At 71.5% G+C, this 56,772-nt stretch carries 52 protein-coding genes, 1 rRNA gene and 1 pseudogene (1 of these 54 only partly in view); 26 read left to right on the top strand and 28 right to left on the bottom strand.

What is annotated here, in order from left to right; genetic code table 11:
• A protein-coding gene (hemL, locus tag ACGFRG_RS31590) for a glutamate-1-semialdehyde 2,1-aminomutase (protein ID WP_361433955.1) crosses the window boundary here: on the bottom strand, positions 1–647 show its beginning. 676 nt of this gene lie to the left of the window's left edge; only the first 647 of its 1,323 coding nucleotides appear in the window; it begins with the start codon at positions 645–647; its stop codon lies beyond the left edge, outside the window.
• 142 nt (positions 648–789) lie between these two features.
• Here hemL and ACGFRG_RS31585 point away from each other — a divergent pair, with 142 nt between their 5' ends.
• Positions 790–1,380: a hypothetical protein gene (locus ACGFRG_RS31585; protein ID WP_361433974.1), complete on the top strand. Its 591-nt coding sequence runs from the start codon at positions 790–792 to the stop codon at positions 1,378–1,380.
• Positions 1,381–1,576: 196 nt separating this feature from the next.
• On the opposite strand, the gene ACGFRG_RS31580 is transcribed toward ACGFRG_RS31585, so the two are convergent.
• Both ACGFRG_RS31580 and ACGFRG_RS31575 read right to left on the bottom strand, forming a co-directional pair.
• Positions 1,577–2,122, bottom strand: coding sequence for a flavoprotein (locus ACGFRG_RS31580; protein ID WP_393269452.1), 546 nt, complete (start codon positions 2,120–2,122; stop codon positions 1,577–1,579).
• A complete protein-coding gene (locus ACGFRG_RS31575) occupies positions 2,119–3,390 on the bottom strand; it encodes a helix-turn-helix domain-containing protein (protein ID WP_393269449.1) in 1,272 nt (423 codons plus the stop codon). Before ACGFRG_RS31575 ends, ACGFRG_RS31580 begins: the two co-directional genes overlap by 4 nt.
• Before the next feature lie 175 nt (positions 3,391–3,565).
• Here ACGFRG_RS31575 and ACGFRG_RS31570 point away from each other — a divergent pair, with 175 nt between their 5' ends.
• Together ACGFRG_RS31570 and ACGFRG_RS31565 are read left to right on the top strand one after the other, a co-directional pair.
• Complete coding sequence (locus ACGFRG_RS31570) at positions 3,566–3,997, top strand: ATP-binding protein (protein WP_393269446.1); 432 nt, start codon at positions 3,566–3,568, stop codon at positions 3,995–3,997.
• Between the two features lie 39 nt (positions 3,998–4,036).
• Positions 4,037–4,969 (top strand): annotated as a pseudogene (locus ACGFRG_RS31565) (UDP-N-acetylglucosamine 1-carboxyvinyltransferase); the annotation flags it as partial.
• Positions 4,970–5,099: 130 nt separating this feature from the next.
• On the opposite strand, the gene ACGFRG_RS31560 reads toward ACGFRG_RS31565, so the two are convergent.
• Positions 5,100–5,864, bottom strand: a complete 765-nt coding sequence (locus ACGFRG_RS31560; RefSeq protein ID WP_393269443.1) for a nuclease-related domain-containing protein — start codon at positions 5,862–5,864, stop codon at positions 5,100–5,102.
• A gap of 561 nt (positions 5,865–6,425) precedes the next feature.
• Between ACGFRG_RS31560 and ACGFRG_RS31555 the strand changes: the two genes are divergently transcribed.
• The 9 genes from ACGFRG_RS31555 (at position 6,426) to ACGFRG_RS31515 (ending at position 17,064) form a co-directional block, all read left to right on the top strand.
• The gene (locus ACGFRG_RS31555) at positions 6,426–6,821 is read left to right on the top strand and encodes a molybdopterin-binding protein (protein ID WP_188276502.1); all 396 of its coding nucleotides are present in this window, start codon (positions 6,426–6,428) and stop codon (positions 6,819–6,821) included.
• A gap of 98 nt (positions 6,822–6,919) precedes the next feature.
• The gene (gene modA, locus ACGFRG_RS31550) at positions 6,920–7,726 is read left to right on the top strand and encodes a molybdate ABC transporter substrate-binding protein (protein WP_361433965.1); all 807 of its coding nucleotides are present in this window, start codon (positions 6,920–6,922) and stop codon (positions 7,724–7,726) included.
• Between the two features lie 109 nt (positions 7,727–7,835).
• Complete coding sequence (locus ACGFRG_RS31545; RefSeq protein ID WP_393269439.1) at positions 7,836–9,908, top strand: ABC transporter permease; 2,073 nt, start codon at positions 7,836–7,838, stop codon at positions 9,906–9,908.
• Between the two features lie 155 nt (positions 9,909–10,063).
• Positions 10,064–10,429 (top strand): metalloregulator ArsR/SmtB family transcription factor, encoded by a 366-nt coding sequence (locus ACGFRG_RS31540; RefSeq protein ID WP_361433976.1) that lies wholly within the window; start codon positions 10,064–10,066, stop codon positions 10,427–10,429.
• Positions 10,413–13,070 (top strand): HAD-IC family P-type ATPase, encoded by a 2,658-nt coding sequence (locus ACGFRG_RS31535; RefSeq protein WP_361433969.1) that lies wholly within the window; start codon positions 10,413–10,415, stop codon positions 13,068–13,070. Before ACGFRG_RS31540 ends, ACGFRG_RS31535 begins: the two co-directional genes overlap by 17 nt.
• Before the next feature lie 590 nt (positions 13,071–13,660).
• Complete coding sequence (locus tag ACGFRG_RS31530; protein ID WP_393269437.1) at positions 13,661–14,206, top strand: GNAT family N-acetyltransferase; 546 nt, start codon at positions 13,661–13,663, stop codon at positions 14,204–14,206.
• Between the two features lie 96 nt (positions 14,207–14,302).
• Complete coding sequence (locus tag ACGFRG_RS31525; protein WP_361433883.1) at positions 14,303–15,076, top strand: metallophosphoesterase; 774 nt, start codon at positions 14,303–14,305, stop codon at positions 15,074–15,076.
• 273 nt (positions 15,077–15,349) lie between these two features.
• On the top strand, positions 15,350–16,195 hold the full coding sequence (locus ACGFRG_RS31520) for an NAD(P)H-binding protein (RefSeq protein WP_393269433.1): 846 nt from the start codon (positions 15,350–15,352) through the stop codon (positions 16,193–16,195).
• Positions 16,196–16,311: 116 nt separating this feature from the next.
• Complete coding sequence (locus ACGFRG_RS31515; protein ID WP_361433879.1) at positions 16,312–17,064, top strand: Mut7-C RNAse domain-containing protein; 753 nt, start codon at positions 16,312–16,314, stop codon at positions 17,062–17,064.
• Between the two features lie 87 nt (positions 17,065–17,151).
• On the opposite strand, the gene ACGFRG_RS31510 is transcribed toward ACGFRG_RS31515, so the two are convergent.
• The gene (locus tag ACGFRG_RS31510; RefSeq protein WP_393269548.1) at positions 17,152–17,598 is read right to left on the bottom strand and encodes a MarR family winged helix-turn-helix transcriptional regulator; all 447 of its coding nucleotides are present in this window, start codon (positions 17,596–17,598) and stop codon (positions 17,152–17,154) included.
• 109 nt (positions 17,599–17,707) lie between these two features.
• A complete protein-coding gene (locus tag ACGFRG_RS31505; RefSeq protein WP_393269430.1) occupies positions 17,708–18,226 on the bottom strand; it encodes a hypothetical protein in 519 nt (172 codons plus the stop codon).
• Positions 18,227–18,459: 233 nt separating this feature from the next.
• On the opposite strand from ACGFRG_RS31505, the gene ACGFRG_RS31500 reads away from it, so the two are divergent.
• A complete protein-coding gene (locus tag ACGFRG_RS31500; RefSeq protein ID WP_393269427.1) occupies positions 18,460–18,795 on the top strand; it encodes a YnfA family protein in 336 nt (111 codons plus the stop codon).
• 103 nt (positions 18,796–18,898) lie between these two features.
• A complete protein-coding gene (locus tag ACGFRG_RS31495; protein WP_393269424.1) occupies positions 18,899–19,663 on the top strand; it encodes an SDR family NAD(P)-dependent oxidoreductase in 765 nt (254 codons plus the stop codon).
• A gap of 144 nt (positions 19,664–19,807) precedes the next feature.
• Here ACGFRG_RS31495 and ACGFRG_RS31490 read toward each other — a convergent pair whose 3' ends face one another.
• Positions 19,808–21,001 (bottom strand): RtcB family protein, encoded by a 1,194-nt coding sequence (locus ACGFRG_RS31490; RefSeq protein WP_393269421.1) that lies wholly within the window; start codon positions 20,999–21,001, stop codon positions 19,808–19,810.
• Between the two features lie 199 nt (positions 21,002–21,200).
• On the opposite strand from ACGFRG_RS31490, the gene ACGFRG_RS31485 reads away from it, so the two are divergent.
• From ACGFRG_RS31485 to ACGFRG_RS31475, 3 genes are all read left to right on the top strand, one after another.
• A complete protein-coding gene (locus ACGFRG_RS31485; protein WP_393269419.1) occupies positions 21,201–22,073 on the top strand; it encodes a DUF3558 domain-containing protein in 873 nt (290 codons plus the stop codon).
• A gap of 62 nt (positions 22,074–22,135) precedes the next feature.
• Entirely contained in the window at positions 22,136–22,894 is a 759-nt protein-coding gene (locus ACGFRG_RS31480) for a DUF3558 family protein (protein ID WP_393269416.1), read from the top strand.
• 117 nt (positions 22,895–23,011) lie between these two features.
• Entirely contained in the window at positions 23,012–24,247 is a 1,236-nt protein-coding gene (locus tag ACGFRG_RS31475; protein WP_393269414.1) for a DUF2637 domain-containing protein, read from the top strand.
• Between the two features lie 322 nt (positions 24,248–24,569).
• On the opposite strand, the gene lysS is transcribed toward ACGFRG_RS31475, so the two are convergent.
• Complete coding sequence (lysS, locus tag ACGFRG_RS31470) at positions 24,570–26,312, bottom strand: lysine--tRNA ligase (protein WP_393269412.1); 1,743 nt, start codon at positions 26,310–26,312, stop codon at positions 24,570–24,572.
• Positions 26,313–26,491: 179 nt separating this feature from the next.
• Between lysS and argS the strand changes: the two genes are divergently transcribed.
• Positions 26,492–28,252: an arginine--tRNA ligase gene (gene argS, locus ACGFRG_RS31465; protein ID WP_361433861.1), complete on the top strand. Its 1,761-nt coding sequence runs from the start codon at positions 26,492–26,494 to the stop codon at positions 28,250–28,252.
• A gap of 58 nt (positions 28,253–28,310) precedes the next feature.
• On the opposite strand, the gene ACGFRG_RS31460 is transcribed toward argS, so the two are convergent.
• A complete protein-coding gene (locus ACGFRG_RS31460; protein ID WP_393269409.1) occupies positions 28,311–29,750 on the bottom strand; it encodes a helix-turn-helix domain-containing protein in 1,440 nt (479 codons plus the stop codon).
• Between the two features lie 327 nt (positions 29,751–30,077).
• Between ACGFRG_RS31460 and ACGFRG_RS31455 the strand changes: the two genes are divergently transcribed.
• Complete coding sequence (locus ACGFRG_RS31455; protein WP_393269406.1) at positions 30,078–30,788, top strand: DUF4232 domain-containing protein; 711 nt, start codon at positions 30,078–30,080, stop codon at positions 30,786–30,788.
• Positions 30,789–31,201: 413 nt separating this feature from the next.
• On the opposite strand, the gene ACGFRG_RS31450 is transcribed toward ACGFRG_RS31455, so the two are convergent.
• The 3 genes from ACGFRG_RS31450 to ACGFRG_RS31440 form a co-directional block, all read right to left on the bottom strand.
• The gene (locus tag ACGFRG_RS31450; protein WP_361434107.1) at positions 31,202–32,410 is read right to left on the bottom strand and encodes a PLP-dependent aminotransferase family protein; all 1,209 of its coding nucleotides are present in this window, start codon (positions 32,408–32,410) and stop codon (positions 31,202–31,204) included.
• A gap of 128 nt (positions 32,411–32,538) precedes the next feature.
• Positions 32,539–33,408: a hypothetical protein gene (locus ACGFRG_RS31445; RefSeq protein WP_393269403.1), complete on the bottom strand. Its 870-nt coding sequence runs from the start codon at positions 33,406–33,408 to the stop codon at positions 32,539–32,541.
• The gene (locus tag ACGFRG_RS31440; protein ID WP_361434111.1) at positions 33,398–33,841 is read right to left on the bottom strand and encodes an ATP-binding protein; all 444 of its coding nucleotides are present in this window, start codon (positions 33,839–33,841) and stop codon (positions 33,398–33,400) included. The genes ACGFRG_RS31445 and ACGFRG_RS31440 overlap by 11 nt, the downstream gene beginning before the upstream one ends.
• A 157-nt stretch (positions 33,842–33,998) precedes the next feature.
• On the opposite strand from ACGFRG_RS31440, the gene ACGFRG_RS31435 reads away from it, so the two are divergent.
• From ACGFRG_RS31435 to ACGFRG_RS31420, 4 genes are all read left to right on the top strand, one after another.
• Entirely contained in the window at positions 33,999–34,784 is a 786-nt protein-coding gene (locus ACGFRG_RS31435) for a helix-turn-helix transcriptional regulator (RefSeq protein WP_361434113.1), read from the top strand.
• The gene (locus ACGFRG_RS31430; RefSeq protein ID WP_361434115.1) at positions 34,781–35,077 is read left to right on the top strand and encodes a DUF397 domain-containing protein; all 297 of its coding nucleotides are present in this window, start codon (positions 34,781–34,783) and stop codon (positions 35,075–35,077) included. Before ACGFRG_RS31435 ends, ACGFRG_RS31430 begins: the two co-directional genes overlap by 4 nt.
• Before the next feature lie 61 nt (positions 35,078–35,138).
• Complete coding sequence (locus ACGFRG_RS31425) at positions 35,139–36,041, top strand: hypothetical protein (RefSeq protein WP_361434117.1); 903 nt, start codon at positions 35,139–35,141, stop codon at positions 36,039–36,041.
• 108 nt (positions 36,042–36,149) lie between these two features.
• A complete protein-coding gene (locus ACGFRG_RS31420; protein ID WP_393269400.1) occupies positions 36,150–37,349 on the top strand; it encodes an alpha/beta hydrolase family protein in 1,200 nt (399 codons plus the stop codon).
• A 23-nt stretch (positions 37,350–37,372) separates the two neighbouring features.
• Here the strand turns inward: ACGFRG_RS31420 and ACGFRG_RS31415 are convergent, their stop codons facing one another.
• The 7 genes from ACGFRG_RS31415 to ACGFRG_RS31385 all read right to left on the bottom strand — a co-directional run bounded on the left by ACGFRG_RS31415 (position 37,373) and on the right by ACGFRG_RS31385 (position 45,153).
• Positions 37,373–38,347 (bottom strand): molybdopterin-dependent oxidoreductase, encoded by a 975-nt coding sequence (locus ACGFRG_RS31415; protein WP_361434121.1) that lies wholly within the window; start codon positions 38,345–38,347, stop codon positions 37,373–37,375.
• An 18-nt stretch (positions 38,348–38,365) separates the two neighbouring features.
• Positions 38,366–39,352 (bottom strand): porphobilinogen synthase, encoded by a 987-nt coding sequence (hemB, locus tag ACGFRG_RS31410; RefSeq protein WP_393269397.1) that lies wholly within the window; start codon positions 39,350–39,352, stop codon positions 38,366–38,368.
• Between the two features lie 227 nt (positions 39,353–39,579).
• Positions 39,580–41,241, bottom strand: a complete 1,662-nt coding sequence (locus tag ACGFRG_RS31405; RefSeq protein WP_361434021.1) for a uroporphyrinogen-III synthase — start codon at positions 41,239–41,241, stop codon at positions 39,580–39,582.
• Entirely contained in the window at positions 41,238–42,212 is a 975-nt protein-coding gene (gene hemC, locus ACGFRG_RS31400) for a hydroxymethylbilane synthase (protein WP_361434019.1), read from the bottom strand. Before hemC ends, ACGFRG_RS31405 begins: the two co-directional genes overlap by 4 nt.
• Complete coding sequence (locus ACGFRG_RS31395; protein ID WP_393269392.1) at positions 42,209–43,789, bottom strand: glutamyl-tRNA reductase; 1,581 nt, start codon at positions 43,787–43,789, stop codon at positions 42,209–42,211. The genes hemC and ACGFRG_RS31395 overlap by 4 nt, the downstream gene beginning before the upstream one ends.
• Positions 43,786–44,568, bottom strand: coding sequence for a redox-sensing transcriptional repressor Rex (locus ACGFRG_RS31390; protein WP_361434015.1), 783 nt, complete (start codon positions 44,566–44,568; stop codon positions 43,786–43,788). The genes ACGFRG_RS31395 and ACGFRG_RS31390 overlap by 4 nt, the downstream gene beginning before the upstream one ends.
• A 291-nt stretch (positions 44,569–44,859) precedes the next feature.
• Entirely contained in the window at positions 44,860–45,153 is a 294-nt protein-coding gene (locus ACGFRG_RS31385; protein WP_361434013.1) for a glutaredoxin family protein, read from the bottom strand.
• A 150-nt stretch (positions 45,154–45,303) separates the two neighbouring features.
• On the opposite strand from ACGFRG_RS31385, the gene ACGFRG_RS31380 reads away from it, so the two are divergent.
• From ACGFRG_RS31380 to ACGFRG_RS31370, 3 genes are all read left to right on the top strand, one after another.
• Entirely contained in the window at positions 45,304–46,281 is a 978-nt protein-coding gene (locus ACGFRG_RS31380) for an HAD-IB family hydrolase (RefSeq protein WP_361434011.1), read from the top strand.
• Positions 46,282–46,917: 636 nt separating this feature from the next.
• The gene (locus ACGFRG_RS31375; protein WP_188276533.1) at positions 46,918–47,706 is read left to right on the top strand and encodes an ECF subfamily RNA polymerase sigma factor, BldN family; all 789 of its coding nucleotides are present in this window, start codon (positions 46,918–46,920) and stop codon (positions 47,704–47,706) included.
• 310 nt (positions 47,707–48,016) lie between these two features.
• Complete coding sequence (locus ACGFRG_RS31370; RefSeq protein WP_361434008.1) at positions 48,017–49,198, top strand: DUF5667 domain-containing protein; 1,182 nt, start codon at positions 48,017–48,019, stop codon at positions 49,196–49,198.
• A gap of 108 nt (positions 49,199–49,306) precedes the next feature.
• Here ACGFRG_RS31370 and ACGFRG_RS31365 read toward each other — a convergent pair whose 3' ends face one another.
• From ACGFRG_RS31365 to rrf, 9 genes are all read right to left on the bottom strand, one after another.
• Positions 49,307–50,413, bottom strand: a complete 1,107-nt coding sequence (locus tag ACGFRG_RS31365; protein ID WP_393269388.1) for a lysophospholipid acyltransferase family protein — start codon at positions 50,411–50,413, stop codon at positions 49,307–49,309.
• A 14-nt stretch (positions 50,414–50,427) separates the two neighbouring features.
• Positions 50,428–51,525: an NAD-dependent epimerase/dehydratase family protein gene (locus ACGFRG_RS31360; RefSeq protein ID WP_393269386.1), complete on the bottom strand. Its 1,098-nt coding sequence runs from the start codon at positions 51,523–51,525 to the stop codon at positions 50,428–50,430.
• A 287-nt stretch (positions 51,526–51,812) separates the two neighbouring features.
• Complete coding sequence (locus ACGFRG_RS31355; RefSeq protein WP_003948845.1) at positions 51,813–51,911, bottom strand: 30S ribosomal protein bS22; 99 nt, start codon at positions 51,909–51,911, stop codon at positions 51,813–51,815.
• A gap of 129 nt (positions 51,912–52,040) precedes the next feature.
• The gene (locus ACGFRG_RS31350) at positions 52,041–52,250 is read right to left on the bottom strand and encodes a helix-turn-helix domain-containing protein (protein WP_361434002.1); all 210 of its coding nucleotides are present in this window, start codon (positions 52,248–52,250) and stop codon (positions 52,041–52,043) included.
• A 128-nt stretch (positions 52,251–52,378) separates the two neighbouring features.
• Positions 52,379–53,194 (bottom strand): phosphatase, encoded by an 816-nt coding sequence (locus ACGFRG_RS31345; protein ID WP_361434000.1) that lies wholly within the window; start codon positions 53,192–53,194, stop codon positions 52,379–52,381.
• A gap of 357 nt (positions 53,195–53,551) precedes the next feature.
• On the bottom strand, positions 53,552–54,715 hold the full coding sequence (locus ACGFRG_RS31340) for an acetoin utilization protein AcuC (protein WP_361434220.1): 1,164 nt from the start codon (positions 54,713–54,715) through the stop codon (positions 53,552–53,554).
• Entirely contained in the window at positions 54,684–55,877 is a 1,194-nt protein-coding gene (locus tag ACGFRG_RS31335; protein WP_361434224.1) for an MFS transporter, read from the bottom strand. The genes ACGFRG_RS31340 and ACGFRG_RS31335 overlap by 32 nt, the downstream gene beginning before the upstream one ends.
• 88 nt (positions 55,878–55,965) lie before the next feature.
• On the bottom strand, positions 55,966–56,610 hold the full coding sequence (locus tag ACGFRG_RS31330) for an HAD family hydrolase (RefSeq protein WP_361434222.1): 645 nt from the start codon (positions 56,608–56,610) through the stop codon (positions 55,966–55,968).
• A gap of 74 nt (positions 56,611–56,684) precedes the next feature.
• A 5S ribosomal RNA gene (gene rrf / locus ACGFRG_RS31325) occupies positions 56,685–56,772 on the bottom strand; the annotation flags it as partial.

The raw sequence follows: 56,772 nt of genomic DNA, 5'->3' as shown, positions 1-56,772 counted from the left end.
GCCTCCGTGATGACACAGGCGATCTCGCCGGGGTGCGCGTGGAACGCCGCGTGCACCGCGTCCAGATCGTTGTACGGCAGCACGATCGTGTCGCCGGCCTGGGCGCCGGTGACGCCCGGCGTGTCCGGCAGCGCGAACGTGGCCACCCCGGAACCGGCGGCGGCGAGCAGCGCGTCGACGTGGCCGTGGTAGCAGCCGGCGAACTTGATCACCTTGGCGCGGCCGGTGAAGCCGCGGGCGAGCCGGATCGCGGACATGGTCGCCTCGGTGCCGGAGGACACCAGGCGGACCTGCTCCACGGGCTCGATCCGGGCGACGATCTCCTCGGCGAGCGCGACCTCGCCCTCGCCCGGCGTACCGAACGAGGTGCCGCGGGCGACGGCTGCCTGGACGGCGGCGATCACCTCGGGGTGCGAGTGCCCGAGGATCATCGGACCCCACGAGCACACCAGGTCGACGTACTCACGTCCGTCGGCGTCGGTCAGGTAGGGACCCGTACCGGACACCATGAACCGGGGCGTACCGCCCACGGCGCGGAAGGCACGGACGGGAGAGTTGACGCCGCCGGGCGTCACGAGGGACGCGCGGTCGAAAAGCGTCTGCGAAACTGGGGCGTCGTATTCGTACGGATAGCTCACACAGGCCATGGTGGCAGAGGCCCCGACGTTCTTGCGGACAGGTGTTTCACCGCACCCCGGTGGGGGAGGTCACTGACACGATGATCGGGTTGCGCGGCGGGGGCCGCGCCGTCTACAAAGCAGTCGGGCTACAAGCAATCGGGTGAAAGATATGCATCGCGGTGGCGGACTGGGCGAAGGGACCGATGACCGGGGTCCCGAGCGCGCCCGTCGGCGGGGACGGCACCGGCGCGACGCGGAGGAACGGGTCGAACGGTACGAGCGGATCGACCCCGTCACGGGTCCGGGGAACGGGAGCGGCCGAGTGGGGGTGACCTACAAGTACTTCGGCGCGCCCGACGGAGCCACCGCGGCCCGGGTGCCGATCTCGATGCGCCCCGAGGAGCTCGGCGGCGACGAGCTCGGCATGGGCGGCATGTTCACCAAGATCAAGCCGGAGACGGTCGCGGCGATGGTCCTCACCGGCATCCAGGGCATACCGCTGCACAAGGTCCCCCCGCTGGAGCTGGTGGTCCTGCACCCCGACTACGCGGTGGTCAAACTCCCGATGACGGTCGTCGACCCGCTCCGGGGCGTCGGCGAGGAGACGGTCGGCGCGGCGGCCTTCATCTGGTCCACGGTCCCGGACCGCGGCGGCCCGCGCGACGCGTTCAACGTGTACCAGCTGCTGCACGAGTGGCAGGACTTTTCCGTACGGCTGCATGAGGCGGGGCATCAGCCTTATTGCCTTGTTTGGCCGTGAGCTGGGGTTTCGCCGGTTTCGGGCGGGGTCTTCGGGCCTCGCCCTTGGGTGGTGGGGAGGGGACGTCGGGCGCATCCTCAACGACCCCGCTTGGGACGCACTCGCCACCGTGCTCGCCGAGGCAGAGGCAGCCAGAGTCCACGCCGTGGCAGCCATTGGCCGGCCACCACGGGGATCACCGACACGGCGGCGCTGATCAGGCGCGGGCGGACAGCTTGGGCGCGAGGAGCTCCAGGGCTTCCTCCCAGCGGTAGCGGTCGGCCCCGCCGCCGGCCTTCGGCCGGTGCGGTTCGTACGAGCCGATCAGGACGCCCATCTCGCGTAGCCGTTCCAGACTCTGGCGGTACGCGGGGTGGGCGGCCTGGGCCGAGTTCAGGTACGGCAGCACGGCGACCGGGATGCCCATGGCGGGTGCTTCGCACAGGACGCCCAGGGCGAGATTGTCGGAGATCCCGGCGGCCCACTTGTTGATGGTGTTGAAGCTGGCCGGGGCGACCGCGATCGCGTCCGCGGGCCGGGGCGGGCGCGGTTCGCCCGGTGATCGCCAGGCCGAGCGGATGGGGCGGCCGGTCTGGGTCTCGACCGCCTCCGCGTCGAGGAAGCCGAGTCCTTGTGGGGTGGCAATGATGCCGACGTCCCACTGCCGTTTGTGTGCTGCGGTGATCAGCTTGCCGACGTCGGCGGCGACCCCGGACGCGCAGACCACGATCTGCAGGAACGGCTTGTCGGGCTGATCACTCACGCGGGCACTCCCAGTTGGCGGCTGAAGCGGTGCAGTTCGGGCAGTGCCCGGCGGCGGTCGCGGGCTGCCATGTCGGCGACCAGTTCGCGTACGGCCGGGCGGCGGATGTCCTGTGCCGCGCAGCTCTCGGCGATACGCAGGGCCTGGTAGCCCTCGGCGAGCCTGCCCTGCTGACTGTAGGCGCGGGCGGTCTCCACCCACAGCGCGGCCCGGCGCTCGGGGACAGGAATATGCCGCCGCATGAGCGGCCGTGCGGTTTCCAGGGCGATGCCGGCGTCACCGAAGGAGACAGCTGCGCTGATCTCGTGGAGTGCGACGTTGGTGGGGCTGAAGTTCGCCCAGGCGTCCGGCCGGTCGAAGGCGACGTAGCGAGCGACTTCCTTGGCTTCGGTGAGGAAGTCCTGGGTGGTGTCGCGGTCGCCGTTTCTGCTGGCGGCGGTCGCCCCGCGGAGCAACAGCAGGCCAACCGCTGCCAGGTACCGGGGCGAGCGCTGGTCGTAGGAGCCGGTGAGCTGGTCGGCGGTGTGGCGGACCATGTTCACGGCCTGGTCCGTGTGCTTCTCCCGCACGAGGACGTGAGCGTGGACGCGGACACTGGCGGCAAGGACGACAGGATCCCCGGACCGTTCTGCCTCAGCCATGGCCCGACCGGCCGCGAGCCAGGCGTTGCCCTGATCGGCCCGCTTCAGCAACAGGCTCACCGACGTCTGGTAGGCGGTCGCGAGCAGCCCGGACACCTCCGCCGAGCCGGATGAGCCTCCGGCGGCCTGACGCAGATCGGCGATCAGACCCGGCAAGGTCTGCTCCAGTTCCGCGTAGTCGCACGTGCAGAACATCCGGCGTACGGCCCGTGCCCGGTCCCGCAGCTCGTCGAGGCCCAGGGCATGCCCGGTGGCCGCGGGGCTCGTGCCCGGCAACAGGACTTGGATCAGGTCGTGATGTGCCGCGCTCGACGACGGCGGACCCGCGAGCGCGGCGACGCTCGCGGCAAGGAAGGTACGGCGGTGCATGTCCTCTGTTCCGGGCTCGGCGGGGCTGGCATCAGAAGCGGCGGCGAGGCCGAGACGTTGCGGCGGAATCTCCAGCACCTGCGCGATCTCGCGCAGCACTCGCACGTCCTCCGTGCCCCTGCCGCTCTCCAGACGGCTCACCTTCGACTGGTGATACCCAAGCGCGGCGGCAACGTCCCTCTGCGAGCGCCGCTGTAACACCCGTGCCTGACGGATCACTTCGCCGATCCGTCTCGCTTCACTCTGTGCCTCGGCCATCTGTGCCACGGCCCCTTCTGCCGTCGCCGATCCTGCCTGCTCAACCGAGAGTAACCGAGCGGCATTTGGCAGTGATGCAGCTCCTGCATAAGCGATGCAGCCCCGGCACACCGACTGGTTCCGCTTACGTCCGGAGCGGTTGCGTGGAGGGGCCGAACCGACCAGGAGGCCGCTCATGGAAGCGCATCACATCCGGATTCCCGTCTCCGGCACGCCAGCTGCCGCAGCGTCCGCGCGCCGGCAGCTCGCGGATGGGATACGGACTTTCGGCGCCTTCCTCGGCCCCGAACTCCTGGACGCGGCAGAGCTGGTCGCCGCAGAGCTCATCGCGAACGCGGTCCGGCACGCAAACGGCGGCCCGATCACGGCCGGCGCCTGCCTGAGCGACAAAGGACTGCGGATCGAGGTGAGCGACGCCAACCCCGCCGTCCCACGGGTCGGCCTGTCGGATGTGGACGAGGAAGGCGGACGCGGGCTGTTCCTCGTCGCAGCACTCGCGGACCGCCACGGCTTCGATCCGCTGCCGCCCGGCAAACGCTGCTGGGCCGAGTTCAAGGTCAGCACCCCACTACCCACCGCATCACACCTGCCCCTGCAGAGGAGTTGACCGTTGACAGCCGTACGCATTCCCCCCGTCGCCGCAGAAGTGGTCGCCGTGCGACCCGGCAGCCCACTCGCCGGCTCCATCACCGTCGACGGCTCCAAGAACGCAGCCCTGCCCCTGCTGGCCGCCGCCGCGGCCCTGCACCGCCCGGTGCATCTGAGCAACGTCCCGTCGAACACGGACATCGAGACCATGCTGACCCTGCTCCAACAAACCGGCTGGCACACGGCCCGTCCGGTCAGCGACCCGCACACCACGGTGATCCTGCCGAGCGACAAGCCCCAGCCAGGCCCCGATCCCGAAGTCGCCGCCCGCATCCGGGCCTCGTACTACCTCGTACCGGCCCTGCTCGGCGCGTACGGGCGAGCCAGGCTGCCCTGGCCGGGCGGCTGCCGGATCGGTGAACGCGGGATGGAGCAGCACTTCAAGGTCTACGAGCGCTTCGGTGACCGCACGACCGTAGACGGCCACGGGTACGTCGTGGAAGCAGCCACTGGCGGGACCGGAACGGTGTCTGTGGTGCTGCCTTTCCGTTCTCGCGGGGCGAGCGTCGCTGCCCTCCTACGCGCAGTCGTAGCCGGCCGACCCCTGCGCCTTGGCCACCCCAATCTCTCGCCTGAAGTCATCAGCGTCGTCGAGGCGTTGCAGGCGGCGGGATGGGCGTGCCGGGTCAGTGAGTCAGTCCTGACGCTGTCACCACCCGCTTCCGCCTCGACGGAGACCACCGTCTGGGCGGTGCCCGGCGACAAGGTCGAAGCCGGGACCCTGGCCTGTGCGGTCGCGGCGACCGGCGGGGGTGCACACATCCGTGGGGTACGCGGCGACGACGTCGCTCCCCTGGTCTCCGCCTTGAACTGGCTCGGAGTGCCTGCCGACGCCGAGGGCGACGCCCTCATCATCCGGGCCCACGACGCCGAACCGACCGGGCGATCGCTACGCGCCATCGCCTCCCTCTCCCCCGACGGATTGGATGCCTCCCCCAGGTCATGGCTCGATGGAAAGCCTTCCAGGATGTGGGAGAGAAGGGCCGCCATCAACAGAGACCGGCGAGTAATGACGTGAACAAGCCATATTTCGCGAAAGTTGGCTTTAACCCAGCCAACCGTTAGGAGCGAACCCACGTGCGGCGATCACGTGCCGCCGTGTACACCAACTCGACCTTGTCCGGTCGCAAGCCAGACTTGAGGTGCTTGAACGCCGAGATGTCGTGCTCCTGAAGGACTCGCACGTCCCGGAGTGACGGCACGACCTGCAGCTCTGCCACCGCAACGAAGGCGAGCACCGGCTGAACCTCGACGGGAAAGCCGCATGCACTCGTCAGCGCAGCTGAGGCCCGCCGCGCCTCTGCTCGGCTCTTTCGCACGTAGGGGTACGACTGGCCGCCTATGCGAACAGAGTCATCACCCACCCAAACGCGCGCTCCGCGGTGGCGCTTCGTGTTGAAGCAGAAGGCGCCGCCCGGACCAATCAGGACGTGGTCGATGTCAACTTCACCGGGCAGGGGTATGGAGTGCAGAACTCGCCAGCCTCGCCGCGCCAGCCTCTCCAGCTCCGCTCCCACCCGGCGCTCGCCGGCCAGTCCTGCGCGCCAACTGTCCGCCTCCAGACGCCGACCGGACAGCCTGGCCAACGCCCACTGCCAGAAGCCGGGCGTCAGCTCGTCCACCTTCATCTGCAGCGCGTCTCCCGGACGGTTCCCGGCAAGATCGTCCTCAGAATGCAGTGCCTTGTGCGCTACGGGCGAAGATGAAGCAGTGAGATAGGGCGCAAGGACATCAAGTACCGCGTCCCGCTGTTCCTCAACAAGGAGCTCCAGATACCCCGTGCGGAGGTCGAACCATGCGACCTTCTTGCCGTCCGACTGATTCACGTAGAGACGGTCATGTCCGTAACGCTTCCATGCGGAGACCTGTAAGCCGCTCACGCGCCCCCCGTTTCACATCCCGTCAAAGGCCAATGACCATGTGACCAGGATCAGAAACAGCGAGCAAGACAGCCTCATGTCTGCGCCGAGCAGGCTGGTGGTCGAGATCGGGCGCTCCCCAGCTGGTTCTGCAGACAGGGCGAGGGCACATCCAGGGCCCATGAGCCTGGGAAACGGCGTTGCCCCGTGAGAACTACCGAGAGGAGTTTTCCCAGGTCAACGCACATCCCCCCGCGAAACCCCAGGTCAGCCCCCTCCTGCCCCCAATCGCTGCACGCGTGGCAGGACTTTTCCGTACGGCTGCATGAGGCGGGGCATCAGCCTTATTGCCTTGTTTGGCCGTAGCGCGCCGATCCGAGGCATCACCGGGTAGCGAGGGTGGGGATTTTCGAACCCCGCCCTCGTCGTCGTGCCCCTTGGAGCTTCCTCCATCCCCCCTCGCACCTGCGATGTAGCTACGGCCAATTCATCTGTAAATGCGAGCTGAACTGGCCTATCTTGTGGCGCATGCAGTCCTACACCATCGGTCAGGCCGCCCGTCTGCTCGGCGTCAGTCCGGATACCGCGCGGCGCTGGGCCGATGCCGGTCGCGTCGCGACCCATCGCGACGAGAGCGGTCGGCGGCTCATCGACGGCCGTGATCTGGCCGCGTTCTCCGTCGAGGTCGCGCAGAACGGCACCGGCGAGGACGACGTCTCGTACACCTCCGCCCGCAACGCGTTCCCCGGCATCGTCACCGCCGTGAAGCTCGGCGATGTCGCGGCGCAGGTGGAGATCCAGGCGGGCCCGCACCGGCTGGTGTCGCTGCTGACCCGGGAAGCCGTCGAGGAGCTCGGTCTGGAGGTCGGCATGCAGGCCACCGCCCGCGTGAAGTCCACCAGCGTGCACATCGACCGCACCTGACGCATCCGACGCATACGTACGCGCTCATCGCGCACGTACGCACCCTCGCGTCGTCCGTCACCGGCGCGGCCCGAACCGCATCAAGGAGTTCCGTCCCCATGTCCCTGGCTCTCACTCCCCGCCGTGCCGCCGCGGCCGTCCTGACCGCCGCCCTCCTCGTTCCGCTGGCCGCCTGCGGCAGCGACAAGAAGGACGACGGCAAGACGGACGCCCAGGCGTCCGGCGCCTCGGGCGCCCCCAAGGCGCATCTCACCGTCCTCGCCGCCGCCTCCCTCACCGACGTCTTCAAGAAGGCCGGAGCCGCGTACGAGAAGGAGCACCCGGGCACCAAGGTGAAGTTCTCCTTCGCCGGGTCGCAGGAGCTCGCCGCGCAGGTCAAGCAGGGCGCCCCCGCCGACGCGCTGGTCACCGCCGACACCAAGACCATGGACGGGCTGAAGTCGGACACCGGCGCCGCCACCGTCATCGCGAAGAACCGGCTGGTCATCGCGACCGTCAAGGGCAACCCGAAGAAGGTCGGCGCGCTCAAGGACCTGGCCGACACCAAGCTGAAGGTCGTGCTCGCCGCCCCCGAGGTGCCGGTCGGCCGCTACAGCAAGAAGGTCCTGGACGCGCAGAAGATCACCGTCAAGCCGGTCTCGCAGGAGCCGAACGTACGGGCCGTCCTCAGCAAGGTCGAACTCGGCGAGGCCGACGCGGGCATCGTCTACAAGACCGACGCCGCCACCGCCACCGCCAAGGTCGACGCCGTCGACATCCCGGACGCGCAGAACGCGGTGGCCTCCTACCCCGCCGCCACCCTCAAGACCTCCAAGAACGCCGATGCCGCGGCCGCCTTCGTGCAGTGGCTCAGCACCCCGCAGGCGCAGAAGATCCTCCAGGACGCGGGCTTCCAGAAGCCGTAACCCCCAGGCTCGGCCCGCCTGTTCGGGGGACAGGCGGGCCGGACATCCGCCGGTCGGGGCGGAACACCCTTCCGCCCCGACCGGGCACCCCCTCCGTCAGGAACGCACGATGAAACGCTTCAGCACCGGCTTCCGCTTCGGTACCCGTGGCACCCGTGGTCGCCGTGGCCCGCGCGGCACCCGCGCCCCGCTCGCGCTCCTGGTGCCCGCGCTGCTCGCCGTCGCGTTCCTGCTGATGCCGCTCGTCGGCATCCTCGCCCGTACCTCCTGGAGCGACCTCGGTACGCATCTGAGCAGCCCCGGCGTCACCGAGGCGCTGCGGCTCTCCCTCGTCGTCTCGTTCTGGGCACTCGGTCTCTCGCTGCTCCTCGGGGTGCCACTGGCCTGGCTGCTCGCGCGCGTCGACTTCCCCGGCAAGGCACTCGTACGCTCGCTGGTGCTGCTGCCGATGGTGCTGCCGCCGACCGTCGGCGGTGTGGCGCTGCTGCTCGGCTTCGGGCGGCGCGGGCTGCTCGGGCCGTGGCTGGAGGACACGTTCGGCGTCACGCTGCCGTTCCACACCTCGGGCGCGGTCGTCGCCGCCACCTTCGTGGCCATGCCGTTCCTGGTGATCAGCCTGGAGGGCGCGCTCGGCGGGCTGCGGCCGCGTTACGAGGAGACGGCCGCCTCGCTCGGCGCCTCCCCGTTCCGGGTCTTCCGCACGGTCACGCTGCCCATGGTCGCGCCCGGCCTCGCCGCCGGGGCCGCGCTCACCTGGGCGCGCGCGCTCGGCGAGTTCGGCGCCACGATCACCTTCGCGGGCAACCTGCCCGGCACCACCCAGACCCTCCCCCTCCAGGTCTATCTGCTGCTCCAGGACTCCCCCGAGGCCGCCACCTCCGTCTCACTGCTGCTGCTCGCCATCGCGATGGCCGTCCTCATCGCCCTGCGCGGCAGCTGGACCGGGGGCGCGGCCCGTGCCGTACGCGGGGCGAATCGGACGTCTGCGTCTGCGGGTACGTCTGCGGGTACGCGTTCGGATGCGGATTCCGACGCGTATGAGGAGAACGGCGGGGATACGGCGGAAGGTTCCGGGGATTCCGAAGTTCCCGAAGCTCCCGGAGTTTCTGGAGTTTCTGGATCCCCGAAATCGTCTCCCCTGTACGGGACTTGGGCCCTGCACGCCTCCGTCACCGGGTTCACCGAGCTGACCCTGGACGCCGCTCCCGGCACCACCATCGCCGTCGTCGGCGAGAACGGCGCCGGCAAGACCACCCTGCTGCGCGCCCTGCTCGGCCTCACCCCGCGCGCGCGTGCCGAACTGCGACTGGGCGACCAGGACGTCACCGGCCTCGCACCGCACCGGCGCGGGGTCGCCTGGGTGCCGCAGGACGGCGCGCTCTTCCCGCACCTGACCGCGCTCGGCAACACCGCGTACGGGCCGCGCGCCCAGGGTGTGCCGCGCGGCGAGGCCCGGCGGGACGCTCAGGAGTGGCTGGACCGGCTCGGCGTGGGCGCGCTCGCGCACCGCAGGCCCGGCCAGCTCTCCGGCGGCCAGGCCCAACGGGTGGCGTTGGCCCGGGCGCTGGCGGCCCGGCCGCGGCTGCTGCTGCTCGACGAGCCGCTGGCCGCGCTCGACCAGACGACCCGCGCGCGCGTGCGCCACACCCTGCGCACCCATCTCAACGGCTTCGGCGGGGTCTGCCTGATCGTCACGCACGACCCGGTCGAGGCGGTCTCGCTGGCCGACCGCGTCCTGGTGCTCGACGGCGGCCGCGCCCTCCAGGACGCCCCGCCCGCCGAGGTGACCCGGCAGCCGCGTTCCCTGTGGGTGGCCCGGATGCTGGGCCGCAACGCCTGGCCGGGCGAGGCGGGCGCGGACGGGCTGAAGCTGGCGGGCGGCGGGCGGATCGTCGCCGCCGAGCAACTGGCGTCCGGCACGCGCGCGTTGGCGATCGTCTCGCCGGAGTCGGTCTCGGTCCACCGCGACCGGCCCGGCGGCAGCCCCCGTAACACCTGGCCCGGCACGGTCCGCGAGATCACCGCGTCCGGCAGCCGGCTGCGCGTCCTGATCACCTCGGCCGGGGTGCCGGACCTGGTCGCCGAGATCACCCCGGAGGCCGCCGCCGAGCTGCGCCTCGCGGAGGGCGTGCCGGTCTGGTCGAGCGTGAAGGCGACGGAGGTCACGCTCGTCGCGCTGTGAGGCGGAGTGACGCGTAGCGCTGTGACGCGGCTCGGCATCGGATGGCGAGGCCGGTTCCGGCGACGTCGGCCGTGTTGTCAGTGGGCGCCCCTAGACTGGGCCGCCTGACTTCATCACGTACGTACGGACATGGGCAGGAGGTGTCGGTGAAGAACCTGACCACGGCGTCCGCCGACCGCTGTGCCGACCCGTCCGGTGAGGCGCTGGGCGAGGCGGCCGGTGTCTTCGGGCTGCTGGCGTCGCCCGCGCGGCTGCACATCGTGTGGGCGCTGAGCCACGGCGAGTCGGATGTGACGGGGCTGGCCGAGCGGGTCGGCGGCGCGCTGCCCGCCGTGAGCCAGCACCTGGCGAAGCTCAAGCTGGGCGGTCTGGTGCGGTCGCGCCGCGAGGGCCGCCGGGTGGTGTATCTGGTGGACGACCCGGACGTGGCGGAGATGGTGGGCTGGCTGATAGCCCGCCTGGGCACCCGCCCGGACGCGGGCGAGCTGACTCCGGGACTCGTCCGTGACCTGGGCGCCTGAGCGGCAGACCCCGCTGCAGGTGTTGCGCGCGCTCGACTCCGGGCCGCGCGGACTGCTGGACTCCGAGGCGGACGCCCGCCTAGCGCTCCACGGCGAGAACGTGCTGCCCACCCGGCGCCCGCCGTCCTGGCCGCTGCGTTTCGTACGGAGCCTGCGCGACCCGTTCACGGCGGTGCTCGCCAGTCTGGCTCTGGTGTCGGCCGCCGTCGCGGCCTGGGGCACGGCGTCGGTGATCGCCGTCCTGGTCGCGGTCAGCTGCGCGCTGCGCGCGGCCGGGGAGTACCGGGCGGACCGCTCGGCGTCCGGGCTGCGCGAGCTGGTGGCGACCACGGCGACGGTCGTGCGCCGCTCGGGTCCGGACGCGGATCCGGCGCCGCGCGAGATCCCGGTGGACCAGGTGGTCCCGGGTGACGTGATCCGGCTCGGCCCCGGCGACCTGGTCCCGGCGGATCTGCGGCTGCTGCGGGCGACCGGCCTGACGATGCATCAGGCCGCGTTGACCGGCGAGTCAGCCCCGGCGCGCAAATACCCGGCCGACGAGCCGTCCCCGTACCCGCTGTCCCCGGATGCGGCCGACCCCACCGGCTTCGACCTTCCCGAGCTGTGCTTCCAGGGCAGCAGCGTGGCCTCCGGCAGCGGTACGGGGGTGGTCGTCGCGACGGGCGCCGACACGCGCTTCGCGACGGCGTACGGGTCGCGGCCGGGGGGTGCCTGGCTGCGCTGGGGCAGACGGCGGGCGGGCACGGCCCGCGATGACCGTCGGTCCGCCAGGCTCCCCCTCCCGTACGACCGCCGTACGACCGCGTTTGATCGTTCCGTGTACGGGATCTCCTGGATCCTGATCAGGTTCATGCTGCTCACTCCGCCGCTCGTCCTGATGGCGAACGCGGCGCTGCGCGGGCGCGGCCTGGAGACGCTGCCGTTCGCGGTCGCCGTCGCGGTCGGGCTGACGCCCGAGATGCTGCCGGTGATCGTGACGACGGCGCTCGCGCGCGGTGCGGCGACGCTGGCCCGTACGCACGAGGTGATCGTCAAGCGGCTGCCCGCGCTGCACGACCTCGGCGCCGTCGACGTCGTCTGCGTCGACAAGACGGGCACGCTCACCCAGGACCGTCCGGTCCTGGACCGGGCGGTCGACGCGCGTGGCACCGAGGACGCGGACGTGCTGCACTGGGCGGCCGTCAACAGCCTGTGGACACTCCAGCTCGCCGAGATGCCCAGCACGGACGCCCTCGACGAGGCGCTGCTCGACGCCGCCGCGCACCTGCTGCCGGACGGGCTCGACGCGCTGGAGTACGACGCGGTCGCGGCCCTCCCCTTCGACCCGGTGCGCCGCCTGTCCACCGCCGTCGTGCGCACCCCGGACCGGCTCGGCAGCCACACGCTGGTGGTCAAGGGCGCCGTCGAGGACGTACTGGAGCGGTGCGCGCTCGACGACGGGGAGCGCGCGCGTATCAGCGCGCTCGCCGCCGCGCAGGCGGCCGACGGGCTGCGCGTGCTGGCGGTGGCGCTCGCCGAACGGCCGGCCCGCACGCGCGCGTACACGACGGCCGACGAGCGCGGGCTCTCCTTCCGCGGGCTCGTCGCGCTGCGCGACGCGACCGCCGAGACCGCCGCCGACGCGCTCGCCGCGCTCGCCCACAGCGGGGTCGCGGTCAAGGTCCTCACCGGCGACCACCCGGGCACGGCCGCGCGCGCGTGCCGCGAGCTCGGCCTTGAGCCCGGCGCCCCGGTCACCGCCGAGTCGATCGACGCGCTCGCCGACGCCGAACTGGCCGAGCTCGCCGCTCGTACGACCGTGTTCGCGCGCTGCACGCCCGAGCACAAGGCCCGGATCGTACGGGTGCTGCGCGAGCAGGGACATGTCACCGGGTTCCTCGGCGACGGCGTCAACGACCTGCCCGCGCTGCGCGCCTCGGACGTCGGGATCTGCCCGCGCGACGCGGTGGATGTGGCGCGGGAGGCGGCGGACGTGGTGCTCGCGGCGAAGGACCTCACGTCGCTCGACCATGCGATCGCGGCGGGGCGCCGGAGCGGGAGCACGATCGCGGGGTATCTGCGGATCACCCTCTCCTCGAACTTCGGCAACGTGATCGCGATGCTGACGGCGGGGCTGCTCCTGCCGTTCCTGCCGATGCTTCCGGCGCAGGTCCTGGTCCAGAACCTGTGCTTCGACGCGGCGCAGCTGGCGTTCGCGTACGACCGGCAGGACCCCGCGTCGCTGCGGCGCCCGCTGCGGCTGGCGCCGGGCGAGGTGCTGCGCTTCGTCACCGGGTTCGGTCTGCTGAACGCGGCGGCCGACCTCGCGACGTTCGCGGTGCTGGCGTGGGCGGTGCACGCGGGGGCGGACGCGTCCGGGCAGGCGTCGTTCCACACCGGCTGGTTCACCGAGAACCTGCTGACGCAGGCGCTGGTGATGGTGCTGCTGCGTACGGGCCGGGGGGCGGTCGCGGGCCGCCTCGGGCCCGTGCCGCTTGCGGCGGCGGCGCTGGCCACGCTGGGGCTTCTGCTGCCCCTCACCCCGCTGGGGGCGGCGCTGGGGATGGCGGCTCTGCCGGTCGTGTACTACCCCCTGTTGGGGGTAGTACTGGCGCTGTACGCGGCGGGGTTGGCGTGGTGCGCCAGGGACCACCGGGCTTGATCCCCCACCCCGCCCGTTCCCATAACCCTCCGGGGGTGGGTGGGGGTGGGGGCGGTCTCGCGGGGGCTGCACCCCCGGCCCCCGGGGCGGGGCTGCGCCCCTGCACCCCCTCGGGGGCTCCGCCCCCCGACCCCCGGCGGGGGCTGCGCCCCCTGCACCCCGCTGGGGCTCTGCCCCGGGCCCCGGCGGGGTGGGTGGGTACATGGGGCTGTGCCCCTGCGGGTGGGTGGGTAGCGGGGCTTCGCCCCGGAACCCGTTTTCGGGTGCGGATCGTGCTGGGTTGCTCGCGCAGTTCCCCGCGCCCCTAAGAGGGCCCTCCGGGCCCATCAAGGGGCGCGGGGAACTGCGCGACCAGCCCAAGACGGCCCGCACCCGACCGACGGCCCGCTTTTAGGGGCGCGGGGAACTGCGCGACCAACCCCCACCGGGCCGCAGGCGAACACGGGGGCGGGGGCGGGGGCGAAGCCCCCGGGTGGCCGCCTCCGCCCACCACCCGGCCGCTCGCCCAGAGCTTTCGGGAAGGGGCGGGGGGGCAGACCCGGCGTCCACAATCGCGTCCCCGTTGTCACACCCCCACCTAAAGTCCCCCCATGGCCACCCGCATTCACCTCACCCCCTGGTCCCCCGACGACCTCCCCCTCCTCCGCCGGTCCAACTCCCCCGAAATGACCGCCCACGTCGGCGGCCCCGAGGACGAAGAGACGCTGCTCGCTCGGCAGTGGAAGTACGTCGAGCTCAGTGGACGGCCCGCCGTCGAAGGGCGGATGTTCCGGGTCTCGCTCGCGGAGAGCGGCGAAGCCGTCGGGTCCGTGGGGTACTGGCCCCGCGCCTGGCAGGGCGAGGACGTGTACGAGACGGGGTACGGGATCCTGCCCGAGTTCCAGAGCCGCGGACTCGCCGTCGCCGCCATCCGCGCCGCCGCCGACGCCGCGCGCACCGCGGGCGGGCGCCGCCACCTGCACGCCTACCCCTCCGTCGACAACGCCGCCTCCAACATCGTCCTGCGCAAGGCCGGCTTCCACCTCCTGGGCGACGTCAAGTTCGAGTACCCGCCGGGCCATTGGCTCACCTCGCACGACTGGTGCCTCGATCTGACCGCCCCGGTACCGGGCCACTCCGCCCCGATCGGCCCTTGAACCCGCCCCCGCGCACCCCCTAGAGTCCACTGCGCACGAACTAATGGCAGAACGTCGTTCAACCATTAGCATCCACGAGTCGCCCTGGGGGATCCCTTGCTGCTGGCCCACATCAGTGATCTGCATCTCGACGGCGGCGCGCGAGCCGCCCAACGCGCCGCGCGCGTCGTCGAGTTCATCAACGCGATGTCCCGCCGCCCCGACGCCGTCCTGGTCACCGGCGACATCGCGGACCACGGCGCCCCGGCCGAGTACGCCGAGGCGGCCGAACTGCTCGCCCGTATCGACGCCCCCGTCCTCACCTGCCCCGGCAACCACGACGACCGCGCCGCGTACCGCAAGGGCCTCCTCGACCTCCCGGGCGGGCCGAGCGCGAAGGGCGGCGCGGCCCCGGACCCGTACGCGCCCGTCAACCGCCTGCACCGCGTGGGCGATTACGCGATCCTCATGCTCGACTCGACGATCCCAGGCGAGGACCCGGGCGTGTTCGAGGACGCCACCCTGGAGTGGCTGGCCCGCACGCTCGACTCGCTCGGCGACACCCCCGCGCTGCCCGCCTTCCACCACCCGCCGGCCGTGATCCATCACGAGTACCTGGACTCGACGAACCTCACCAACGCGGACCGCTTCGCGGAGGTGCTCGCCGGGCGCGACAACGTTCCGGCCGTCCTCGTCGGGCACGCCCACACCCCGGCCGCGACCACGTTCGCGGGGCGGCCGCTGCTGATCGCGCCGGGCGTGACGTCGACGCTGCGGCTGCCGTGGGAGCCGGGCGAGGGGCTGGTCAACCGCACGTCGCCGCCCGGGATCGCGTTCCACGTCCTCGACGCGGGCGGGCGGATCATGACCCACTTCCGCGTGGTCGAGTAGCAGTTCCCCGCGCCCCCAGGGGGCCCGAAGGGCCCATCCAAGGGGCGCGGGGCTGTGTCGATTCGCGGCTCCGCCGCGGTGGGGGTCCCCCCTGTTCGAGCGGAGTCGAGAACTTGGGGGAGCGAGCAACCCAGCACGGCCCGCAGACGATCCAGCACCCCCGAAGGCCCACCGTAAACGCGCTTGACCGGTGGGCCTTCTTCGCGGATATTTATCTGCGTCGCGCAGATTATGTGAGACGCAGCAACATACCCGCCCCTCGAAAGGCCCCCCATGACTCCCCCCGTCCTCGTCACCGGCAGCCGCGGCGCCATCGGCTCCGCCCTCATCTCCCGGCTGCGCGCCGCCGGGACACCCGTACGCGCCGCCTCCGCCGCACCCGAGAAGCTGGAGGTGCCCGAAGGCGTCGAGACCGTGCGGCTGCGGCTCGACGAGCCGGGCACCTTCCCCGCCGCGCTCGCGGGCGTGCGGCAGGTGTTCCTGTACGCCGACCCCACCCGCATCGACGCGTTCCTCGCCGACGCCACGGCCGCCGGGGTCGAGCACATCGTGCTGCTCTCCTCCAGCTCCGTCCTGTACGCGGGCGCCGAGGACAACCCCATCGCGCGGCGCCACCTGGCCGTGGAACAGGCCCTGACGGCCTCGGACATCGACGCCACGCTCCTGCGGCCCGGCGCCTTCGCGGGCAACGCGGTCGGCTGGGCCTGGTCGATCAGGTCGACCGGCACGGTCCAGCTGCCGTACCCGGGTACGCACGCGAGCCCCATCCACCAGGCCGACGTCGCCGACGCCGCCTTCGCGGTGCTCACCGAGCCCCGGCTGCGGGGCGCCGCGTACCACCTCACCGGGCCCGAATCCCTCACCGCCGCCGAGCAGATCGCGGTACTCGGCGCGGCGACCAGCCGGGAGATCGCCGTCGAAACGGTGAGCCCCGAGACGTGGAAGGCCGCGATGTCCGCATACCTGGACGACGCCACCGCCGACGCGCTGCTCGGCTACTTCGCCTCGTACGACGGCCGCCCGGACACCGTCACCCGGGGCGTCGAGGAGCTGACCGCCCACCCGGCCCGCACCTTCGCCGAGTGGGCGGCCGAGAACGCCGACACGTTCCGGCCGTAAGCCGGAAGACCGGAGGACCGGAGGACCGGAGGGACCCGAAGCCCCGAAGCGTCCTACCTCGGCAGGAAGAGCCAAATGCGTGGCCCGAGCCCGCCGCCCGGTGGCATCCTGTCGGCGTGAACGGACCGGAGATCACCTGCCACTTCGCCCCCGAGCTGCACCTCTTCGTCGCGGCCGAGCGCCGCGAGGGGCGTACGGCCGTGGTCACCGACGGCTCGTCCACGCTCGGCCATGTCGTCGAATCCCTGGGCGTCCCGCTGACCGAGGTCGGACGGCTGCTCGTCGACGGTCGCGAGGTGCCGGTCTCGCACATCCCGCGCGCGGACGAGACCGTGGACGTACGCCCGGTCACCCGCCCCCAGCAGGTCCCCGGCGCCCCGCTCCGCTTCCTCCTGGACGTCCATCTCGGCACGCTGGCACGCCGGTTGAGGCTGCTCGGCGTCGACGCCGCGTACGAGAGCGAGGACATCGGCGACCCGGCGCTCGCCGCGCGGTCGGCGGCCGAGCGGCGCGTCCTGCTCTCCCGGGACCGCGGGCTGTTGCGGCGCCGCGAGATCTGGGCGGGCGCGTACGTCTACAGCCACCGCCCCGAGGACCAACTCCGGGACGTACTGGAGCGGTTCGCCCCCGCGCTCGCCCCCTGGACCCGCTGCACCGCCTGCAACGCGCCGCTGCGCGCGGCCGACAAGGACGCCGTCCGCGAGCGCCTGGAACACGGGACGCGCAGCACGTACGACGTCTTCGCCGCCTGCACCTCCTGCGACCGGGTGTACTGGCGCGGCGCTCACCACTCCCGCCTCGAAGCGATCGTCGACGAGGCGATGGCGGAGTTCGGCGGAGCGGGGGCGACGACAACGCAGGACCACTGACGGTCCGTCACCCAAACACCGAAGCTGCTGGGCCCGTCACCCGGCACCACAGCTGCCGGGTCCGTCACCCGGCACCAAAGCCGCCGCTTACAGCTTTCCGTCCCGCAGCCGTTCGATCTGCGTGCCCGCGAGCTCCACCGTGCGCCGCATATGGGCGATGAGCAGCGCGATCTCGTCGTCCCCGTACGCGTCGAACATCGCGAACCAGGCCCCGTTCAGCTTCCCCCACACCGCCCCGAACTCGGCCATCCGCTCGGGCACCGACTCGACGAGCACCTTGCGGCGGTCCTCGGTGTCGCGCCGGCGCGTGACGTAACCCGCCTTCTCCAGCCGGTCGACGAGCCGCGTCGCCGAGCCGGTGGTGAGCCCGGTCAGCTCGGCGATCCGCCCAATGGTGACGGGGCCGGGCTCCAGGCCGAGGAGGTTGAGGCACTGGAGGTCGGTGGGGTGCAGCCGCAGATGGTCGGCGAGCGCCTGGTTGAACAGGGCGTACGAGGCCATGTAGCGGCGCGACGCCACGCCGAGCTCGCCCATGAGCCGGGCGCGGCCGGGCCCGGCGGCGGCCTTCTCGTTCTCGCGGTTCTTCTGCGGCATGCAGAAATCGTACGGCGCAAGGGCTGACCCCGACCGTCCCTACGCCCCGTCAGTACGCGTACTTGTCCCCGGTCGCCGGGGCCAGCACCCGGTGCGTGTTGTTGCTCGGGTTGCGGTCCCGTGCGCCGCCGCTCCACGAGGTGCTGATGTTCACGACCACCTCGGCCGGGCCGCCCGCCACCCGCAGGTCGAGCGCGAACGGGCGCCCCGCCCCGGCGGCCCGCATCGGCCCCGTCGAGCAGAACACAGTCTCCGGGCTCCCGCGCAGGCACCCCGGCGGCAGCTCCTCGACACCTTCGAGCGGCACGGAGAACCGCAGCCGCACGGTGGCGTCCGGGACCGCGCCGGGTCCGTGGTTGGACGGCTCGACCCACACGCCGACGCGTCCGTTCCAGAGCGATACGTGCCCGTGGTACGCGAGATCGGCCTCGACAGCGGGCAGTACGGGCCCCGGCCCGACAGCGGGCGGTACGGGCCCCGGCTCGACGGCGGCGGGCACGGACCCCGGCCCGGTGGCGGGTGCGGACCCCGGCCCGGTGGAGTCGGCGGCCGGCACCCGACCGGTCACCGCACGCCCCACCGGCCGCACCGGATCGCCCACCCCATGAGCCGCCCCCGCCGACGGCCCCCACACCGCCGCGAGTGCGACAACGGCCCCCACCGACAGTCCTCTGGACCTGCTGAACCCCCAGCGCATCCCAACCATGCCCGAAAGATACCTTTAGCGGCTTATATTCCCGGTGTGCCACCCCGACACGTACGACGTCACGTGCAACGGCGTCCGCATGCCACCCTGACCCCATGCTCGTAGCCCGCTCCATCCTTCTTTTCCTGCTCGCCGCCGTCTTCGAGATCGGCGGCGCCTGGCTCGTCTGGCAGGGCGTCAGGGAGCACCGGGGCTGGATCTGGATCGGGGCGGGGGTCATCGCGCTCGGCGTGTACGGGTTCGTCGCGACCCTCCAGCCGGACTCCGAGTTCGGCCGGATCCTGGCCGCGTACGGCGGGGTGTTCGTCGCCGGGTCGCTGGCGTGGGGCATGGTGGCGGACGGCTACCGCCCGGACCGCTGGGACGTCACCGGCGCGCTGATCTGCCTGGCCGGGGTCGCGGTCATCATGTTCGCGCCGCGCGGCCGCTGAGCGTACGCATCGCGCGGACGCCGGGCCGGACGGGCGCCCGGCGCCCGCTCCCCGCGGCCGCCTATCCTGGCCGCAATACGATCATCCGCGCGAGGAGTACGCCATGACCGCCACCGGGACCCCCATCGCCGTCGTCACCGGAGCGAGCAGCGGCATCGGTGCCGCCACCGCACGGCAGCTCGCCGCCGCCGGTTACCGCGTGGTGCTCACCGCGCGCCGCAAGGACCGCATCGAGGCGCTGGCCGCCGAGATCAACGAGGCGGGCCACCAGGCCACCGCGTACCCGCTGGACGTCACCGACCGCGCGGCCGTCGACACCTTCGCCACCGCGTTCCGCACGATCGCGGTCCTCGTCAACAACGCGGGCGGCGCGCTCGGCGCCGACCCGGTCGCCACCGGCGACCCGGCCGACTGGCGCCAGATGTACGAGACGAACGTCATCGGCACCCTCAACCTCACCCAGGCCCTGCTGCCCGCCCTGGACGCGTCCGGCGACGGCACGGTCGTCGTCCTCTCCTCGACGGCGGGCCACGGCACGTACGAGGGCGGCGCGGGCTATGTCGCCGCGAAGAACGGCGCCCGGGTCATCGCCGAGACCCTGCGCCTGGAGATCGTCGGCCGCCCGGTCCGGGTGATCGAGATCGCGCCCGGCATGGTCAAGACGGAGGAGTTCGCCACGACCCGCTTCGGCGGCGACACCGAGAAGGCGGCCAAGGTCTACGCGGGCGTGGCCGAGCCGCTGACCGCCGACGACGTGGCCGAGACGATCACCTGGGCGGTCACCCGCCCGCCGCACGTCAACATCGACCTCCTGATCGTCCGCCCCCGCGCCCAGGCGTCCAACACCAAGGTCCACCGCGAGCTCTGAGCGGCCCGTACGCGCGAGTGGGCCGCCGGGCACCCGCCCGACGGCCCACTGAGCCGTTCACGAAAGACCTGAGCCCCCGCGACCGTTACGGACAACGCGCGCGCCCGCTCAGCCGTTCACGGACCAAACAACGTCCGCGCCCGCTCAGCCCTTCACGCACACGACCTGCTTCAGCTTGGCGACGACCTCCACCAGGTCCCGCTGCTGCTCGATCACCTTCTCGATCGGCTTGTACGCGCCCGGGATCTCGTCCACGACGCCGGAGTCCTTGCGGCACTCCACGCCCCGCGTCTGCTCCTCCAGGTCCCGCGTCGAGAACGTCCGCTTCGCCTTGTTCCGGCTCATCTTCCGGCCCGCGCCGTGCGAGGCCGAGTTGAAGGACGCCGTGTTGCCGAGGCCCTTGACGATGTACGAGCCGGTACCCATCGAGCCCGGGATGATCCCGTAGTCGCCGGAGCCGGCCCGGATCGCGCCCTTGCGCGTGACCAGCAGGTCCATGCCGTCGTACCGCTCCTCCGCCACGTAGTTGTGGTGGCAGCTGATCACCGGCTCGAAGGTCACCTTCGCCTTCTTGAACTCCTTGCGGACCACGTCCTGGAAGAGCGCCATCATGATCGAGCGGTTGTACTTCGCGTACTCCTGCGCCCAGAAGAGGTCGTTGCGGTACGCCGCCATCTGCGGGGTGTCCGCGATGAAGACGGCGAGGTCGCGGTCGACCAGGCCCTGGTTGTGCGGCAGCTTCTGCGCCTCGCCGATGTGGAAGTCGGCGAGCTCCTTGCCGATGTTCCGGGACCCGGAGTGCAGCATCAGCCAGACCGAACCCGACTCGTCGAGACAGAACTCGATGAAGTGGTTTCCGGATCCGAGCGTTCCCATCTGTTTCACGGCCCGGTCCTGACGGAACTTGACCGCGTCCGCGATCCCGTCGAACCGCCCCCAGAAGTCGTCCCAGCCCGCCGTGGCGAAGCCGTGGTAGCCGGTCGGGTCCACCGCGTCGTCGTGCATCCCCCGGCCGACCGGGATGGCTTCCTCGATCTTGGAGCGCAGCCGGGACAGGTCGCCCGGGAGGTCGTTCGCCGTCAGGGAGGTCTTCACCGCCGACATTCCGCAGCCGATGTCGACGCCGACCGCCGCCGGGCAGACCGCGCCGTGCATCGCGATGACCGAGCCCACGGTGGCGCCCTTGCCGTAGTGGACGTCCGGCATCACGGCCAGGCCCTTGATCCACGGCAGCGTGGCGACATTGCGCAGCTGCTGCATCGCCACGTCCTCGACCGTCGCGGGGTCCGCCCACATCCTGATCGGGACCTTTGCGCCCGGCACCTCTACGTACGACATAATTCCTCGTTCCCCCGTGGACCTGATTCCAGCGAAAAGTCTCTATGGCGCCAGCATGCGCCCGAAGCGCAATAACCGTCACCAAAGACCACAAACAGGACAGTGGACCGGCATTCACGGCAGCGCGTGCGATAGACATTGTGTCCAGCGGCCGCCCCCGGGCGGCAACCGTTTTTCTCCCGGAAGGAGCCTGGCAACCGTGCAGCGAAAGGCGTACGTGACCGGTGTGGCGCTTCTTGTGGCGCTCACCGCGGGCTGCTCCTCGGGCTCCGGCGGCGACGGGCCGAGCGGCGACTCCAAGGCGGGCGTGCCCAGGGCCGCCGCCGCGCAGCCCGGCCGGTACCGGACGCTGCCCGAGCCGTGCCGGGCCGTGAACAAGGGCGTCCTCAAGGACATGCTGCCGGGTGCCGCCGAGCTCCCGGACGACCAGAAGGCCAAGGCGTACGAGGGAGTCGCCGAGCTCACGTACGACACCGACCGGCGCGTCGGCTGCCGGTGGAAGGACGAGGCGCCGGACGGCGTGCGGCGGCTGTACGTCGACTTCGAGCGGGTCGTCTCCTACGACCCGGCCGTCAGCGACGACGACCAGGCGAAGGCGGTGTACGGGAAGAAGGCGACGGCCGCGAAGCTGCCCGCCGCGCAGGACGGCGGCAAGGCGGGCGCCCGCACCGGCGCCGGCAAGGGCACCACCGGTCCGGGCGCCTCCCCGACCCCGTCCGCGAAGCCCTCCGGCCTGAACGCCCTGAACGAGGCCGCCTCCCCGGCCGGCTCCGCCTCCTCGCCGGTCTCCCCGCCCGCGTCCGGCGGCCCCGCAGGTCCCCCCGAGGGGCTTCAGCCGCGCGTGCTCAGCGGGCTCGGCGACGCCGCCTTCCTGAACGACGTCCTGGTGACCAGCGGCTCGGCCGTGCAGCGGCGTACCGTCACCGTCGTCTTCCGCACCTCCAACGTGATCGTGACCGTCGAGTACACGGAACAGCCCACCTCCCCGAACGCCCTCGCCCCCGACAGTCAGGAGCTCCAGGAGAAGTCCCGGGCCCTGGCCGCCAAGCTCGCCGAGCTCTTCGGCGAGTAGGCGGGCACGAGCCGACATGACCATTCGAGCGATCAGTGATCAGCGAAGGAACGCGTAGAACCATGCACCGAACCGCCCCGGCCACCACCCCGCGCACGCGGCTCGCCCGTGTGCTCGCCTGCGCGGCCGTCCCCGTCATGCTCGTCGCCGCCGGCTGCTCGTCGGACTCGGGCGGCGGCGACAAGAAGAAGGACGGCACCTCCTCGTCGTCGGCCGCCACGCCCAGCGGCAAGCAGTCCTCGGCCCCGGCCGTCGCGCCCGCCAAGTACACGAAGCTCCCGGACCCGTGCAAGGCGCTCTCGGAGAAGACGATCGACAACCTGGTGCCGAAGGCGAAGTCGAAGTCGGGCACGGCGGGCAAGTCCGCGGACGTGTCGTCGCAGGGCACCTGCTCCTGGAACGGCCTGGACGACAAGGGCGTCAAGGGCTCGCAGTACCGCTGGCTGGACGTCTCGCTCAAGCGGTACGGCTCGGACGCGGCCGTCGGCAGCGGCGACCAGCGCGCCGCCAAGGAGTACGCCCGGCTGCTGACCGCGACGAAGGCGACGGACGGCGCCAAGGACGTGAAGGCGACGCCGGTCAGCGGCATCGGCGACGAGGCGACGGCCGTGGCCTACGACCTGAAGAAGACCGACGAGGACTTCAAGAACGCGGTGATCGTGGTCCGCAGCGCGAACGTCGTCGTCGTGCTCGACTACAACGGCGCGGGCTACCAGGGCGCGGACGCCCCGGACGCCGGTGACCTGATGAAGGACGCGCAGAGCGCGGCCAAGGAGGCCGTCGCCTCGGTCGCCGCCGCCAACGGCACCGCCAAGCAGTAGGCCCGGCCGGTAACGAGCCGGGCTCGATACGGAGTCCTGCCCTCCCCTGTGGGCGGGACTCCGTGTCCATGTGCCAGGCTTTGCGCGCCGGTTGTAGACAACGGAGGGGGATCGCGGGTGGCCGCGACGCAGCTGACGCGCACGCATCGCATACTCATCGGGGTGGTGGTCGCGGGTGCGGTGGTCATTGCCGGGATCGGGTTCGCGGGTTCTTACGCGGCGGTGCGGGCGCTCGCCGAGAAGAAAGGTTTCGGGAACTTCTCCCTCGTCTTCCCGATAGGCATCGACGCGGGCATCTGCGTGCTCCTCGCGCTCGACCTGCTGCTGACCTGGATCCGCATACCCTTCCCGCTGCTGCGCCAGACGGCGTGGCTGCTGACGGCCGCGACGATCGCCTTCAACGGCGCCGCCGCCTGGCCGGACCCGCTGGGCGTCGGCATGCACGCGGTGATCCCCGTGCTGTTCGTCGTCGCGGTCGAGGCCGCCCGCCACGCGGTCGGCCGGATCGCCGACATCACCGCCGACAAGCACATGGAGGGCGTGCGCCTCACCCGCTGGCTGCTCTCCCCCGTGCCCACCTTCCGGCTCTGGCGCCGCATGAAGCTGTGGGAACTGCGCTCCTACGAGCAGGTCATCAAGCTCGAACAGGACCGCCTCGTCTACCGCGCCCGCCTCCAGGCCCGCTACGGCCGCGCCTGGCGCCGCAAGGCGCCCGTCGAGTCGCTGATGCCGCTGCGTCTGGCCCGGTTCGGCGTCCCGCTGGCCGAGACGGGACCTGCCGGACTCGCCGCCGCGGGCATCGAACCCACCCTGCTGCCGACCGCTCCGCCCGTGAAGCCCGTGGTCAGCGCGACCCCGCAGCCGGTGGAACTCGCGGCGGCTCCCTCGCCGGAGCCTGTGGCCGCGCCCGTGCCCGCGCCCGTGCCCGTGCAGGAGCAGCCGGTCCCGGAGGAGGTCGTTCCGGCCGAGAGCCCCTGGTTCGCGGCTCAGCAGCTGTCCCAGGAGGCGTACGAGGGCACGTACGACCCGCAGTACGTCGAGGGTCTGGAGCCGACTCCGGTGATGGTGCCGGCGGGTCCGGGGCGTACGCGTCCGCTGGGCAACGCGCCCGAGCCGCAGGGGCACGTCGACGAGGTCGCGCCGGAGGACGTGGTGTTCGCCGACATGGCGTACAAGGTCTTCGTCGAGTTCGTGAACGAGCGCAGCGACTATCCGACCGTCGAGGCCCTGGAGATACACCTCGCGGACGGCCACGGCGCGACGCACCCGCGCGGCGCGGCGCTCCTGCGGCGCCTGATGCCGGAATTCAAGGCGCGCTACCACGCGGAGCTTGAGGCGGACCACATCGCGTAGGCGCTCCGCGGGGGCGGTGATTCAGCTGCGGACCGTGCTGGGTTGCTCGCGCAGTTCCCCGCGCCCCTTAGATGGGCCCTTCGGGCCCTCCTAGGCGCGCGGGCAACCACGCGAGCAACGAGATGGGCCCGGAGGGCCCTCTTAGGGGCGCGGGGAACTGCGCGACCAGCCCACGACGGCCCGCACCCGAAAAGACGGCCCGCCTTTAGGGGCGCGGGGAACTGCGCGAGCAGTCCACGACGGCCCGCAGACGAAGAAACCGCACGCGGAAGCAAGGGGCGCGGGGAACTGCGCGAGCAGTCCCCACGCGCCCGCAGGCGAGCTACGACGCCAGCAGCTTGCGGACCCGGTCCGCGCCCACGGCGAGCAGCAGGGTGGGCAGGCGCGGACCCGTGTCGCGGCCGACCAGCAAGTGGTACAGCAGCGCGAAGAACGTCCGCTGCGCCGTCTTGATCTCCGGCGGCAGCTCCTTCGGCGTGGCGTCCGCCGAGAACCCGGCCTGGACCTTCGGCACGCCGTAGACCAGGTGGGTCAGACCGTCGAGCGACCAGTGGTCGTCGAGGCCGTCCACGAGCAGCCGCAGCGACTCGCGGGCCTGGTCGTCCAGCGAGGCCAGGAGCTCGGTGTCGGGCTCCTCGCGCACCACGGTCCGCTGGTCCGCCGGGACCTGCGTGTTGATCCACGCCTCCGCCTTGTCGAGGCGCGGACGCACCTCGTCCAGCGAGGACAGCGGGTTCGCCGGGTCCAGGTCGCTCAGGATCCGGATGGTCTGCTCGTCGTGGCCGGCGGTGATGTCGACGACCGAGGCGAGCGTGCGGTACGGCATCGCGCGCGTGGTGCGCGGCAGCTCGCCCGCGGCGGTGCGCACCGCGCGGGAGTACGCGGCCGCGTCGGCCGGCAGCACCGAGCCGTCGGCGACCTTCGCCTCCAGCTTGTCCCACTCGTCGTACAGCCGCTGGATCTCCTGGTCGAAGGCGATCTTGAACGACTGGTTGGGACGGCGCCGCGCGTACAGCCAGCGCAGCAGCTGCGGCTCCATGATCTTCAGCGCGTCGCCCGGGGTCGGCACGCCGCCCTTGGAGGACGACATCTTGGCCATGCCGCTGATGCCGACGAACGCGTACATCGGACCGATCGGCTGCTCACCGCCGAAGATCGACACGATCTGGCCGCCGACCTGGAACGACGAGCCGGGCGAGGAGTGGTCGACGCCCGAGGGCTCGAAGATCACACCCTCGTACGCCCAGCGCATCGGCCAGTCGACCTTCCAGACCAGCTTGCCCCGGTTGAACTCGCTCAGCTTCACGGTCTCCGCGAAGCCGCAGGCCGAGCAGGTGTAGGCGAGCTCGGTGCTGTCGTCGTCGTACGACGTGACCGTGGTCAGGTCCTTGCCGCAGCCGCCGCAGTACGGCTTGTACGGGAAGTAGCCCGCGGAGCCCGTGCCGTCGTCCTCGGCCGCCGCGCCGGAGCCCTCGGCGGCCTCCAGCTCGGCCTCGTCGACCGGCTTCTGGCCCTGCTGCTTCTTGGCGGGGGCCTTCTTGGTGCGGTACTGCTCCAGGATCGCGTCGATGTCGCCGCGGTGCTTCATCGCGTGCAGGACCTGCTCGCGGTAGACGCCCGAGGTGTACTGCTCGGTCTGGCTGATCCCGTCGTACTCGACACCGAGCTCGGCCAGGGCCTCGGTCATCGCGGCCTTGAAGTGCTCCGCCCAGTTCGGGTACGCCGAGCCGGCCGGGGCCGGGACGGAGGTCAGCGGGCGGCCGATGTGCTCGGCCCACGACTCGTCGACGCCGGGGACGCCGTTCGGCACCTTGCGGTAGCGGTCGTAGTCGTCCCAGGAGATCAGGTGGCGGACCTCGTAGCCGCGCCGCCGGATCTCGTCGGCGACCAGGTGCGGGGTCATGACCTCACGGAGATTGCCCAGGTGAATGGGGCCGGAGGGGGACAGTCCGGACGCGACGACGACCGGTTTGCCAGGCGCACGACGCTCCGAGTCGGCGATGACCTCGTCCGCGAAACGGGAGACCCAGTCGGTCTCGGTGCTGCTCTGAGCCACGGTCGGCACGTCCTTCTTTCTCGTACGCAATGTTGAGGCTGGCGTGCCCATTGTCCCAGACGGAAGCAGCACCTCCGGGGTTGCGTGAATTACCGGAGAAACGGGAGTGGCCACCATGGGAGAATCGGCCTGTACATATCCGGCACGCGCCACGCGCGCGTGCGGCCAACCGACAGGAAACGGCACCCATGGCATCGGTCCCTTCCCTCGCTTCCACTGTCCAGCAGCGCCTGGCGGACGCCCTCTCGGCAGCCCTGCCGGAGGCCGGCTCCACCGACCCGCTGCTGCGACGAAGCGACCGGGCCGACTTCCAGGCCAACGGCATCCTGGCGCTCGCGAAGAAGCTCAAGGGCAACCCGCGCGAGCTGGCGGCCAAGGTCACCGACACGCTGGACGCCGGTGACGTGCTGAAGGACGTCGAGGTCTCCGGCCCCGGCTTCCTCAACATCACGCTCACCGACGCGGCCATCACCCGGACGCTGGCCGCGCGCGCCGCCGACGACCGGCTCGGCGTGCCGCTCAAGGAGAACCCGGGCGTCACGGTCGTCGACTACGCCCAGCCGAACGTGGCGAAGGAGATGCACGTCGGCCACCTGCGCTCGGCGGTCATCGGCGACGCGCTGCGCGGCATGCTCGACTTCACCGGCGAGAAGACGATCGGCCGCCACCACATCGGCGACTGGGGCACCCAGTTCGGCATGCTCATCCAGTACCTGATCGAGAACCCGGGCGAGCTGGCCCCGGCGTCCGAGGTCGACGGCGAGCAGGCGATGAGCAACCTGAACCGGGTCTACAAGGCGTCCCGGGCGGTCTTCGACGCGGACGAGGCGTTCAAGGAGCGGGCCCGCAAGCGGGTCGTCGCCCTCCAGTCCGGCGACGAGGAGACCCTGAAGCTGTGGCAGCAGTTCGTGGACGAGTCGAAGGTCTACTTCTACTCGGTCTTCGAGAAGCTGGACATGGAGATCCGCGACGACGAGATCGTCGGTGAGTCCGCGTACAACGAGGGCATGCCCGAGACCGCCCGGCTCCTGGAGGAGATGGGCGTCGCGGTGCGCTCCGAAGGCGCGCTCGTGGTGTTCTTCGACGACATCCGGGGCAAGGACGACCAGCCGGTGCCGCTGATCGTGCAGAAGGCCGACGGCGGCTTCGGCTACGCGGCCTCCGACCTGACCGCGATCCGCAACCGCGTCTCCGAGCTCGACGCCACGTCGCTGATCTACGTCGTGGACGTGCGCCAGTCGCTGCACTTCAAGATGGTCTTCGAGGCGGCCCGGCGCGCGGGCTGGCTGACCGACGACGTCACCGCCCACAACATGGGCTACGGCACGGTCCTCGGCGCGGACGGCAAGCCGTTCAAGACCCGTGAGGGCGAGACGGTGAAGCTGGAGGACCTGCTCGACGAGGCCGTCGAGCGGGCCACGGCGGTCGTGCGCGAGAAGGCCGAGAAGGTGGGCCTGACCGAGGAGGAGATCGTCGAGAACGGCCGGTACGTCGGGATCGGCGCCGTGAAGTACGCGGACCTGTCGACCTCGGCCAACCGCGACTACAAGTTCGACCTGGACCAGATGGTCTCGCTGAACGGCGACACGTCCGTCTACCTCCAGTACGCCTACGCCCGTATCAAGTCGATCCTGCGCAAGGCGGGCGAGGCGAAGCCCGCCGCCCACCCGGAGCTCGGACTCGCCCCGGCGGAGCGGGCGCTCGGCCTGCACCTGGACGCGTTCGGGGAGCTGCTTGAGGAGGCGACGGCGGACTACGCGCCGCACAAGCTGGCCGCGTACCTGTACCAGCTGGCGTCGCTGTACACGACGTTCTACGACCAGTGCCCGGTCCTGAAGGCCGAGTCGGCGGAGCTGGTGGAGAACCGCCTCTTCCTCTGCGACCTGACCGCCCGGACGCTGCACCAGGGCATGGCCCTGCTGGGCATCCGGACGCCCGAGCGCCTCTGATCCACCCCGTGCGGGGGGCGGCTCACGTGCCTCACGTGACTCACATGACTCACGTGGCTCAGGTGGTGAGCCGCTCCCACACATTGGTGTCCAGCCGGTACTCGTACGCCGGACGGCCCTTGACGGCGCTGCTGTGGAACGGCTTGCCGTTGTCGTCGTAGACCGGGATCTTCCCGGAGCGGTCGCCGCTGCTCCAGTCCACCTCCAGGTACCAGGTCACCTCGTGCGCGTCGGTGTGCACATCGAGGTTGAGCACCTGCGGATCCGTCGTGGACACCTTGTACGGGAAGTCCGTGGCGGGCACCTTCTCGTCGCCCTGCATGCCGCCGACCGGCTTGGTGCGCGGCTGCGCCGCGTCCAGGTTCACGTCGAAGAAGCCCGGGGTGACGCTGCCCCCGCACCCCGAACCCATCGAGTACGCGGTCCAGTCGAGCGGCGCGTCTCGCGTCACGATCTTCACGTGCACGGCGTTGATGACGACCGAGTCGTGGGTCTTGCCGGTCGCGGTGAGCTGAAGCGTCAGATGCCCGCCGTCGACCCCGCCCAGCATCCCGGCCCACGGGCGGCTCTCCAGCGGGTTGGGCGGCTTCGGCACCGCGTTCGGCTTCTGGTCGAGCAGATAGAACTTCCCGCACGGCCCGTCCCACTGGTACGAGCTGACGCCGACACCGAGCGGGGCCTCGGCGGGCGGGGCGGGCTTGCGGGTGACGGGCGCGGAGGGGACGGCGGCGGACGGGCTGCCGCTGCCGGACGGGCTCACCGAGGCTTTCGGGCTCGGCGAGCCGGACTTGGCGGTGGCGACCCTCGACGGACCGGTCCGGGCTTCCTTGGCATCGGCGACGGCCGAACTCTTGGCGCCGGTGTCGTCCCCGTCCCCACCACTGAGACTCGCGACGGCGACCGCGGGCACCCCGAGCCCGATGACGACACCGGCGGCGACGAGAGCGAGCCGGGTGCGCTTGCCGAACCGGCGCGGGGGGCGTGGGGCGGGCCGGGTGGAGACGACGTGGGGGCCGGGGCCCGGGTCCTCGGTGGGTGCCTCGGCGGCGGGGCGGGTGTCGTCGGAGGGCGCGTCGGGAACGGGCAGTTCGGGGGCGGCGGTTGCGGGCGCGGTGGGCTCGGCCGATGCGGACGGTTCGCGTGAGGCGGATGCGGACGGTTCGGACGCACCCGGTGCGGCCGCCGGACTCGCCACCGCCGAACTCGCCGCCGCCGAACTCGCCGCCGCCGGGCTGCCCGCTCGGGCACGCCTGCGGGCGTCGTCGGCCAGGATCCAGCGGCGGTGGAGCTCGACCGACTCGTCCCGGGTGGCGCGGCAGAGCCGGGCCAGGCGGTCGACGGGGGCGTATTCGTGCGGCACGGCGTCGCCGTTGCAGTACCGGTGGAGCGTCGACGTACTCACATGGAGTTTGCCCGCGAGGACTCCGTAACTCTGGCCCGAACGGTCCTTCAACTCCCTGAGAAGTGCAGCGAAATCCTCGGACTCTGCCGTGGCCACGAGCCGTTCCCCTCCCCTGTGCGTCCCGGAACCGCGTTCCAGGGGAAGGGTGTTTCCCCAGGTCAATGGGTGTTCCGGCGTTCCAGCTTCCCCCATTGTCCCCTGCTGATTGCGATCGCCGCCGACCGGTCCGCAAGGTAGGTGCAGCAACCAGCCAGTCCGGCAGCACGGGGGAGCACGCAATGCGATTCCGCATACGGGTCAACCTGGCGGACTCGATGGCCGCCGCGATGCTGGCCGCTTCGGTGGCCACGTTCATCGCGCTGATCCTCAGTCTTCACGCCTGACGCACCGACCAATTCCGACCAACGGGGAGCTCGATCCACCATGCGCACCAACCTCCGCATCACCGCCGCCGCGACCACCGCGCTCGTGGCCGCACTGTCCCTCAGCGCCTGCGGCAGCGACTCCGGTTCGAAGTCGTCGGACAAGGCGGCGGCGTCGCCGTCCGTTTCGGCGTCGGCGCCGGCGCCCGCCGCGACCGGAGGCGCCTCGGTCGGGACGGCGAGGGGTTCGGACGGTTCGGGCGGCACCACCGGCGCGAAGCCCGCGCACTCGACGGACAAGCACCCGTCCAAGAAGCCCAGCTCCGGGTCGGGTTCGGGCTCGGGGAAGGCGGTCACCTGCACCGGCAGCAACATCAAGCTGACCGCGACGCCGGTGGCGCGCCCGATCAACCACGTCCTGCTGACGGCGACCAACACCGGGAAGACGACGTGTTACGCGTACGACGCCCCGGCCGTGAAGTTCTCCAACGCGCAGTCGCCGGTGCCGGTCGACAAGGACACCATTCCGCAGGCGGTGGTGACGCTGGCGCCGGGGGAGTCGGCGTACGCGATGGTGCGGACGCAGGGGGAGCCTGACGGGACCGACCCGTACATGACCAGCCAGGTCGTCGTGTACTTCCGGGGGTCGGTGGGGATGGAGTCGACGGGTCGTTCCGCGTACGCGTCGCTGTCGAAGCCGGTGGGCGTGGTCGACGCCCAGGCGATGGCCACGTACTGGCAGACGAGCGTGTCCCCGATCGAGTCCTGGTAGTTCCCCCACCCCGCCCCTCCCCGAAAGCTCTGGGCGAGCGGCCGGGTTCTCCGTCTGCGGGCCGGTGGGGGCTGGTCGCGCAGTTCCCCGCGCCCCTTAGATGGGCCCGAAGGGCCCTCCCGTAGGGGCGCGGGGAACTGCGCGAGCAACCCACCACGGTCCGCAGACGAAAAGCGGGGGTACTGGGGCGCAGCCCCACGTCCCACCCACCCCACCGGGGCCCGGGGCCGCAGCCCCACGTCCCACCCAGCCGGGGCCCGGGGCACAGCCCCAGCGGGGTGCAGGGGGCGCAGCCCCCGCCGGGGGGCCGGGGGGGGAGCCCCCGAGGGGGTGCAGGGGCGCAGCCCCGCCCCGGGGGCCGGGGGGCGGAGCCCCCGGGAGACCGCCCCCACCCCCACCCACCCCCGGAGGGTTTAGGGAAGGGGCGGGGTGGGGGACAACGCTTGGCCCAGGCGGCGCAGGCCCTCCCCTATCTCCTCCACCCCCGACGTGACGAAGCACAGCCTCAGCGCCGCCCGGTCCGGCGGACCCGCGAAGAACGGCGCCCCGGGCACGTACGCCACGTCATGCGCGACCGCCCGCCGCAGCAACTCCGTCGCATCGCACCCCGACGGCAACCGCGCCCACAAGAACATCCCGCCCGACGGACGGTTCCACGAAGACCCCGGCGGGAGGGCAGCCGAAAGCCCCGCGAGCATCGCATCCCGGCGCGCGCCGTACGCCGACCGCACACGCGCCACGTGCGCATCCAAGTCCCGGTCCACGAGATACCGGGCGGCGGCCATCTGCACGACCGTCGACGTATGCAGATCCGCCGCCTGCTTCGCCACCACACACGCCCGCAGCAAAGCCGAAGGCCCCCGCACCCACCCCACCCGCAACCCCGGCGCCATGATCTTCGAATAGCTGCCCAGCAACACCGTCCGGTCGGACGCGTCCGGGTACGAGGAGATCCACGGCACCGAATCCCCCTCGTACCGCAGCTCCCCGTAAGGATCGTCCTCGACCACCCACAGCCCCCGCCGCGCCGCCACGTCCGCGACGGCCCGACGCCGCTCGGCCGTCATCGTGCGGCCGGTCGGGTTCTGGAAGGTCGGCACGCAGTAGAGCAGCTTCGGCCGCTCGCTGACCACCAGGGATTCGAGGGCCACCGGATCGAGGCCGTCCGCGTCCGACGGCACCGCCACGACCCGCGCGCCCGCGAACCCGAACACCTGCAACGCGGCCAAGTAGCAGGGGTCTTCGACCAGCACCACGTCCCCCGGTTCGACCAGCGCCGCCGCGAGCAGGGTCAGACCCTGCTGCGACCCGGTGGTGATCAGCAGATCACCCGCCTCCGTCGGCAGCCCCCGCTTCGCCAACCGCGCGGCCGTCGCGGCCCGCAGCTCCGGGTCCCCCTCGGTGGTGGAGTACTGGAGCGCCGCCCCGGGCCGCTCCGCGAGCACCGCCGCGAACGCCTCCGCGATCCCCTCCTCGTCGAACAGCTCGGGCGCCGGCAGCCCGCCCGCGAACGAGATGACCTCGGGCCGCGCGGTGAGCGCCAGGATCTCGCGTACGGGCGAGGACCCGACGGACGCGGCACGCGCGGCGAGCGCGGGAACGGCAGCGGCGTGGACGGACATGGCGGCCCCCTGACAGACGCATGGACAGACGCGTACACATATACATAGTTGGACTTCCAACTAACCTGGCAGCGTACGCACTTCAGTGCAGCCCGCACATACCCGTCCGCCCACTGATCACCGACGCCTCACACCCTCGGCACCCCGATCGGATTCGGCACCGGCAGCACCCCCGTGTCCATGAGGTGACGGCTCAGCGGCGCCGCAAGCGAAACCGCCTCCTTCACCCCCTCGACCCCGAGCCGCGCGACCGGCCCCGCCGCGAGCCGGTCCGTGGCCGACTCGACCGAGCGCCGCACCCGTTCCCCCTCCGCCGTCAGCAGCCCGCCCGCGTCCACCAACTCCCGCACCCGCAGCCGCCACACCCCCGCCTCCCACTCCTCCTCGCTCCACCCCCGCGTGGTCCGTATCTGCTCCCGCGTTGCCCCGCCGGCGGCGACATGGGTGATCCCGGCGTCGAGCCCGCCGAGGCCGTGCTGGGCGAGCGCCATGACGTGCCCGTCCCCCCGGTGCTCGCGCAGCACGGTCGCCGCCAGCCACAGCCGCGCGAGCGGATCGTCGGGCCGCGCCACGCCCGACCAGGCGGCCGCGAGCACCCGCCCCTCGTACGTACACCCCTCGGCCGCGTTCTCCAGCACCTGAGTGAGTCGTACGAGATCGTCGAGCGCCGCCGACGGCAACGCCCGCGCCAGTACGGCCGACACCGCGTCGAGGCGCGCGGCCAGCACCTTCTCCGGGCTCGCGTACGTCCACGCGTCCGGCAGCGCCCGCGCCACCCGTCCCGGTGCGAAGGCGAACGACAGGGCGTGCCCGGCGGGCGCGTCCAGCGGGCCGACCGGGCAGAGCCGCCCGGCGAAGTACCCCATGTAGTACCCCTTGAGCCCGAGCCGCCGCATCGCCTCGGCGTCCTCCTCGGCGAAGTACACGATGCCGTGCAGCGGTTCGACCGCCGTCCACAGCCGACGCGCGAGTATGTCGGACGATCCCTCAACTGCCATGGTCCTGGCTCCCTCCAGCCGTCTCGCCGATCATCATGCGCGGACCGAACTCGCACCACACCACCTTTCCGGGCCTGCGCTCCCCCACCCCCCACTTGTCCGCCACCGCCGCCACGAGCAGCAGCCCCCGCCCGCCCTCGTCCGCCGACTCCGGCACTCTCGGCGTCCCGCCGCCGCTGTCGTGCACCTCCACCCGCAGCAGCCCGCCCGCGTACAGCGCGAGCCGCAGCAGATACCCGCGCCCGGGCGGCACGCCGTGCACCAGCGCGTTGGTGGTGAGTTCACTGACGCACAGCAGTACGTCGTCGGCGCGCCCGCCGACCCCCCACCCGTCGATCGCCCGGCGGCTGAACTCCCGCGCCGCCCGCACCGATTGCCGCTCGCGCGGCCAGAACCGCTCGGTCACCAGAAGGGGTTGTCCGTTCTCGTTCATGAGACGAGGGTTACGGAGCGTGACTAGCGTGATGCAGTGCGCGGACCCGTACAGATTTTTTGTACGGGCTGGGTGGGCGTAACTGACATATGGGCACGGGGAGTTCGCAGGCATGCACCCAAGTAATCGGCGGCGGCGTCGCAAGAACGCGTCAGCAATGCGGATGGTGGGCGCCCTGGTGGCGCTGTTCCGGGAGTTGGCCGGATTGACCCAGCGCGAACTCGCGCAGCGCACGGGGTTGCACGAGGAGACGATCGCCTCGATCGAGCAGGGGCGGCGGGTGTTGAAACCCGACCTGGCGGAGCGCCTGGACGCCATCTTGGGGACCAGGAAGGTCCTGGAGACCGCGCTCGACAACATGCCGGAGATCGATCTGATCCCGGCGTGGGCGGAAGCGTACTTGGACATGGAAGGCGAGGCCATCGCGCTGTCCTGGTTCGAGAACCAGGTGCTGCCCGGCCTGCTCCAGACCGAGGACTACGCGCGCGCAGTGTTCCGCAGCAAGGTCCCCGTGCTCAGCGAGGAGGAGATCAACGCCAAGGTGGCCACTCGGATGGAGCGCCAGGAGATCCTGCGCCGCAAGAACCCGCCAACAACGAGCTTCATCATCTCCGAGGCGATCGTGCGGGACCGTCTGGGCGGCGACGAGGTGCACACGGAAACCCTGCGGCACCTGCGCGCATGCGCGGACCTGCCGGGTGTCACGCTCCAGATCATGCCGCTCGGAATCCACGAACATGCTGGCCTCGATGGCCCCTTCATCCTCCTGGAGACCGAAGACCACCAGCACTTCTCCTACACGGAGACTCAACGCGGTAGCCAGCTCGTCGCTGACCCGGATGAAGTCAGCATCCTTGCGCAGAAATATGCCATGCTGCGGACGCAGGCCCTCAACATCGAGGAGACGAAGGGCCTGTTGGACCGGCTGCTAGGAGAGCAATGAGCACCGCACGCACATGGTTCAAGTCCAGCTACAGCGGCAGCGAAGGCGGGGCCTGCCTCGAAGTCGCCTACACGTGGCGCAAGTCGAGCCACAGCAGCGAACAAGGCGGCGCCTGCCTCGAAGTCGGCTACGACTGGCACAAGTCAAGCCACAGTAGCGACGAGGGCGGCGCCTGCGTCGAGGTCTGCGCCCACCCCGCCGCCGTGCACGTCCGGGACTCCAAGAATCCGGACGGGCCGTCCCTCACCGTCGCCCCCGCCACCTGGTCGTCGTTCGTCACGGGCGTGCGCTGACCGGGTGACCCGGCCGCGCCGCGCGCGACGAGACGCCCTCGGGGTCGGTACTCCTTGAGGCGTGAGCCAGAACGAAGAGCGGTACAGCGGGTCGACCGTCGTACAGGCCCTCGCGGTCCACCCCGGCGGCGACTGGCTCTTCGTGGGCGGGCCGCACGGGGTCCACCGTATTGCGCTGGGCGACGACGGGCGCCCGGAGGCACCGGCCGAGTGGACGGCCGGGAGAAGGCCGTACGGGGTGGCCGTGCACCCCGCGGGCGGGTACGTGTACCTCACCGACGCCGATCCCGGGCGCCGGATGCTGGGGTGGCAGCCGCTCGACCGGAGCGGTCGGCCCCCGCACGGGACGGGGTGGCAGGCCGTCACGCTGACCCGGCGGCCGGGCGCGCTCGTCGCGCACCCCACGCGCGCGTGCCTGTACATCGCCAACGAAGACGAGAGCGCGCCCGTTTGCTGGCTGCACCTGGGTACCGACGGACGGCCGCAGGACGGCGAGAGCGTACTCACCTGGCTCGGCGGCCCACGCCACAAGAGCCTGGCCGTCCACCCGCACGGCACCCACCTGTACGTGGGCGACCCCCAGGGCCGCGCTCTGGGCGTACTGCGGCTGCGCGAGGACGGCGGGGCGGACGGGGACGGCCCGCTGCCCCTGTGGAAGCTGAGCACGCCCCCTGGGCCGCTCACGGTCCATCCACGCGCGCGTTGCGTCTACTTCACCGAACAGGGCCCGGGAACGGTGTACCGGGTCCCGCTCGCCGCCGACGGGACCTTCGGCCAGGAGGCCGCGCCCGAGCGCATGCGCGACGCGGCCGTACGCGACTGCACGGGCGTGGTGGTCCACCCCAAGGGCACGTATCTGTACGCGAGTTCGGACACCACGCTCACCGTGATCGAGCTCGACGCGGTGACCGGCCACCCCAAGCGCCCGCCGATCCCGATGCCCCTGCCGCACCGCGCCCACTAGTGCGGCGACATGGTCCCGGCGGATGACTCCGGTACTTCGCGGGGGCTACGAACCACACACATCCATGGGCGGATTCGATACGGAGCCGCGGAACCTAGCGTCGACCCCATGAAACGCAATCGCCGTATCGGCGCTGTCGCGGCGCTGACGCTCGCCGCCCTCGTCACCGGAACCGGCGCCGGGTTCGCCGCCACGACCACGCCGTCGGCCGCACCGGTGGCCACGGCCACCGCGCCCACGCGGACCTTCCAAGGCGATCTCCCCGCGCCGACCGGCCGCTACGCCGCCGGCGAGGACATCATCCACCTCACCGACACGAGCCGTCTCGACCCGTGGGTGCCGTCGTCCGGCCCCCGCCAACTGGCCGTCACGATGGTCTACCCGGCCGTCCCCGGGACCGGGACCCCGGCCCCCTACATGACCCTCGGCGAGGCAGCCGGAATCATCCAGCACCGAAGGCTACCGGCGAGCTCCGGCATCACCCCGCAGACCCTTTCCGGCGTCACCACTCACGCCTTCGACGGCGCGCGGCCGCGACGCGGCAAGCATCCGCTGGTGGTCCTCTCGACCGCCGCCGAGAACCCGCGCATGATGCTCACCTCGCTCGCGACCGAACTGGCCAGTCACGGCTACGTCGTCGCGCTCGTCGGCCACACCTACGAGGACACCGGCGAGACGCTGGCGAACGGCGAGACGCCGCCGTGCGTGACCTGCGACCACCCGGAAAAGATCGACTTCAACGCCGAAACCGCCGGCCGCGCGAAGGACGTGTCCTTCGTGATCGACCAGTTGACGCACGGCAACACCGCGTGGCGTCTGGCACACCTCATCGACAAGCACGAGATCGGCATGGCCGGCCACTCCCTCGGCGGAGCGGCGGCCGCCGCCACGATGATCGCCGACCCGCGCGTACGGGCCGGAGTGGACATGGACGGCACCTTCTTCCCGGCCCCGAAGCCCGGCCAGATCAACCGGCCGTTCCTCATGCTGGGCAGGGCCGACGGCCACACGCCCGGCGACGGCGGCGACGACGCCGTGTGGAAGCAGGCGTGGGACGCCTTCGGCGGCTACAAGAAGTGGCTGACGGTCGTCGGCGCCGACCACTTCAGCTTCGCCGACGGGGACGTGCTCCAGAAGCAGGCCGGGTTCCCGTCGGCGTCGCCCCTCTCCCCGGAGCGCGGGGTGGAGATCACCCGCGAGTACGTGACGGCGTTCTTCGACAAGACGCTGAAGGGGATCGGCCGTCCGCTGCTGGACGGCCCCTCGCCGAACAATCCGGAAGTACTCTTCCACTCCCCTGGTCACTAGGGGTCGGTCACCAGGTGTCCGGCTCAGGGGACGGTGACCGTGATCTCGTGGAACGAGTTGCGCAGCCCCGGCGGGGGCTGAATCCGTCCCGCGCGGTCGGTAGCCCGGATGCGCACGGTGTGCTCGCCCGGGGCCAGCTCGCGGGTCACGGTCAGGCGCTGCCAGGCCGGGTCGCTCCCGGCGGGTTCGAGATCGCCGACGGCCTCCCAGGGCCCGTCGTCCACCCCCACCTCGACCAGCACCACTTCGGTGGTGCTCCAGGCGCGCCCGATCAACTCAAGCCGCCCGTCGGCGAGTTGGTCACCGTCCTGCGGGCTGAGGATCTTGCTGCTGACGTCGACCTCGCGTACGGGGACGCTGACGGTCTCGCCGGGGAAGACGCGCGTGTAGAAGCGCGTGGTGAACATGTGGTCGGGGCGCTCGTCGGAGACGGTGATCCGGGTCAGCCACTTCACCGAGTTGGTGCCGAACATGCGCGGGACGACGGCGCGCAGCGGATAGCCGTGCCGGACGGTCAGCGGCTCGCCGTTCATGTGATGCGCGAGGAAGACGTCCCGCAGAGCCGTCTCCAACGGCAGGTCCTTGAGATATGACAGCCCGTCAACGCCATCGAACGACCCGGTGTCGGCGCCCTCCAACCACACGTGCCGGGCCGACGCGAGCGGCCTGGCGCGCTCCAGGAGCGGGGCCAGCGGGGTGCCGGTCCACTCCAGGTTGGCCACCGCGCGCGTCGGCACGTCCGGCACGAAGGGGTTGCCGAAGCACTCGTGAACCGCGGTGAACTTCCGTGCGGGCAGGGCGAGTACGTCGGCGAGGCTCACCGTGAAGGGGTTCTCGACCAGCCCCTCCACCGACAACGTCCAGTCGAAGTCGGCGAGGTCGGCTGCGGGGTCGAGGTCCGGGACGCCCAGGTGGGCCCGTACGAATACGTTGTCCACCGGCGTGTGGTAGTCCGTGACATCCGCGAAATCCCGGACGTCCAGGGCCTTTTCCCCCATGCGAGCTCCCTCGTAGCGCTACAGCCCCCGGGCCACCTCCGTCGCCCAGTACGTGAGGATCAAGTTTGCCCCGGCGCGCTTGATTCCCGTCAGGGTCTCCATGATCGCCCGGTCGCGGTCGATCCAGCCCTTCTCGGCGGCGGCCTCGACCATCGCGTACTCGCCGCTGATCTGGTACGCGGCGACGGGGACGTCCACGGACTCGGCGACCTTGGCGAGGATGTCGAGGTACGGCCCGGCGGGCTTGACCATGACCATGTCCGCGCCCTCTTCGAGGTCGAGCGCGAGCTCGCGCAGGGACTCGCGCACGTTGGCGGGGTCCTGCTGGTAGGTCTTCCGGTCCCCCTGGAGGGAGGAGCCGACGGCCTCGCGGAAGGGCCCGTAGAAGGCGGACGAATACTTCGCGGTGTAGGCGAGGATGGAGACGTCCTCGTGCCCGGTCTGGTCGAGGGCGTCGCGGATGACGCCGACCTGACCGTCCATCATGCCGCTGGGGCCCACGACGTGGACGCCCGCGTCGGCCTGGACCTGGGCCATCTCGGCGTAGCGCTCCAGGGTGGCGTCGTTGTCGACGCGACCGTCGGCGTCGAGGACGCCGCAGTGGCCGTGGTCGGTGTACTCGTCGAGACAGAGGTCGGACATGATGACGAGGTCATCGCCGACTTCCTGCTTCACCGCGCGGATGGCGACCTGGAGGATGCCGTCGGGGTCGGTGCCGGCGGTACCGGCGCCGTCCTTCTTCTCGTCCAGCGGCACGCCGAAGAGCATGATCCCGGCGACCCCGACCTCGACGGCCTCCACGGCGGCCTTCCGCAGGGTGTCCATCGTGTGCTGGACGACGCCCGGCATGGCCTGGATGGGGGTCGGCTGGGTGATTCCCTCCCGTACGAACGCGGGGAGGATGAGGTCGGCGGGGTGCAGCCGGGTCTCCGCGACCATGCGGCGCATTGCGGGGGTGGTGCGGAGCCGCCGGGGGCGGGCGCCGGGGAAGGATCCGTAGCTCATGCCACCACGCTACGCCCGGGTGCGACCCGCTTTATCCCGGGGGCTCCGCCCCGGGTCCCCGTGTTCGGCGGCGGGCGCCCCTTCCCGAAAGCCTCCGGCGGTGGTCGTTTCGGCTGCGGCCCGGTGGGGGCTGGTCGCGCAGTTCCCCGCGCCCCTAAATACCTAGGGGCGCGGGGAACTGCGCGAGCAACCACGCACGGTCCGCAGCCGAAGCACAGACCCGACCGTCAGGTCGTACGGCGGCGCCTTGCGCCTGGGCGGCGTTCGCTGGGGCGGGTTACGTGTTCGCCCGCCTCCACCGCCGCCGCACGGCGCGCCGCGCCGAACTCGGCCAGGGCCTCCGCGAGCTTCAGGACCGACGGCTCGGGGGCCATCACGTCCACCCGCAGCCCGTGCTCCTCGGCCGTCTTCGCCGTGGCGGGCCCGATACACGCGATCACCGTCACGTTGTGCGGCTTGCCCGCGATGCCGACCAGGTTGCGGACCGTGGACGACGAGGTGAAGAGCACGGCGTCGAACCCGCCGCCCTTGATCGCCTCGCGCGTGTCCGCCGGCGGCGGCGACGCCCGTACGGTCCGGTAGGCCGTGACGTCGTCCACCTCCCAGCCCAGCTCGATCAGACCGGCCACCAGCGTCTCGGTGGCGATGTCCGCCCGCGGCAGGAACACGCGGTCGATCGGGTCGAAGACCGGGTCGTAGGGCGGCCAGTCCTCCAACAGACCCGCCGCCGACTGCTCGCCGCTCGGCACGAGGTCCGGCTTCACGCCGAACTCCACCAGCGCCGCCGCCGTCTGCTCACCGACCGCCGCGACCTTGATCCCCGCGAACGCACGGGCGTCGAGCCCGTACTCCTCGAACTTCTCGCGGACGGCCTTCACCGCGTTGACGGAGGTGAACGCGATCCACTCGTAGCGGCCGGTCACCAGGCCCTTGACCGCGCGCTCCATCTGCTGCGGCGTGCGCGGCGGTTCGACGGCGATCGTCGGGACCTCGTGCGGCACCGCGCCGTACGAACGAAGCTGGTCGGAGAGCGACGCCGCCTGCTCCTTGGTGCGCGGCACGAGCACCCGCCAGCCGAACAGCGGCTTGGACTCGAACCACGACAGGCGGTCGCGCCGCGCCGCGGCACTGCGCTCACCGACCACGGCTATCACCGGCTGGTGCCCGTCCGGTGACGGCAGCACCTTGGCCTGCTTGAGGACCTGGGCGACCGAGCCGAGCGTCGCGTTCCAGGTGCGCTGGCGCGTCGTCGTACCGGCGACGGTGACCGTCATCGGGGTGTCGGGCTTGCGGCCCGCCGCGACGAGTTCACCGGCGGCGGCCGCGACCGTCTCCAGGGTCGTCGAGACGACGACCGTGCCGTCGCTCGCGCCGACCTCGGTCCAGCAGCGGTCGGTCGCGCTGCGCGCGTCGACGAAGCGGACGTCGGCGCCCGTGGTGTCGCTGAGCGGGACACCGGCGTACGCGGGTACGCCCACCGCCGTCGCGACACCGGGCACGACCTCGAAGGGGATGCCCTCGGCGGCGCAGGCGAGCATCTCGTCGCCCGCACTGCCGTCGAGGCCGGGGTCGCCGGAGACGGCACGGACGACCCGCCTGCCGGAGCGCGCGGCCTCCATGACAAGATTGGCCGCGTCCCGCAACACGGGGACACCAACGGTTGCTGACGTGTCGTCAACAACCGTCAGCTGAGGCGTGTCCACACCTGCCCGCGCATGCGCGCGAACCACGTCGAGCACAGCCGGCTCGGCGATCAGGACATCGGCCGACGCGAGCGCTTCCACGGCGCGCAGCGTCAGCAGTCCCGGGTCCCCTGGGCCGGCACCGAGGAAGGTGACGCACCCGTGCGCGGAGACGGCGGGAAGGTTCGAGGAGTTGGTGGGGCTCAAAGTGCTCGCTCCCCCATAAGACCGGCCGCACCCTTGGCAAGCATCTCGACCGCGAGTTCGCGGCCGAGCGCCATGGCTTCGTCGTGCGACGTGGGTACGGGACCGGTGATGGACAGCTGCACCAGCGTCGAGCCGTCGGTGGTACCGACGACGCCGCGCAGGCGCATCTCATGAACAACCTGTCCGTCGGCCAGAAGGTCGGCGTACGCACCCACAGGTGCGGAACAGCCGGCCTCCAGGGCGGCGAGCAGGGATCGCTCGGCGGTCACGGCGACCCGGGTGTACGGGTCGTCGAGCTCGGCGAGCGCGGCGGCGAGGTCGGCGTTGTGCGCCGCACACTCGATCGCCAGAGCCCCCTGACCGGGGGCGGGCAGCATGGTGTCGACCGGAAGGAAATCGGTCACCTCACCGATCCTGCCGATACGGTTCAGCCCGGCCGCGGCGAGTACCACCGCGTCGAGTTCACCGCTGTGCGCGAATCCGATCCGGGTGTCGATGTTCCCCCGGATCGGCACGGTTTCGATGGTCAGGCCGTGGCTGCGCGCGTACGCGTTCAGCTGCGACATGCGCCGGGGCGAGCCGGTGCCTATGCGGACCGGACGGCCCCCGCTCGCGGCGGCCAGCTCGGTCAGCGTCAGCCCGTCGCGCGCGACCAGGACGTCACGCGGGTCCTCGCGGACCGGCACGGCGGCCAGTACGAGGTCGTCGGGCTGCGCGGTCGGCAGGTCCTTGAGCGAGTGCACGGCGAAGTCGACCTCGCCGCCGATCAGCGCGTCGCGCAGCGCGGTCACGAAGACGCCCGTGCCGCCGATCTGCGCCAGGTGCTCGCGCGAGGTGTCGCCGTACGTGGTGATCTCCACCAGCTCGACCGGACGGCCGGTCAACTGCCGTACGGCGTCGGCCACCTGGCCGGACTGGGCCATGGCGAGCATGCTGCGCCTGGTCCCGAGCCTCAGTGCTTTCTCGGTCATGACCGCCCTCGGTTCTTGGCATCGGCGTCGTTCAGATCGGCCCGGGACACGGCGGCGACCGTCTCCGGGTCGAGGTCGAAGAGGGTGCGCAGCGCGTCCGCGTACCCGGCGCCGCCCGGCTCGGCGGCGAGCTGCTTGATGCGCACGGTCGGCGCGTGCAGCAGCTTGTCGACGACGCGGCGCACGGTCTGGGTGACCTCGGCGCGCTGGCGCTCGTCCAGGTCCGGAAGCCGGCCCTCCAGGCGCGCGACCTCGCCCGCGACCACGTCGGCGGCCATCGCGCGCAGCGCGACCACGGTCGGCGTGATGTGGGCGGCGCGCTGGGCGGCGCCGAACGCCGCGACCTCGTCGGAGACGATCGAGCGCACCTGGTCCACGTCGGCCGCCATCGGCGCGTCGGCGGACGCCTCGGCCAGCGACTCGATGTCGACGAGCCGCACGCCGGGGATCCGGTGCACGGCCGCGTCGATGTCGCGCGGCATGGCGAGGTCGAGCAGCGCGAGCCGGACGGGACCGGTCTGCGCGGGGATGCGGGGGGCGGCGGGCCGGGCGCCGGTGGCGTTGTCGACCCAACTGCCGTGCAGTTCCAGGGAGTCGGCGTCGACGGCCTTGGCGTCGGCGGCCTCGGTGACCGCGGTGTACGCGGCGAGTCCGGCGCCGGAGGCGGCGGTGGCCGCGAAGTCGACCGGGCAGCCCTCGGGCGCGGCGGGCGCGGCCGGGGCCTCGGGGGCCGTGACGGCGTCGGCCGACAGGCCCACCGCCTCGGCGACCGTCTGAGCCGTCAGGACCAGACCGGTCGCTCCCGTGCAGGAGACGGCCACGTCGACTCGTGTCAGTTCGCGCGAGACGTCGGCCATCGCCACGGCGCGCGCGGCCGTGCCCGACTCGGCCAGGATCTCGACCAGGCGCTCGGCGCGCGCGGGCGTGCGGTTGGCGACGATCACCTCGGCGACCCCGGCGCGCGCCAGCGTCGCGGCGGCCAGCGAGGACATCGAGCCCGCGCCGATCACCAGCGCGCGCCTGCCCTTGGCCCAGGCCTCCACCGGCTCCCCGGCGGACAGCTGCTCCAGGCCGAAGGTGACCAGGGACTGTCCGGCCCGGTCGATGCCGGTCTCGCTGTGGGCGCGCTTGCCGACCCGCAGGGCCTGCTGGAACAGGTCGTTCAGCAGCCGCCCGGCGGTGTGGAGCTCCTGCCCCAGCGCGAGCGTGTCCTTGATCTGGCCGAGGATCTGCCCCTCGCCGACGACCATCGAGTCAAGCCCGCACGCCACCGAGAAGAGGTGGTGGACGGCCCGGTCCTCGTAGTGCACATAGAGATACGGAGTGAGCTCTTCCAGGCCGACGCCGCTGTGCTGGGCGAGCAGCGTGGAGAGCTCGGCGACGCCCGCGTGGAACTTGTCCACGTCCGCGTACAGCTCGATGCGGTTGCAGGTGGCCAGGACCGCCGCCTCGGCGGCGGGCTCCGCGGCCAGGGTGTCCTGCAACAGCTTGACCTGCGTGTCCGCCGAGAGAGAGGCCCGCTCAAGGACGCTCACCGGGGCACTGCGGTGGCTGAGACCGACGACCAGGAGGCTCATGCCGGCATCACGGCGGGCATGTCCCCGTCGGGTCCCTTCCGGTCCACGGCCGCGCCGCCGCGCACCACGGGCGTCACTACCTCGGAGACACCGCCGACCTCGGCGGCCGCCGCGTCCTCACCGGCCTTGCGCTGCTCGTGGAACGCGAGGATCTGCAGCTCGATGGAGAGGTCGACCTTGCGCACGTCGACGCCCTCGGGCACCGACAGGACCGTCGGCGCGAAGTTCAGGATGGAGGTGACCCCGGCCGCCACCAGGCGGTCGCACACCGGCTGGGCGGCGCCCGCCGGGGTCGCGATGACCCCGATGGAGACACCGTTCTCGGTGATGATCTTCTCCAGGTCGTCGCTGTGCTGGACCGGGATCCCGGCGACGGGCTTGCCCGCCATCGCGGGGTCGGCGTCGATCAGCGCGGCGACCCGGAAGCCACGGGAGGCGAACCCGCCGTAGTTGGCCAGGGCGGCGCCGAGGTTGCCGATGCCGACGATGACGACCGGCCAGTCCTGGGTGAGCCCGAGCTCGCGGGAGATCTGGTAGACGAGGTACTCGACGTCGTAGCCGACGCCCCGGGTCCCGTAGGAGCCGAGGTACGAGAAGTCCTTGCGCAGCTTCGCGGAGTTGACCCCCGCCGCCGCGGCCAGCTCCTCGGAGGAGACCGTGGGCACGGAGCGCTCCGACAGTCCGGTCAGCGCACGCAGATACAGCGGAAGCCTGGCGACGGTGGCCTCGGGGATTCCTCGGCTACGGGTCGCCGGTCGGTGAGTTCGGCCAGTTGCCACGGTGCTCCTGCGGGATGAGCGAGGCAGGCGGCCATGTGTCCCAGGACCGCCCCGTCGAATGCAGGCTATGTCTTTGTGAACGCGTGCACAAAGATGGTGTCCGCTTTGTCCGAGCAAAGTGACCGGGCTCACGCGAACCGGTGTCGATTTCCGGGAACCGACGGCGAGGTCGGACCGTTGAAGTCCCGAAGGGGGCAAAACCGTACACACCTCTCCACGATGTCACCCCCGAACGCGACAAAACGACCTCGATGGTAACCACAACCACCATCGATACCCTAGTTCGTTGCTTCAGGCTCCCAGTGCACTCCTGAGACGGGCGGGGTCCACGCGCCAGAAGGTGTGCTGAGCGCCGTCGATCAGGACAACCGGAATCTGCTCCCAGTACTCCCGGTGCAGCGCCTCGTCCTCGGTGATGTCCTTCTCCTCCCACGCCGCGCCGGTCTCGGCGCACACGCTCTCGACGACGGCACGCGCGTCGTCACAGAGGTGACAGCCGGGCTTCCCGATCAGCGTGACGAGCCGGTCGGCGGGACGGGGGGAGCTGGGGGCGGGCTTCTTGGTACGCCGCAGCAGGGGACTCATGGCCCCTATTCTCCGCCTACGGGCGCCACGGCTTCGCGACTATGCCTGATTGATGACGAATAGCCCGTTTAACATGTCGGCCTCGGAGAGTTCACGCCATCGCATCCCGGCGTGTCGGGTGCAACCGAACAGACTGGCTATGCTCACGACATGGCCGTACTGGGATGGCTCACCCCTCGTAGGCGCTCGGCGACAGCACGCAGCGTGCTGGCCGGTGAGGCCGCAGCCGAGGCAGCCCGCAAGTCCTCGCTGGAACTCGCGGAACTGGCGGAAGCGGAAGCAGCGGCGGCAGCCGCGGCCAGAGAGGCCGGCGCCACGGCCGGAACCCCGTCGGAGCCCGAGTTCCCCGTCGTCGGGGACGATCTCGCCGCCGCCTTCTTCGACCTCGACAACACGGTGATGCAGGGCGCGGCGATCTTCCACTTCGGGCGGGGCCTGTACAAGCGGAAGTTCTTCCAGCGGCGCGACCTCGCGCGGTTCGCCTGGCAGCAGGCGTGGTTCCGGCTCGCCGGGGTCGAGGACCCCGAGCACATGCAGGACGCGCGCGAGAGCGCCCTGTCGATCGTCAAGGGCCACCGCGTCTCCGAGCTGATGTCGATCGGCGAGGAGATCTACGACGAGTACATGGCGGACCGCATCTGGCCCGGCACGCGCGCGTTGGCGCAGGCGCACCTGGACGCGGGGCAGAAGGTGTGGCTGGTGACCGCCGCGCCGGTGGAGACCGCGACGATCATCGCCCGGCGCCTGGGCCTGACGGGCGCGCTCGGCACGGTCGCCGAGTCGGTCGACGGCGTCTATACGGGCCGCCTGGTGGGCGAGCCGCTGCACGGCCCGGCGAAGGCGGAGGCGGTACGCGCGCTGGCGGCGGCGGAGGGCCTGGACCTCACGCGCTGCGCGGCGTACAGCGACTCGCACAACGACATCCCGATGCTGTCCCTGGTGGGCCACCCGTACGCGATCAACCCCGACGCGAAGCTGCGCAAGCACGCGCGGGCGCGGGAATGGCGCCTGCGCGACTACCGGACCGGCCGCAAGGCGGCGAAGGTCGGCATCCCCGCCGCGGCCGGGGTGGGCGCGCTGGCCGGGGGCACGGCGGCGGCGGTGGCCCTGCACCGCCGCAGACGCTGACACCCGTTTCCGCCTGCGGCGGGCATTCCCCACCCCGCCCCTTCCCGAAAGCCCTTGGCGGGCGGCCGGGTTCTTCGTCTGCGGGTGGGTGGTGGCTGGTCGCGCAGTTCCCCGCGCCCCTACAGGCCCGAAGGGCCCATCTAAGGGGCGCGGGACTGTGTCGATTTGCGGCTCCGCCGCGTGGGCGCGAGCAACCCAGCACGGTCCGCAGACGAACCGGGGTGCAGGGGCGCAGGGGGCGCAGCCCCCGCCCGGGGTCCGGGGGCTTCGCCCCCGGGAAACCACCTTCACCCCCACCCACCCCCGGAGGGTTTAGGTGAAGGGGCGGGGTGGGGCGAACCAAGCCTCCATACCCAGCCGCACGCCCCACCACCCCCACCCCCCGCACTCGGCCACATCACACCGGCCAACCGATCATTTCCGATCAGCACCCAGTCATTCCACGCTCACAATCCGCTACTAGTTCCGCCCTATAGACGTAACAGAAGCGACGGAATCGACGATTTGAGCAACTGGGTGTAGCGCTCCCTGCACGAAGCGTTATTCTCCTCAGACGCATACCGGAACCCACACATCGCCACGGCGGGTGAACGGTCCCGCACTGCACGTGATGGAAGCTCTGCCTCTGGGAGTCCCGTGTACCCACACGTCGGGGTTGACGCCTCGGGCCTGGCTACGCTGCGCGCAGCGGTCCTCGACCGTTTGCGCGGCTTCGTCCCCACCGCGTACGCCACCGCCCCCGCCTTCGCCACCGCCTCACCCTTCGGTGCCTGCTACGCGCTGGCCGACGGGGGCGCGGCTGTCGGGAGACGGAGCGGCGGCCGCGGCACGGGCACGTCCGCGACGCCCACCGCCCGCCGCCCCAGCGCGGACAGCGACAGCGCCCGCATGATGGACCTCGTCGAGCGCGCCCAGGCGGGCGAGGCCGAGGCCTTCGGCCGGTTGTACGACCAGTACAGCGACACGGTGTACCGCTACATCTACTACCGCGTCGGCGGCAAGGCGACCGCCGAGGACCTCACCAGCGAGACCTTCCTGCGCGCCCTGCGCCGGATCTCCACCTTCACCTGGCAGGGGCGCGACTTCGGCGCCTGGCTGGTCACGATCGCGCGCAACCTGGTCGCGGACCACTTCAAGTCGAGCCGTTTCCGCCTGGAAGTGACCACCGGCGAAATGCTCGACGCCAACGAGGTCGAGCGCTCCCCCGAGGACTCCGTCCTGGAGTCGCTCTCCAACGCCGCCCTCCTCGAAGCCGTACGCAAACTCAACCCCCAGCAGCAGGAGTGCGTCACCCTGCGCTTCCTCCAGGGCCTCTCGGTCGCCGAGACCGCGCGGGTCATGGGCAAGAACGAGGGCGCCATCAAGACCCTCCAGTACCGGGCCGTGCGCACGCTCGCCCGCCTCCTCCCGGAAGACGCCCGCTGACCGGGCACACAACCAGGCGATCACCCAAGCTCTCACCCGGCGATGACGCGGGCGAACACCCCGTCCGAAGAACCCGGGCGAACACCTCAACTCACCTACGGTGAGCGCTCAGTGGTGCCTCGATCACGCTGTGGTCCGATCATCCTTCGTCCGTAACCCAAGTGCCGCGTCCGTCGTTGTGCCGGATGCAGGCTCCCTGTGGTCACGTCATGTCCACTGCCGCTCACTCGATCGTGTGGATGTGCTCAAGACGTGCAACCTTCCAGGCCCCTTGGGGAGTCGACCGTGATGACGAGAGGAGGTGCCGCCAGTGATCGCGAACGTATCGGCGCACCGGCGGGCGAACGCCTTCGCCCAGGCCCTGGAAGAAGCCTCGGCGGCCCAGCAGCCACCAGCCACCCCGGCCGCGCCGGCCGAACAGGCGGCGGAAGCCGACCTGTTGACCCTGGCGGGCGTCCTCGGCGAGCTGCCCAAACCGGAGCTGGAGCCGCAGGTGAAGGTGGAGCAGCGGGCGCTGCTCGTGGCCGCCATGGAGCAGATGTTCGCCTCGGGCGGTGTCCCCGCCGACCCTCTGGTGCCCGAGCAGCGGACCGGCCGCGGCGCCCACCGGGCGACCTCGCTCCGGAAATTGCGCCCCCGCTCCCGCTGGTCGAAGGGCATCGCTGCGGGCGGCCTCAGTATCGGTGTGGCCGCGGGCGCGTTCAGCGGCGTGGCCGCTGCGAGCTCCGACGCCCTCCCCGGTGATTCGCTGTACGGGCTGAAGCGCGGCATGGAGGACCTCAAGCTCAACCTCGCGGACGACGACACCGACCGCGGCCGCATCTACCTCGACCAGGCCTCCACCCGGCTGAGCGAGGCCCGCCGCCTCATGGAGCGGGGCCGCGCCGGCGACCTCGACCACGAGCAGCTGAGCGAGGTCCGCCGCGCGCTCAGCGGTATGCAGCACGACGTGACCGAAGGCCACCGCCTGCTGCACGCGGCCTACGCGAAGGACGGCTCGCTCGGCCCCATCGCCGCCCTGTCGTCGTTCGCCGCGTCCCACCGCGACAGCTGGAGCAAGCTCCGCGACAAGCTGCCCGCCCAGCTCACCGACGTCGGCGACCAGGTGACCTCGGTCTTCGTGGCCATAGACCAGGAAGTCGAGCCGCTGCGGTCGATGCTCCCGCCCTCCAGGACGCGGACGCACGGGCGTACGGACACGACACCCTCCGGCTCCATCAGCCACACGGCCCGCCCGGCCCCCTCCTCGTCCGCCCCGACCCACGGCACGGCGAGCGGCGACGCCAAACCCCAGCCGTCCAGCTCGGGCACCAAGGCGAACGAGGGCCTGCTCGGCGGCAACACCGGCGGCCTGTTCGACCCTCCGTCGAACAGCACTCCGTCGACGCCCGGCACCACCCCGGCCAAGCCGCCGGTCCCGGACGTCACGCTGCCCCCGCTGCTCCCCGGCCTGCTCCCGGGCCTGGGCCTGCACGGCGAGGAAGCGAAGTAGCGCGATGACGTGTGGGGGGCGCCCGTACGACCCGGGCGCCCCCCACACGTACCGGCGGTCATCACCCACGTACACGTACCGACGTCGGCGCAGCCGCCGGAACAGCCGTCAGAAGAACACCGACCGCCGCTGCACCAGCAGCTTGTAGAGCGTGTGCTGGATCTGCTCGCGCACCTGGTCCGTCAGGTTGAACATGAGCATCGGGTCCTCCGCCGCCTCCGGCGGATACCCGTCCGTCGGGATCGGCTCGCCGAACTGGATCGTCCACTTCGTCGGCAGCGGCACCAGACCCGCCGCCCCCAGCCACGGGAACGTCGGCGTCAGCGGGAAGTACGGGATGCCGAGCAGCCGGGCCAGCGTCTTCGAGTTGCCGATCATCGGGTAGATCTCCTCCGCCCCGACGATCGAGCACGGCACGATCGGCGTCCCCGCCCGCAGCGCCGTCGACACGAAGCCGCCGCGCCCGAACCGCTGGAGCTTGTACCGCTCGCTGAACGGCTTGCCGATGCCCTTGAAGCCCTCCGGCATCACCCCGACGACCTCGCCCCGCTCCAACAGCGCCTGGGCGTCCTCGGCGCAGGCCAGGGTGTGCCCGGCCTTGCGGGCCAGCTCGTTGACGACCGGCAGCATGAACACCAGGTCCGCCGCGAGCAGCCGCAGATGCCGCCCCGCCGGATGGTGGTCGTGCACGGCCACCTGCATCATCAGCCCGTCCAGCGGGAGCGTCCCGGAGTGGTTGGCGACGACCAGCGCCCCGCCCTCGGACGGGATGTTCTCGACGCCCTTCACCTCGACCCGGAAGTACTTCTCGTAGAAGGGCCGCAGCAGGGACATCAGGACCTGGTCGGTGAGCTCCTTGTCGTAGCCGAACTCGTCGACGTCGTACTCGCCGGTGATCCGGCGCCGCAGGAACGCGAGTCCGCCCGCGACCCGCCGGTCCCAGCCGCCCCGTTCGCCACCGCGCTCCGCCGTGTCCCGCGCGGGCCGCTGCGCGGCGCGGTCGTCAGCGGCGCCCTGCGGCCCCGGCCCGGCCTCCCGGCCCCCCGGGCCCGACTCCGGCCCCGGGAGCGCCTGCTGGCCCGGCAGGGCGCTCACCGGGGCACCGGTGGCCTCCGGTGCCGCCCCACGCCGCCCGCCGGGCCGCCGTCGGCCCGGGCGCTGCGCGCCGCCGCGCGAACGGTCGTCGTCGAACGGAATGACCTTGGCGTCCGCCATCGTGGTTGAGCTCCTCATTCCGTTCCGGGAGTGGCAACAGGGGAAGGGGTCGACGCGGTCGACAGGACGGGACCCGGCGTGAACGGGCGGAAGGGCAGCCGCGCCACCCGGTCCACCGCCCTGGCCAGGGCATCCGGCGGCAGCAGCCCCGGCCCCCGGCTGCGCGCGAAGTCGGCGAACGTCTCCGCCGTCGTGTACTTGGGCTCGAAGCCCAGGGTGTCGCGCATCTGGGCGGTGCTGACCACCCGGCCGTGCGTGAGCAGCCGGATCTGCTCCGGCGAGAAGTCGCTCGCCCCGACCGACCGCAGCGCCGTGCCGACCCAGCGCACCGCCGGCAGGAACACCGGCACGGTCGGCCGGCCCAGGCGCCGCGAGCACTGCGAGAGCAGCAGGACGCCGTCGCCCGCCACATTGAAGGTGCCGCTGTTGAGCGTCCCGCGCCGAGGCGCGTGGGCGGCGATGCGCAGGACGTCGATGACGTCGTCCTCGTGCACGAACTGGAGCCGGGGGTCGTACCCGAACACCGTCGGCAGCAGCGGCAGCGAGAAGTACTCGGCGAGCGGCGAATCGGCACAGGGCCCCAGGATGTTCGCGAACCGCAGCACACACACCGCCACATCCGGACGGCGCCGGGCGAAGCCGCGCACATAGCCCTCGACCTCGACGGCGTCCTTCGCGAAGCCGCCGCTCGGCAGCGACTTCGGCGGGGTCGTCTCGGTGAAAACGGCCGGATCGCGCGGCGCCGACCCGTAGACGCTGGTGCTCGACTTCACCACCAGTCGGCGCACGGTCGGCGACTTCTGGCACGCGCCGAGCAGTTGCATGGTGCCGATGACGTTCGTTTCCTTGACCGACGTCCGCCCGCCCGCTCCCAGCGGCGTGCCGGTCACGTCCATGTGCACGACGGTGTCCACGGCGTGCTCGGCCAGCACGCGCGCGATGGCGGGCTGCCGTATGTCCGCCCGTACGAAATCCGCTCCGCCCAGATGGTGGCCGGGCGGGACGGCGTCCACGCCGATCACCCGGTCCACCTCCGGATCACGCTGGATCCGCCGCACGAGACGGCCCCCGAGCTGCCGGGCCACTCCGGTGACGAGCACGACCTTCCCCAAGATCAGCGCCTTCCTCTGGCCTTCAGGTGCACCTGGCGGCAACCGTAGCGGCTGCGTGTTGCGCGGTGATGACCGCGTGGCTCCGCGTGGCCGAGAAAGTGGGGGCCGGGCGGGACGGGCCGGGAAAACGGCGGCGGCGAATGCGGGTGCCGGTCCGGGCCCGGGTCCCGGAAAAGTGCGGCTGGGAAATCAGCGCGGGAAGAGCACCCGGGATATGCGCGCCGAAACGCACCGCAGCCCTCCCACCGGAACGGCGGAAGGGCTGCGGGACCACGAACAGCTGTCGCTTACTTCTTGTTGCGACGCTGAACGCGGGTGCGCTTAAGCAGCTTGCGGTGCTTCTTCTTGGCCATCCGCTTGCGCCGCTTCTTGATAACAGAGCCCACGACTACCCTCGCTCACTTCTCGGAACACCCCCGCGATGCGGGAATATCGGTGCGGGGCGTCTGGGCCCACACGACCTACGAGGGGCTAGCCTACCCGCCACAGCGGAGAGGTCGTAACCGAGGCCGCCGTCAGCCTGTCTCCACCCCCACAAAGGACTCTCGGAGGTACTCCTGAACCGCCTGCTCCGGGACCCTGAAGGACCTGCCCACCCGGATCGCCGGCAGATGACCGCTGTGCACCAAGCGGTACACGGTCATCTTCGACACTCGCATCACCGAGGCGACTTCCGCCACGGTCAGGAACACGACCTCGTTCAGAGGCCTCTCGCCAGCAGCCATGACCCACCTGTACCTTCCGCACCCGACGCGCACCGGCTTCCCCTCCGGTGACTCTTCGTCGTTGTGCGCTCACTCCCCAGACTAGGGGCGGGTGGTGCGAGTGGGGAAGAGGAGCTACCAACGGCCGCCTACTGTGACAGACACGCTCGATTGAGTACATAGCGAGTAAGCGGCCGGTAGTAATCAGACCGCACAGCGTCATCAAGCGGAACGGCGACGGACACCCGCCCCTCCGCCTCTCCGACGAACAGCGCGGGGTCGTCCGTATCGGCCAGGCCGACCGCCTCAATACCCAGCTGACCTGCCCCGCAGACCCATCCGTGATCTCCCACGACAAGGTCCGGCAGGCGTCCTCCAAGCCCCGCCGCGGCCCCCAACGCGACCCGAACCGGCAGCGGTGAGTGGGTGTGTGCGCCGGTCGCACTCCCGGCGCTCCGCGCGCCGGGTTCGCGCACCAGCGCGACTCCCCGTACGTAGTCAAGGTTGTACGTGCGTACCCCGAACCGGGTCGTTATGTCGACACATCGCCCCTGCGCGGGGGTGAGGACATCACATCCCGCCGCCGACAAAGCGTCCGCGAGAGCGGCGTAGAAGGCGAGCAGGCGGTGCGGGTGCCCGGTTCCGAAGAGTACGGCTCCGCTCCGCTCGGCCACCTCGCGCAGGCGCCCGGCGAGCGCGTCGAGCCCGGCCAACGTCCGCTCCGGATCGATGACATCGGGCCCGGACACATGCGCCGGGTCCGGGCTCACCCCGCACTTGTCCGCCATGAGCCGCAGCAAGTCGCCCTCGCCCCAGCCCCATTCGGGGTCGAGCCCCAGGGTGACACGCGGATCCCGGGCCGCGAACAGCCGATAACTCCGCAGACTCTCCTCCCGAGAAGTAGCCACGGGCCCGGCCAGCCGAGCAGCCAACAAGTGCGCCCGAAGCGCCCCGGTACTCAACATCCCCCGATGCTCCCGCACCCCCCGCCCCCGGGGGCGAGAACGGGCCGGAGACCGCACGGTTGGCGTAACGGTGGGTTGTGTGGGGCCGGGTCTTTGTCTGCGGGTGGGTGGGTGCTGTGGCTGGTCGCGCAGTTCCCCGCGCCCCTTAGATGGGCCCTTCGGGTAGATGGGCCCTTCAGGCCCTCCTGTAGGGGCGCGGGGAACTGCGCGACCAGCCACCACGATCCGCAGCCAAAAACGGGGTACTGGGGCGGAGCCCCGTATACCCACCCACCCGCAGCGGTTCGGGGCAAAGCCCCGGAGCGGGGTGCAGGGGGCACAGCCCCCGCCAGGGGGTCCGTAGGGGGCCGAAGCCCCCTACGGCAACAGCCCCCGCAGCGGGTACACCGCCCGCCGCGTCGCCACCACCGCCTGGTCCAGCGCGTCCGCAGGGTCGTAGCCCGACTCCCAGTCGCGCCACAGCACCGCCCGCCCGTCAGTCATCCGCCCCGGCCCCAACTGCCGCGTACGCGCGAACACCTCGTCCCGCCACGACGCCGGAATCACCGACTCCGGCGGCACCGGCGCATGCCCCGCCACCCCCACCAGATGCGTCCACGACCGCGGCACCACGTCCACCACCGCGTATCCCCCGCCCCCCAGGGCCACCCACTTCCCGCCCGCCACATGCTCGTGCGCCAGCGCGTGGCACGCCTCCTGGACCGCCCGCTGGGCGTCGAGCGAGACGGCCAGATGCGCCAGCGGGTCCTCGAAGTGCGTGTCCGCGCCGTGCTGCGTCACCAGCACCTGGGGACGGAACTCGGCCAGCAGCTCCGGCACCACGGAGTGGAACGCCCGCAGCCACCCCTCGTCCCCGGTCCCGGCCGGCAGCGCCACGTTCACGGCCGTGCCGTCCGCGCCCGTCTCCGAGGGGAACCCCGTCCCGGGGAACAGCAACCGGGGATGCTCGTGCAGCGAGATCGTCAGCACCCGGGGGTCGTCCCAGAACGCGGCCTGCACCCCGTCCCCGTGGTGCACGTCCACATCCACGTACGCGACCCGCTCCGCACCCAGCTCCAGCAGCCGCGCGATGGCGAGCGCCGCGTCGTTGTAGACGCAGAACCCCGCCGCCGCGCCCGGCATCGCGTGGTGCAGCCCGCCGGTGAAGTTCACCGCGTGCGCCGCGTCCCCCCGCCACACCGCCTCGGCGGCCCCCACCGACTGGCCCGCGATCAGCGCGGACGCCTCGTGCATCCCGGCGAACGCGGGGTCGTCCATCGTCCCCAGACCGTACGACTGGTCCGCGGCCGACGGGTCCTTCGAAGCGGCCCGTACGGCCGCCACATAGTCCTCCCGGTGGACGAGCCGCAGCGTCGAGTCCCCGGCGGGCGGCGCGGCCACCACGTCGACCACCTTGTCCAGCCCGTACGCCCGCACCAACCCCATGGTCAGCGAGAGCCGTACCGGATCCATCGGATGGCTCGGTCCGAAGTCGTACGCCGTGACGGCGTCATCCCACATCAACAGTGCGCGGCCGCTCATGTCCGCCACCGTATCGGGCGCCCTCCGCGCCGAACGACCTGGCGTACACCAGGGTCAGCAGAACCAGCACCATCGGCACCAGCATCGCGCCCCGATAGCTCCACGCGTCCCCGAGCCCGCCGACCAGCGGCGACCCGACCAGGAAGCCCACGTAGTTGAAGATGTTCAGCCGCGCGACCGCCGCGTCGGAGGCGTGCGGGAAGAGCCGCCCGGCCGCCGCGAACGTCTGCGGCACGATCACGCACAGCCCGAACCCGAGCAGCGTGAACCCGAGCATCCCCACCCACGGCCCCGGCGCCGCCGCGACCACCGCGAACCCGGCCCCCGCCACCACGGTCCCCACCCGCACCACGGCCACCGCCCCGAACCGCCGCACCCCGTAGTCCCCGGCGGCCCGCCCGAGCAGCGTGGTGACCATATAGACGTTGTACGGCACGGTCGACAGCTGCTCGGAGCTGCCGAGCACGTCCTGGAGGTACTTGGCGCTCCAGTTGGAGACGGTCGAATCCCCGATGTACGCGAAGGCCATCACCAGGCAGAGCGGCAGCAGCAGCCGGAAGACGAGCGGCCGGGCGCTGTCGCCATCGCTCGCGGCACCGCTGTCGGCCTCCCCCGCCTCCCCGTCCACGTACCACCGGCTCCCCACCAGCGTGAGCGGCAGCAGCACGACGACGACCGGCAGATACGACACGAGCAGCGACAGATCCCCGTGCGCGCCCACCCAGGCCAGCGAGGCACCACAGATCCCGCCGAGGCTCCAGCTCGCGTGGAAGCCGAGGATGATGCTGCGTCCGTACGCGCGCTGAAGGCTGATCCCCAGCATGTTCATGGACGCGTCGAGCCCGCCGACGGCCAGCCCGAACACCCCGAGCGAGAGCGCCGCCTCCCACATCCGGTCCCCGGCCGCGACACCGAGCAGCGCCAGCATCACCACCGGCTGAACCCAGCGCAGCACGACACTGGGCGGGACCCGCTTCACCAGCTGCTCGGTGGTGACACTGCCGACACCGGCCAGGATCGGCACGGCGGCGAGGAACGCGGGCAGCAGCCCGTCGGATATCCCGTACTGGTCCTGGATCGCCGGGATCCGGGTCACCAGGAGAGCGAACGCGGTGCCCTGCGCGAAGAAGCTGCCCGCGAGGGACGCCCGGCCGTGCCGCAGGCGCACGCCTGGCGCGCCTCCTGATGTCATGCCCCCAGATGTCATGGCCGCAGAGCTTAGGGCCGCGACCTACCCCTGGGTAGATGGATCACCCGAGCAATTCGCGCAGCTGTGCCATGTCGGAGAAGAACCCCCGGGCGCCCCGCAGCTTCTCCTCGGGCGTCATGGCGGTGAACCCGTAGACGTCCATCCCGGCGGCCAGCGCGGCCTGCACCCCGAGCGGGCTGTCCTCGATCACGGCACAGCGCGCGGGCTCGACACCCATGCTCGCGGCCGCGTGCAGGAACAGGTCCGGCGCCGGCTTCCCGCGCCCGACGTCCTGCGAGGAGAACACCCACTCGTCCTCGAACCACTCGTCGAGCCCGGTCGTGCGGTGCCCCACCGCGATCCGCTCATGGCTCCCGGACGAGGCCACGCAGTACGGCACACCGTCCGCCACCAGCTTCGCGAGGACGTCGGCGACCCCGGCCACCGGCTGGAGCTCGCGCTCGAACGCGGCGAAGACGCGCGCGTGGAACGTGTCGTCGAACCCGACGGGCAGCCGCCGCCCGGTCCGCTCCTCGACCAGCTCGTGGACGCGGTGCATGGCGGAGCCCATGTAGTCGCGGATCGAGTCCTCGTACGAGGTGGGGATGTCGAGCTCGGTGAGATACGCGGCGAGGATCGTGTTCGAGATCGGCTCGCTGTCGACGAGCACGCCGTCGTTGTCGAAAATGATGAGGTCGTAGCGCATGGTCCGACCTTAAACGCCGATAAACGCAGAAAAGCCCCGTACCGGTACCCGGTACGGGGCTTTTCTCAAAATTTGTTCGGCGGCGTCCTACTCTCCCACAGGGTCCCCCCTGCAGTACCATCGGCGCTGAAAGGCTTAGCTTCCGGGTTCGGAATGTAACCG

The organism is Streptomyces sp. NPDC048696, from assembly GCF_043198895.1.
Lineage (GTDB): Bacteria > Actinomycetota > Actinomycetes > Streptomycetales > Streptomycetaceae > Streptomyces.
This window is presented reverse-complemented; position numbering and strand designations above follow the sequence as displayed.

What these genes read in the sequence shown, in the direction of transcription:
- ACGFRG_RS31585 (WP_361433974.1), top strand. Translation starts at nt 790, where the DNA reads ATGCATCGCGGTGGCGGACTGGGCGAAGGGACCGATGACCGGGGTCCC.
- ACGFRG_RS31575 (WP_393269449.1), bottom strand. Translation starts at nt 3,390, where the DNA reads ATGGCCGAGGCACAGAGTGAAGCGAGACGGATCGGCGAAGTGATCCGT.
- ACGFRG_RS31570 (WP_393269446.1), top strand. Translation starts at nt 3,566, where the DNA reads ATGGAAGCGCATCACATCCGGATTCCCGTCTCCGGCACGCCAGCTGCC.
- ACGFRG_RS31555 (WP_188276502.1), top strand. Translation starts at nt 6,426, where the DNA reads ATGCAGTCCTACACCATCGGTCAGGCCGCCCGTCTGCTCGGCGTCAGT.
- modA (WP_361433965.1), top strand. Translation starts at nt 6,920, where the DNA reads ATGTCCCTGGCTCTCACTCCCCGCCGTGCCGCCGCGGCCGTCCTGACC.
- ACGFRG_RS31545 (WP_393269439.1), top strand. Translation starts at nt 7,836, where the DNA reads ATGAAACGCTTCAGCACCGGCTTCCGCTTCGGTACCCGTGGCACCCGT.
- ACGFRG_RS31530 (WP_393269437.1), top strand. Translation starts at nt 13,661, where the DNA reads ATGGCCACCCGCATTCACCTCACCCCCTGGTCCCCCGACGACCTCCCC.
- ACGFRG_RS31520 (WP_393269433.1), top strand. Translation starts at nt 15,350, where the DNA reads ATGACTCCCCCCGTCCTCGTCACCGGCAGCCGCGGCGCCATCGGCTCC.
- ACGFRG_RS31510 (WP_393269548.1), bottom strand. Translation starts at nt 17,598, where the DNA reads ATGGGCGAGCTCGGCGTGGCGTCGCGCCGCTACATGGCCTCGTACGCC.
- ACGFRG_RS31500 (WP_393269427.1), top strand. Translation starts at nt 18,460, where the DNA reads ATGCTCGTAGCCCGCTCCATCCTTCTTTTCCTGCTCGCCGCCGTCTTC.
- ACGFRG_RS31495 (WP_393269424.1), top strand. Translation starts at nt 18,899, where the DNA reads ATGACCGCCACCGGGACCCCCATCGCCGTCGTCACCGGAGCGAGCAGC.
- ACGFRG_RS31490 (WP_393269421.1), bottom strand. Translation starts at nt 21,001, where the DNA reads ATGTCGTACGTAGAGGTGCCGGGCGCAAAGGTCCCGATCAGGATGTGG.
- ACGFRG_RS31480 (WP_393269416.1), top strand. Translation starts at nt 22,136, where the DNA reads ATGCACCGAACCGCCCCGGCCACCACCCCGCGCACGCGGCTCGCCCGT.
- argS (WP_361433861.1), top strand. Translation starts at nt 26,492, where the DNA reads ATGGCATCGGTCCCTTCCCTCGCTTCCACTGTCCAGCAGCGCCTGGCG.
- ACGFRG_RS31455 (WP_393269406.1), top strand. Translation starts at nt 30,078, where the DNA reads ATGCGCACCAACCTCCGCATCACCGCCGCCGCGACCACCGCGCTCGTG.
- ACGFRG_RS31450 (WP_361434107.1), bottom strand. Translation starts at nt 32,410, where the DNA reads ATGTCCGTCCACGCCGCTGCCGTTCCCGCGCTCGCCGCGCGTGCCGCG.
- ACGFRG_RS31445 (WP_393269403.1), bottom strand. Translation starts at nt 33,408, where the DNA reads ATGGCAGTTGAGGGATCGTCCGACATACTCGCGCGTCGGCTGTGGACG.
- ACGFRG_RS31440 (WP_361434111.1), bottom strand. Translation starts at nt 33,841, where the DNA reads ATGAACGAGAACGGACAACCCCTTCTGGTGACCGAGCGGTTCTGGCCG.
- ACGFRG_RS31435 (WP_361434113.1), top strand. Translation starts at nt 33,999, where the DNA reads ATGCGGATGGTGGGCGCCCTGGTGGCGCTGTTCCGGGAGTTGGCCGGA.
- ACGFRG_RS31430 (WP_361434115.1), top strand. Translation starts at nt 34,781, where the DNA reads ATGAGCACCGCACGCACATGGTTCAAGTCCAGCTACAGCGGCAGCGAA.
- ACGFRG_RS31420 (WP_393269400.1), top strand. Translation starts at nt 36,150, where the DNA reads ATGAAACGCAATCGCCGTATCGGCGCTGTCGCGGCGCTGACGCTCGCC.
- ACGFRG_RS31415 (WP_361434121.1), bottom strand. Translation starts at nt 38,347, where the DNA reads ATGGGGGAAAAGGCCCTGGACGTCCGGGATTTCGCGGATGTCACGGAC.
- hemB (WP_393269397.1), bottom strand. Translation starts at nt 39,352, where the DNA reads ATGAGCTACGGATCCTTCCCCGGCGCCCGCCCCCGGCGGCTCCGCACC.
- hemC (WP_361434019.1), bottom strand. Translation starts at nt 42,212, where the DNA reads ATGACCGAGAAAGCACTGAGGCTCGGGACCAGGCGCAGCATGCTCGCC.
- ACGFRG_RS31395 (WP_393269392.1), bottom strand. Translation starts at nt 43,789, where the DNA reads ATGAGCCTCCTGGTCGTCGGTCTCAGCCACCGCAGTGCCCCGGTGAGC.
- ACGFRG_RS31385 (WP_361434013.1), bottom strand. Translation starts at nt 45,153, where the DNA reads ATGAGTCCCCTGCTGCGGCGTACCAAGAAGCCCGCCCCCAGCTCCCCC.
- ACGFRG_RS31380 (WP_361434011.1), top strand. Translation starts at nt 45,304, where the DNA reads ATGGCCGTACTGGGATGGCTCACCCCTCGTAGGCGCTCGGCGACAGCA.
- ACGFRG_RS31365 (WP_393269388.1), bottom strand. Translation starts at nt 50,413, where the DNA reads ATGGCGGACGCCAAGGTCATTCCGTTCGACGACGACCGTTCGCGCGGC.
- ACGFRG_RS31350 (WP_361434002.1), bottom strand. Translation starts at nt 52,250, where the DNA reads ATGGCTGCTGGCGAGAGGCCTCTGAACGAGGTCGTGTTCCTGACCGTG.
- ACGFRG_RS31345 (WP_361434000.1), bottom strand. Translation starts at nt 53,194, where the DNA reads ATGTTGAGTACCGGGGCGCTTCGGGCGCACTTGTTGGCTGCTCGGCTG.
- ACGFRG_RS31340 (WP_361434220.1), bottom strand. Translation starts at nt 54,715, where the DNA reads ATGAGCGGCCGCGCACTGTTGATGTGGGATGACGCCGTCACGGCGTAC.
- ACGFRG_RS31330 (WP_361434222.1), bottom strand. Translation starts at nt 56,610, where the DNA reads ATGCGCTACGACCTCATCATTTTCGACAACGACGGCGTGCTCGTCGAC.